This window comes from Bifidobacterium hapali (assembly GCF_002259755.1).
GTDB classification, from domain to species: Bacteria; Actinomycetota; Actinomycetes; order Actinomycetales; family Bifidobacteriaceae; genus Bifidobacterium; species Bifidobacterium hapali.
The window spans coordinates 1-57,671 of record NZ_MWWY01000014.1 but is presented as its reverse complement, the minus strand read 5'-3'; the positions used below and the strand labels follow the sequence as shown (position 1 = coordinate 57,671).

The following is a 57,671-nucleotide window of genomic DNA, read 5'->3' as shown; positions in this document are numbered from 1 at the left end:
CGAATGCGCGCGATCGCCTTCCGCGTGAATGGCCATCGCAAGTAGGCTCATGGAGATGCGTTCGCCGGCGGTCATGAGCATGTCCATTTCGCGTTCGGGCGGATTAGAGTCAATGCTGAGCGCCTGATCGATAAGATCGTCAGTGGTGTCGCCCATCGCGGAGACGACGACCGCGACCTTGTTGCCCTTTTTCTTCGTCTCAACGACGCGCTTGGCCACGCGCTTGATGGAGTCCGTATCGGCGACTGACGAACCGCCGTACTTCTGCACGATGAGAGCCACTGCTGTCCATTCTCTCTAAATTTGGCAAGGATATGACTTGCCGATAATTCTACGTAAGCGGCACGATTATAAGGATCGCTACGATCGCCGTGTGAACGCTCACCCACCATGCGGACACGCGCAAGATGCGCATTATTTTCCACGCGCGATCACGCTTTGGTAAGCAATTTGCAATCTGAGAGGCAGTTTGTGTCGCCTGCATGGGTCTTTCTTCAATCTGAGAGGCAGTGCATCTTGATTTAAGCCCACGTTATAGGCAGTTCGGGGGTATATATATGGTTTGATGCTAGGTGCAGCTGCCTCTCAGATTGAAGAAAGACCCCTGCAACACCGAAAATCTGCCTCTCAGATTGCATTTTGTCACCGCGACCATGCCCAAATATGTCTAAATACCCAAACAGCAATGCCCAAACAACAATCTGTTTCGACTACTCCTATCTGGACGGAACGTTCGTGATTGATGGAGACAACGTGACTGTCACACTCGACGATTCTAATTGTCGACGTGAGCAATACGTTGTATCACATCTCCCCTTGTCAGGATCGTTGCCGTTAAGCAAACAGCAGAGCTACCTGTTAGACAACGTGCGAGTCGACAGGCGAGCCAGTAAACTGCGCGCGCAGCACGTCCAAAATTGCAGGACGAGCTGTCAGCGAAGCTGACTGAGGGTAGTCACACCTTTAGAACGCACACCCGTGCAACTACCCTTCAGACCGCTTCGCAGCCACTTACTACCAGTATCATATCCATTACCGTCATGCAGCTGGCGCTTCGTCATGAATCAGCAGATCACGAATTCCGCATACCGTAATACCGTGATCGGTATACTGGCCATCGGTACGGAGAACAACTGCACGATTTTCATCAGGTACGTGGAGGGCCGCTCCCACAGAACGTACATGTTTAGCAAAACGATCATGATACATACGTCCAGACTTGATTTCAATCAATTCTGGCTTAGTTTGCGAATGGGTACAGTCAATCAGGTCTACTTCCACTTTGCTGTCATCCCGATAGAAGTAGAGTTCTGGCGTTTTTAGTGCATTGTAATACCGTTTAATTATTTCGCTGATAACCAAGTTTTCAACGATTTCACCGAACAACGGGTGCTCTTGCAAATCCGCCATTGTTTCGATACGTAATAAGTGGCACATCAAACCCGTATCATAAAAATACAGCTTCGGTGTTTTAGTCAATCGCTTGTTAAGATTTCCAAAAAATGGAGGCAAACGAAAGATAATATAACTGGATTCTAAGATCGACAGCCATGCTGTAATCGTTCGATAGGTCACACCGACCTCGTTCGCCAAAACGGTTTCCTTAATGAGCCCTCCAACATGTTGAGCACACAGACGAAGAAACGTCCGGAAAGCGGTCAAGTTGCGTACATCAAGATAATCAGCAACATCTCGCTCTATATAACTACTAAGATAGCTTTCAAAAAACAGGCCACGCGGCATATGAGCATCATAAAGTCGTGGATATCCACCAGCTAAAATAAATTCCTCAACAGTCAAGTCAGGATTTGCTTGAATAGCTTCTGCATAAGAAAGCGGCAACAACCTAAGTACACCTACACGACCAGCCAAAGATTGTTTGATCTGTTTAGTCAATAGAAAATTCTGAGAACCAGAAAGAATAAACTGTCCAGGCTTGCCGATTTCATCAGAGACTACTTGAATCATGGAAAACAGATCAGGAGCATATTGCGCTTCATCGATGATTAATGGTGTCGGACGTTCGCGAATAAAACTGATCGGATCAACAACCGCTTTATTCCGCAGTTCAGGATTCTCAAGATTCAAGTATTCGCAATCAGGAAATACATTCCGTACTAGTGTAGATTTGCCACTCTGTCTCGGCCCAGTAACTGACACTACTGGAAACCACGAGGCAGATCGACGTACCTGATCAGCTAGTAAGCGTGGAATCATTCCATCTCCTTTTACCATAAGTTTGACATACAATTTACCATAGGTTTGACATGGGAAAAACCATAAGTTTGACATAGGCACTATCGCGATGTTGACATATCGTTGAAATAACGCCTTTTGTCTGACTTATAAACGTATCAACAACACGCCCCCAGCTCAGTTCTCCTTGATAGGACATTGCCGTAAAGCAACCAGCAGAGCTACCTGTTAGGCAACGTGCGAGTCACCTTTAGAACGCTCAAGAGGAGCTAAGAACTCACGGAACACGACAATGCACAGCAGAGATCTTGCCACACAACCACAAAAACGGCATTTTTGCGGTTGTGTGGCGATACTCATGCGCAATGAGTACGGGGGTATAACACTCAAGAACGTTGAAATTCCAAGGATTTAAGGATTTTGCGAGCTGCCACACAACCTAAATATAACGTTATACAACAGTTGTGTGGCAGTGCAATTTGCCACACAACCAAATTTTCACCGTTTTTTGTGTTTTGTGTACATCGATGGGTTACGCATATTGCCAGAACCCGAGATTACGTACACCACCCACCACTAAAACCGCCTCTCAGATCAGCGAAAATCAGCTCATTAATGAATAAGGTGCAGGACACCTACAGGGCGTCAGCGACATGAGCAGACTGATTTGACAGTCTCTAGCACAGTGAGGTTCGTGATCAATTATTCTCGAAAGCTTATCTATGAACAACGTCAACCAACACAGATAAGTGCATTCACTGACGCTACATAGCTGATTAATATAATCACCTACCCTTTAGATCTTTTTAGATTGTTTTAGAATTTTTTTGAACTTTTTAGATCTTTTTTGAATTTGCAATATAATGACCATATGAGAATAAGAACGAACCCTTTTAAGCCCAGTGCAGGCCATGTGCCGCCAGTACTTATCGGTAGAGATGTGGTTCTTGCGGACTTCGAGGAGGGACTCGATAACGGCTCCGGCGCACCCGGACGTCTCATGCAAGTTACGGGAGCACGAGGCACTGGCAAAACCGTCATATTAACTGAGTTCAAGCGGATGGTCGAACGACGAGGATGGCAAGCCATCAGCGAAACAGCATCTGCTGGTATGGCACAACGCCTACTCGACAAACTCCGACCTCAAAAAGGAAATTTCAGCTTTTCCTTCGAACCCACAGTCAGCGTAATGAATGTCGGCGGGAGTCTCGGCAGCATACACTACGAGAAAACAAGGCTGCCGTTGACGCTTCGCGAAGCTATGGGAATGCGACTTAACGAGTTGGAGAAGCACGGCGGCGGTCTGCTGGTGACCATCGATGAAGCACAAGCAGCCGAACGTTCGGATATGATCGCCATAGCCACGGCCGCGCAGCACCTGACCAGCGAAGATCGAAATCTTGCATTCGTATTCGCCGGATTGCCCTCAATGTCTTCAAAATGGCTCAATGACGACGTCATGACGTTCCTTCGCCGAGCGCAACCAGAACGACTGGGAGATGTCCCCCTGAACGAAGTCTCGCAGGCGCTAGCTGACACGTTCTACTCCACGGGTATAACGTTTGATGGGGAACCCCTGCATATTGCAACGCAGGCAACCTCCGGCTATCCGTTCATGATTCAATTGGTCGGATATCACATCTGGCGCAGAGCAATGCGACGTATAGGAGATGTAAACAGTGGCAACATCGCAGTAACGGCGGAGGATGCCAAACTCGGTGTTGCAGACGCGCTCAGTTGTTTGGGCGATACTGTTCACGGTCCGGAATTAGACGGGCTCTCACCTATCGATAAAACGTACCTACTTGCTATGGCTCAGGACGATGGACCGTCTTCGACATCGGTTATAGCCAAACGCATGGGTAAAGATGTGAGGTACGCGAGTATCTACCGTATGAGATTGATAGAAGCGCAAGTTATCGAGGAGAAGGGATACGGCAGAGTCGATTTCGCGATTCCTTACCTGCGCGAATACCTGCGCGAACATGCTGCCTACATTCGTATGACGTTGGGTCTACCTGACGATGGTACATACATCACTAAGTCATAGACGCAAGTATCCGTATACGTTTGCGATCTGGCGCATTATCAATAGTGCGTGGCGGTTTTCTCTCACTGAGACTGTCGTCAGCGAGCGTTTTCTGCCACGCATCAGTACGAGTGGCAGAAAACGCTCACTGAGAGGTGAGTCAGTGAGAGATTTCTGCCACGCACCCGTATGAGTGGCAGAAAACGCTCACTGAGGGGCCGCGCAGCGAGCGAAAACCGCCACGCACCCATATGCCCCACCACGGGTGGCAGAAAACACTCACTGAGAGGCGAGTCAGTGAGAGATTTCTGCCACGCATCAGCACGAGTGGCAGAAAACGCTCACTGAGGGGCCGCGCAGCGAGAGAAAACCGCCACGCACCCATATGCACCTGTTTCTCCAGTATGCACCCGTATTATTACTCCGTACGCACCCATATGCCCCACCACGAATGGCAGAAAACGCTCACTGAGAGGTGAGTCATCGAGAGTTTTCCGCCACGCATCAGTACGAGTGGCGGAAAACGCTCACTGAGGGACGCTCAGTGAGCGTTTTCTGCCGCGGCGGGAAGGAGCACGACCGAGAAGGAAGGAATAGCCGTACAGCACCGCAACAGTTCCTATGGGACCTGTACCAATGCAAAAGCGCATGGGATCGCGGATTGATCCCATGCGCTTTCTTGCTTTATCGAGGCCTCCTACTGAATGGTGTTGCGAGAGCGACACCATTCAGTAAACGACGCTGTCTGCGATCAGTGACGACGCAGCGCGCGGCTCGTAGCGCGAGACTTGGTGTACACCAAGCCAGCCGCCGACGCGAGCAGCAGACCCGTTGATCTCCTACTTCACTTCAGCTGGCAAGCATTGCCATGGAGTATGCCACTTTCGCAAAGTTCCTGCACCGTACCTCTATCCCAGAGTCTCTGAAAGGCAGCTATTGCGTCCTTTGACAAATCAATTGTCGCATCCTCATCTACATGGTAGAGATGGCTAGGAGTTGCGTGATATAGGTCGCCCTTTAGACCATCAACAGGCATCAATGCTAGAATCTGCATTCCTCTGTGGAAGTAAAATGCATGATAATCCCCACCTCCTTGGGCATTAAAAAAGTGGGATCGGCAATCGAATAATGGAAACGAATCAAGTTCATTCGGATGGATTGCACCATTACCGTTAACTACAACAGTCATAGTCCTTCTTTTTCCCTTTGCGGGTTAGGGGAGGTCAAGGATCCTTGACCTCCCCTAACCCGCAAAACTGGGCCAATGAGTTAAGCACGCAGAGCGCGACGAGTGGAGCGAGACTTCATGTAGACAGTGGCCGCAGCTCCAGCAAGGAGAAGACCAACCACCGTGAACAGCACCGTGCCAGCCGCACCGGTGAGCGGCAGCTGGGTAATGTTCTTCACGTTCTTGACCTTGTATTCCGTACCATTCGGCGCAATGTTGCCCGGATGAACAATAGAGGAACCCTCATGCCAATCGCCAAGGTTCGGCGCTAAGCCCCAGAAGTCAGTACCTTCAAACGTTACTGCATGACCATCCTTAATAGTCACCTTAAACTCAGCCTTGGCACTGGAAACGAAACCGTTCGGAACCTCAATCTCAGAAACTTTGTACACACCATCAGCAAGACCAGTGAATGAAACTTTACCGTTCTCGTCGGAGACAGCAGTCGTAACGGTTGGTGCTATAGGGAGTACGTCGTCTTCAACATTCTCATCAGCTGCATAAATTTGGAATTTCGCATCTTTCGTCTTGACTGGGTTACCCTGAGCATCCGTCTTAGTGAAGGCAAACTCACCAGTGGTCAGCTTAGTCTTGTCCTGAGCCTTGGAGTTATTATCATTAACCTCGACTGAGTTCACCACGCTCTGGCTCGGCGTAGCTTGATCGTTGATCACAGCCTGATACTTGACTTCAACAACACCTGCTGTCAACTCGGTAGTTCCTTCGAAGGTGTGGTTCTGCACATACTTGCTAAAGTCAAGGATGAATGTCTTAACACCATCAGCCGTGAACTGCTTCGCGTTCTGTTCATCAGCGGTGACACTGCTACTGAACTTCAGCTCATAATTATCATTGCCAGTACCCTCACCAATAAGCTTGCCATCAACCTTGACTTGCAAATTAGTTAAATTTACATTCTGACCAACACCAGGCGTATCAGTAAGCGCAAACTGGTAATCCTTGAAGCCCGTGGTGAATGCAGGTAGATTGGATTTCAACGTATAATTTACTGTTTGGCCAACCGAAACAGTGCCATCTTTATCATCATAAGCCTTGACAACGGGGGTCACATGGTTTTTGAATGCCACTGTATTGTCTTCACCATTTGGTTTATCTTCAGTCACATTAGCCCGAAGAGGATCGCTAATTGTCTTGTCTTTCACAGTGCCGGAAGCCAACACGATAGGAGCGGATTGCGTTACAACTTTTCCGCCTTCCTCATTTCGTGGATCTGTAGGATTCTGCTCAGTGCCGTTAGAAATATTGCCGTTATTATTTTGATCAGCCGCATTACCGTTACTCACAGTGACGTCCACAAACAGATAAACACCAGCCGGCAAGTTCACAGTACGATCAGTGCCAGTCTGTGCTGTCCCATCAGCTTTCTTAAAGTCAATATTTTGAAGTACTCTCAATACTTCATCATTATGCGCCAAAGAGTCAGCAAACAGACGGGTTGAACCTGTCCAGGGCTTCGACTCACTGTCTAGAGCACCCTGCTGCAACGCCCACGCCATCAAATCTGTCTTTGTATCATCCGGAACTTTAATCGTCGAATCGGATGGAATGGCAGCTTTAAGCGCTTCTTCGAGAGCATCACGGTCTGCAGTCACCGCTGTTTGCACGCCATATACAGGTTTATTCTGGTCCGAAGGGTCGGAATCATATCTCACATAATCAGCAAGCTTATAGTACTTCACCTCACGGTTTTTCCACTGATCCGCATCATCTGCAGTAAACTTGAACGTCGCATCCGATGTAACTACGCCGTCAGCATCAACTGACACCGTATCTGCATTCGCGGTGGAGGCGCCTAGGGCTAGGCCGCCGAGCAGGGTGGCTGCGGCGGCTAGGCCGGCGAATAGTTTCCTCATCTTCATGATGGGAATCCTTCTTTCTGTATTCTTCTTGTGTTGTGATGTGTTCTTGCAATCGCGGAAAACGGACGGTTTCTTACTATTCCGCGATCCGCAAATCTGTAGTTGTAGGCGATCGAGTGCGCGACTATCCGGCTATGGAACAGCACTCGCATCCGGACGATGCCTTACACTGCGCGCGTTCATAAGCTCACCGCCTTACGACGCCGCCACTCATACGTCAACGCCATCGCTCCGGCCGCTGCCACAGCCAGCCCCCCGCCGATCAGCAGCCAGTCGCGAGCAGCCCAGTCCCCCGGTCCACCCGTCAGCGGCAATGCCGATACGATTTTGACGTTAGGAATCTGATTACTGCCCATATTGTGATGCACGTTAAGTCCAGACGCATTGCTTGGCGAAGCAATCTGTACTTTGATAACATCCCCGTTGCTATCCGTTGGCTGACGATAACCAATCTGGAACGTGTATGTCACGTTAGGCAAAATGTATCCGTCCGGAGCTTTGGTTTCTTTGAGCTTGTATACGTATGTCGTATTCTCATCGTCAGGTCGGGCAAGGCCCGCAACTTTGAACATGCCTGCTGCAGCATCTATATCCGCATACTCAGGATCGTTGCCGCTCAAACTGTTTTTATGGGAACCGCAAGAATCAGTAGCTCCTGACTTACTTTCACAATCAACCACTTTCACGTCAGTCATCGTGAGCGTCTGATTGTTACTATCTTTAACGCTTTCTTCGTTCTGTGTATAAGGACCGGATATAGTCCATTCAGAGCCGGTTAGGAATGTGCTGACATCGCTATCAATTTTGGCCCATTCCACTTGTGTACGTTTGTTGGGAATGGCTTTTTTCTCTACTTCAGTACGACCATCTGATTCATAGATTTTGATTTGTGTGTCAGCATCAGCATTTTGGGGCACCGTGAACTGGTAAGCGGTGCCACTCGCCGGATGCCAATATCCATCAGGTACTCTGGACTCTACTAACTGATAAGTGCCGGGGTCAAGACCTTGAATGGTAAACTCGCCCGCGGCCCCATTCAAGTCAGCATAACGCTTGAGTTGAGCACTATTCACACTTTTGGCGCATGGGGTTAGTCTAGGACTATCCACGCAGTCATCAACGTAATATTCAGTAGTGGTGTCTAACTTGTTATCCGCTCCGAACTTGGTAACTTTCCATTCAGAATCACCAACCAACATTCCGACACCCATGTCAACATCCATCTTGCTCCATGAAATGCCAGGCAAAGGTTTGTTCACGATATCTATATCGATATTGTCAGTTGGCTGACCGTTGCTATCGTTCCACTTTCCTTGACTATTATTCACGATGAACGTGTACGTTTCCGTACTCAACTGGTAGCCAGTCGGAGCTTTACGCTCCACAACAGTGTACGTACCGTTATGCAAATTGTTGATATCAAAACCGCCGCCAGCCGGATTGTTGTCAAGACCAGCGTACGCATACGATTCTCCTGCGCTCTTGTCGCTGGCGATATTGTCCTTAATGATGGCTTCCCGAGTAACGGTAACCTGTTTGGTATCCGAGTTAGTTTCGACAGTTTCCTTCCAGCATGTTCCGGAATTGTAAGCTACTTGATCAGGGTCTTCCGTGGTGGAAGGACAAATAGATGGGTAGAAATCAGCGTTGAACGGACCACCGAACGTGGCAGAAGCACGTGCCGTATTTTCATCAGCACCCGTGCCACTCGTAGATACCGTCCACTCGGCTCCAGCAAGCGCATTCTTTTCTTTAGTATTGTCTACTTTGCCCCACGATGCTGTGTACGGAGTGGAGAACTTCACGTCACCGTTGGTAGCAAATGCACCACCGGATAGACGGGCAGCATTACCGGTTAATATGATAGAAGCACTGTTCAGAGCTCCCTGCTTGGCATTATTCCACTCGTCATCAGTCATGCCTTCGGCTTTTTGTGCCTTAAGAGCAACACCTGTGACAACGCCTTTCCTAGGGTCGTTCGTGCGCGTGAGATTAATAGTATGGGTATGATCAGCTTTCATATTGACTTTTTCGCCTTTATCAGCAGTAATGAAGCGACCATCAGTCTTTGTGACCGCAAGGTTGGTACCACCCTGATCCGCCCCTCTATGCCAATTCGGGTTAGGATCAGCAAAGTAATCTTGGAAACCACTTGCTGACTTAATCGGAGTACCATCCTCATACCATGTGACAGCGGATTTCGTACGATCAGTGAACCACGTATCCATGAGCTGGAAGTTAGTGCTCTGAATTTCACCCTTCCACATTGGGTTCATGATGGCGAAATCATCACCAGCTTCAGTACCGTCGCCGCTAACATTACTAATTACTTTGTCGTTTCCACCGGTATTCCATGAGGTTAATGCTTCTCCTTCAAACGGCTCGTCATTAGGATGAGTGTCGTCATTCTTCTTCTGATTCGGGTCAATAGACTTGTCAACCTCATTATCGAAGAGTGCAATGTTGCCACCCTTAGACGTTTCGCCAGTACCAGACGGACACAACCATAATCCACCGCCAAAGTGACCAGCCACGTTCTTTGTTGCCACTGCCTTAGCAATGTAAGTTAGAGAATGCGATTCAGTGTAAATAGCACCGCCAAGATACCCGGAAGTATTGTCTGTAAACTCACCGCCCATAATGTACGCACGGGAAGTGTATTTCAGATTCTCGTCGGTTTCTTTCCCATAGACAACACCCTCCTGCAAGAAGATAGCCCCACCGGCACCGCCACGAAAAACAGTCTTCGTCGAACCGTCTGTATTAGTCTCACTCTGCTTTACACCAGCATAATTATTTTTAAATTGCGGTTTGTTGCCCTTAGAATCATTCTGAATCCAGAGTTCACCGTCAGCAAAGATGGCGCCTCCACCTAGCATATAGCCCCATCTGTTGGAGTAATTGCCGTCAAACACGACATTGCCTTGAATGCTCACCTTACTGATGCGATTTTCTGAACTCCATTTATCAGTTTTAGTATCCTTTTTGGAACTGGAGTAAATAGCACCGCCACCGCCACTACCGCCGTGGCAAGCATCCATAGCTCCTGTGATGGTGTTGCACTTAGCAAGTACATTATCGGCAAATGTTTGACCGTTGTTCTTGAACGTTACGCTATGACCATTCGCAGGCACAACGGAAAGAGAAGCGCCATTTTGCTGTGAAACAGCGCCGCCGCCTTCGCCAAATGCTTTATTCCCTTCAAAGGTCCCAGCACTAATCTTTAATGTGCCCCTATTATGGATCGCTCCACCTTCAGCCTCTGCACTATTATTCTTAAACGAGCCTCCGGTAATCAGCAGCGCACTATCATTAGTGCCACCAGCACCATTGAATATCACGCCACCATTGCTCTTAGCAGTGTTACTTTCAAACTGTCCTCCGCTGACTACAGCCCCCGAAGTTCCCATCAGGCGCAGCACACCGCCACCATCCCATTCACCAACTTCGGTAGTACTGTTGTGGTCAAACATTCCATTGTTAATGGAAACTTTTGTGGTCCCATAGGCACCTAAGACTCCAGCGCCAAGAGCAGTATTGTAACTGAATGTTCCGCCGTTGATAGTGACTGTTGAAGTTCCCTGGACATAACCAACTCCACCATTGCTGGTTTCGTTATTCGAGAACATACCGCCATTGATAGTGAGTGCGCCACTGTCAGCATAGAAAACGCCACCATTATTGCTGTTTTTAAGATAGGAGAATATACCGCCGTTGATGGTGAGGGCGCCGTTTTTATTGACTTGGGCAAAACGACGGGCGATTGGGGCAGTTTCAGTGCCAGCGTAAGTGAATGCGTTATCATCAGAGGCTTTGCCAATGGTCAGGTGACCACCCTCATTGATGGTGAATACTGAACCTGAATTGTCACCGTCGGCGGGTTTGAGGGATGTTCCTTCGGTAACAGTTGATGTCAGCGTCACGTTGCGGGTGACGGTGATGGATTCGCCTTTGGCGGCGGTGATGGGCACAGTGATGGGCACAGTAACGTCACCAGTGCCTGTCTCGACGCAGTTTTTTAGCGTTGCCCAGTCGGTGACGGCTGCACAATCGCCGGTTGCTGTGGGGGCTGCATTGTCGTTGGGTTGCGCAGCGTTTGAAGTGTCTGCTGATGGAGTATCGGATTGTTGCGTTCCGGCTTCCGCGCCGGAGTTCGATGAGTCCGCTTGCTGTTCGTTATTTTCGTTTAGGGGGGGGGTGCCGTTGTTGGTAGCGTTTTCGTCAATGTTACTGTGATCGGCACTATCGGCTGCAGTATCGGCTGTATCAGTCGCGCTGCTGTTTGTATCGTCCGTCTGACTCGTCACTGCGTCACTGCTTCCAGTAACGGTATCGTCCGCAATCGATACGCCGGTAAATCCGCATACCATCGCCATCGACAGTACGGCGGCCACCACTGCCCCGACCTTCTTGCGAACCGGACCTCGCATACGCACTCCTCACCACGGTCCGCACAACAGCTCTGCCGTGGGACCAAGTCTCTTCCTAAGGGGGTATTTACCCCCGACATTTTCATTATAGGGGGTAGGTTAACGTTATTGCACATTTTTGCCAGATATTGCGCCGTCAGTGATCACACAGCACCGCTACTGCTTCGTACTTTATACGCGCAGAATCGCAGTCATCGCAGGGGTTAACAGAACGGTTGTGATCATCATTGATCACCGCAATCATGACAAGACACGCCGAGGGAAAGCGTTTACAATTTGGACGGTGGTTACATGGGTCGAACGTTCCAAGGGTGTGACTACCCCTCAGTCAGCTCCGCTGACAGCTCCCCTAGCAAGGGGAGCCGCGATAAAACACTTCGCGATCAGCCCCCCCCAGCAAGGGGAGCTGTGGATATTAATGCACACCTGTAAACAGAGCTGTATGTAGGCAACGCACTTGCCGACAGGCATGCCAGAAAAACGCGCGTACAGATCGTCCCTGAATTATCTACCGCACCTCATCGGGTATGGTGACTGATCAATTGTCCAGAAATCAGGTTGATTTCTGTTATGACTCACGTTCCAGCATTCTTATGGACACGGGGCAACAATTCTCAGTACGCAAACGCGAGGGGACGTATCAAGCATTCGCAAATTAACCGTTTCTCATTTCTTTTGACAGCGCGCATTTAGGTATGCGCTTTGCCGCTGGCCTGTCTTTTCACTGTTTCCTATGCGCATGTAAAGTTGACAGCAGTGTTCCGTACGGTTAAGGAGATTCGTCATGCTTCAGGTTCCGGTGACGTCCAATGACATCGACGTGCTGGCACGCGCTCCCGAGTCGCAGTATTTCGACCGCAAGAGCGCGAAGATCAAGCCGAATGATCTGGCCCGTACCATTGTCTCGTTCGCCAATTCAGCCGGCGGCAAGATCGCGGTCGGCATTGAGGACGATGGTGTGGTCAGCGGATTCCGGTATGACGGCGCGCAGCCGGTGGAGGCATTCGAGCAGTGCGCGCTGCTGCACTGTGATCCGGTGCCGATGGTCACCCCGTTACGCATTCCCGTCACGAACGCTCGTGGTGAGGAGGACATGGTTCTGGTGCTGAATGTGTCCGCGTCCCAGAACCGGGTTATCAGGCGTAAGAACGATGGCAAAGTGTTCCTGCGTTCCGGCGACAAGAGCGTGCAGTTGGAGTACGGGCAGATACTCTCGTTGGAATACGACAAGCGGCAGATCGTGTTCGAGGATGAGCCAGTGCGGGGCACATCCATCGAGAACGTGGACAGCGAGGTTCTCGACCGATACAAGCGCGCGCTGGGCACTACCGTGTCCGACGAGAAAGCGTTGTACAGTGGCCAGTTCCTGACCGATAACGGTGAGTTGACCCATGCTGGCGTGCTGTTGTTCGCGGCGCATCCCACACGATTCATGCCGCAAGCGCGCGTGCTCAGGTTCGAGGGCAAGCGTCTGGAGACCGGCAGCCAGTTGAACATCATCAAGGACCGTACTTTCGAAGGGCCGATCCCGAAGATCGTGGAAGGTGCGAGTCTGTTTATCTCCGGTATGCTGCGTGAGTATCAGTACATGGATAAAAACGCCAAGTTCCAGACCATTCCCGAGTACCCGGAGTTCGCTTGGTTTGAGGGACTAGTCAATGCGGTCACGCACCGCGACTATTCGAACACGGGCGAGCATATTCGCATCAGCATGTACGACGACCGGCTAGAGATCCTCAGTCCCGGCAAGCTACCGAACACGGTCACATTGGAGAACATGCGCACCACCCGGTACGCGCGCAACCCGCGTATCGCCAAAACCTTGGTCGCGTTCGGCTGGGTGAGAGAGATGAACGAGGGCGTGCAGCGCATCTACAGCGAAATGCAGAAGGCGTTCCTGCATGACCCGGTATATAGCGAGCCCAACGGCCAGTATGTCAAGCTCACACTGGAGAACAGCAGCACTTCGCGCGTGCTGCGCACGCAGGACACGCTAGAGAACCGCATTGGCCGAGATACGCTCGACTCGCTCAACGAGTACGAGATCGAGGCCGTACAACTGGCATACTCAGAGAAGCGTATCACTCGCAAGAGTTTGGCCGTGCATCTTGGCCGCAGTCTCAAACTTGCCAGTGCCACGCTTCATGCGCTAACCGACAAGGATGTCCTACAATGGCATGGTTCTTCGACGCGGGACCCACACCAGTATTACTCACTCAAGCAGGACGAGCAATAATTCGCTAGTGGGAAGCACTTCCCACTAGGTTCCCACTAGTTCCCACTAGAATCGTCCCAACGCTCTAGTTTAACGGCGATTCAATGTGCAAAACGCTGGAATTCCAGCGATCCAGCGGACTTCCCACTAGGTTCCCACTAGTTCCCACTAAGACAAAACCCTCGGAAGCATTGGCCTCCAAGGGTCGGCTTGTACCTCCCTGTGGGATTCCAACCCAATTTTTTCGTCTCCCCCAGCAAGGGGAGCCGCGATTAGGTCGTAGCGTCACGCATCACGGCGACCGGCGAGCGCGCGACCTAACGTAATCTCATCGGCATACTCAAGGTCGCTGCCAACTGGCAATCCGCTCGCCAACTTCGTCACGCGAATCCCCAGCGGACCAAGCAAACGACTCATGTACGTCGTCGTCGCCTCGCCTTCAATATTCGGATCGAGCGCGAGAATCACTTCCGTAACTTCACTCGTCTTCAGCCGATCCAGTAACTTCGCAATATTAAGATCAGACGGACCAACGTTCGCCATCGGATTGATCGCGCCGCCGAGCACATGATACAGTCCGCGATACTCGCGCGTACGCTCGATACTCATCACATCCTTCGGCTCTTCAACCACGCAAATCACGCTATGATCACGGCGCGGATCAACGCACACCGGGCACGGACTCGTCTCGCACACGTTGCCGCACACGTCGCAAAACCGCACCTTCTCCTTCACCTCAGTGATTGCGTCGATCAGCTGCTGCGCTTCCTCGTCGGACGCAGACAGCAAGTAAAACGCGATACGCTGCGCGCCCTTCGGACCAATGCCCGGCAGATGCGCGAATGCGTCGATCAGGCGCTGAATCGCGCCGTCGTATGCGAGTGCCATTGGCAGTCAGCCTCCTCGTGAAGTTAGTCGTTGTGCGAGTCCTCGTACGAATGACCGCAGATGCAAGTCAGTACGAGCATCACCGCAGCCATTCCTCAGCTTGTATCCACCACTCTACAGAACTCTAACTCTACAAAAACATCGCCATATAAATCGGCAACACTTCCACGCGATCATCGATCCTACCGTAATTACCCGGCGCCAATTTAATACCGCGACGCACACCGTGATTCTCAATCAACGAATTCATAGACTTTGCTTTACGATTCTGCGACGATTTCACTTCCACCGCAGTCGCCACGCCATCGTATCGAATAAAAAAGTCCATTTCCAACGAATTATTCTTCTCGAAGTAGTACAGCGGCTTACCATTTTTAGCAAAAATATCGCCCACTATATTCTCGTAGATCGCCCCCTTATAAATACCAAGATTGCCGTCCAGAATGTCTTTTTGTGAGCCGTCTTCCAGCATGGCAATCAGTAATCCTGTGTCTCGCATGTACACTTTGAATTTCGTATTGTCACTATTGCCCTCAAACGGCAACTCTGGAGCATCAAGTTTGTAGCAGAAGTTGATAATGCCAGCATCATACAGCCACTGCAAACTACCACCATATTTACGTGCGCTAGATCTCGGTTCAACTACTGAATACGAAAAACGCTTAGAATCTCGTGCCAACTGTTTTGGAATAGACAGGAAACAGGCACGAGCCTTAGCTTTCTCAGTACCAGTCGCATACTTGGCGATATCGTTTTCATATTCAGCGAGAATATCCCGCTGAATATGAACCACTTTGGAAAAATCTTTAGTATCAACGAACGTTTGTACCGCTTCTGGCATGCCACCAACAACAATATATTCTTTAAATAACTGCATCATTCGTTGCTGTACAGCATCCGGAACTTGCTCACGCCGATCAAAAAAACCTCTCACATACGCAATTGTGGATTCACTAATTCCTGATGCCCAGAGAAACTCCTCAAAATCGAGCGAATACATCTCCATATGATCCACATAACCAACCGGATATGACGACACGTCTCTGTAAGAAATACCCAGCAATGAACCACTGGCGATCACATCCGCGCGACCGTCGATAGTTAAAAATTTCAGCGAGGTAATCGCATCCGGGCAGCTCTGAATTTCATCAAGAAATAGCAGAGTCTTGCGCTGTGCAAACTCCGCACCCGGAAAGAAGAGCGACAACTGTGAGTAAATCGCATCTGCACTATGATCTGTTGCGAAAATTGTGCGATATTCCGGATGCTCTTCAAAATTCAGCGATATGACGTGTTCATAGTTAGCTGTCCCAAATTCGTTTACTGCGTATGTTTTGCCAACCTGACGCGCACCTTTGATCACTAGCGACTTGTGATGAGCATCGTTTTTCCATTGTGCGAGTTTATCGATGATCTTACGCGTCAGCATTGTTGTCTCCTTGGTTTTGTGCGGTGCGGTGTGTCGCGCTATGTGTGATGGGCGGCTTTCCGGGTTTTAGTAAGGCTTGGTTTTTGTTATTTCTGTATGGTTATGTATTGCTCTAATATAGCATGTGATTGCATATTTTTCATGGGAAAGATATGTTGTTGATGCATATTTTTCGTAGGAAAGATATGCATTCGGCGTTTGACTCACGCGATGGAATTGACCCGTTTCAATCCATCGCGTGCGTATCCGGGCGTGACCCTTTGGCGGAAAGCAAAGAAGTAGGTTCTGCTAAACAACTTTGATATATCTGAAAAACTACCCCTCAGGTCGCTTCCCAGCCAGCTCGTCCTGCAATTACAGACGCGCTACGCGCGCATCATACGCAGTCCGCAACAGCAGCATCATGCGTCGCGGCGGCCGGCGAGCGCACGACCGAGCGTGATCACACCGGGTGTACTGTCAAGGAAAAACCAGAATCAACATCTTCGATTCCGCCTGTCGGAGCAAGATCGCAAACGTCCTGCAGACAGAACATTGCATAGAGTGGCAAATACGTCATCGACCCCTCGCGCATGATATTGGACCGAGACAACACCACACCTTGCGCAATACGGTATTCAGGATTGGACAGCACTGCATCGATAGCGGCATGCACACGATACGTACGACCTGATTTAATCTCAAACGGCATCACAGAATCGGTGTTCGTATCGGCAATGAAATCGATCTCGCCTCGTTTTTTCGCCATGTAATAATACAGCGGTATGTGTTGCGCTGTCAGTTCTTGAGCAATAACGTTCTCGTATATCGCGCCCAGATTTGGAGACGGATCATCAAGGTATGCAGCCCTAGCAGTTGGCTGCGGATACCTTGCCATGAGCATACCAGTGTCGGACTGGTATAGCTTGAATTTCGGCGATTGTGCGGTTCTTTTCAGCGGGGACTTCGGCTCGGTGACGCAATCGGTTTTCAATGCTACGCCCGCGTCCACAAGCCAGAGAAAGTCCTTCTTACTACGTTCATACCTAGCATTCTGATCGATGGAAGACACCGAAAATCGACCATTGCCATCTATAAGCTGGGCAGGAAGCCGATCGAAGATCTCCTGTACTTGCAATGCGTGATTACCTGCGTATTGCGAGATATCGTGGCGGTACTGTCGATTGAGCTCGACCTGTACTGCACGCACGGCAGATAAATCACCCTTGCTGTCCAGAAACCGTTGAACGACTTCCGGCATGCCCCCAACTACCATATATGTACGAAAGTTCGCCATCATCGCTTCATGAACATACGGGTCAATCGGCATGCCCGACCGGCAGGATTCTCGAATGCCATCAAGCGTTGATTTCTGTACACCGATAGCCCAACAAAATTCCTCAAAATCCATCGGACGCATAGCCTTTTCAATGACCGAACCAACCGGATAAGATCGAACACCCTTGAATTCGGTTCCGAGCATAGATCCCGAGAACACATAATCAAAACGACCATCAGCAATCAGGAACTTGATCATGGTCATGATGTCCGGCGATTCCTGAATCTCATCAATAAAGATCAACGTGTTACCAGATGAAAGCGGCGACGACGAAAACAGCGTCAGACGGCTGATGAATTCCCGCACATCACTCGCTGAAGCCAACGCGCGAGCAGCCTGTTTATTGTCGTATAAATTAATTTCGAGATACTGACGGTATTCGCGCTTAGCAAACTCGCGCACGGCGTAGCTTTTACCTATCTGACGAGCTCCAGTCAACAAGAGTGCTTTATCGTTGTTCTCTCGTTTCCAAGCCAAGAGCTCATCTGAAATCTTGCGTTTCAGCATAGCCACTCCTTATGCATTCGTTATGTGAATACCATTCTACGGCATAAATGCACAAAAATGCATAGTTGTAAACGCTCTTTTTGCACGAAAAAACCAAATTCAAAAAGACGTTTTTGCACAGAATGCCGAAATATGAATCATAAGGCAATCATGAGGCAATACATAGCGCCGCAGCACGAACACTGTAGGGTAGTGTCCTGCGACATACTGCACTGCACCCATTCCTAAAGAGACAGACGCAGTGCATCGACCTCACAACTCAGACATTCCCGGCAACAATCACTCGTCGCGCTTGTTGTTGCGGGCGATATTGCGCGGATTCTTCGGGTCGTCGGACTTAAATTCCTCAACCTTTTTCACGTCGAAGAATTTGCTCAACTCGTCAACACTCATCGCCTCAGCCGTGCCGAGCGACTCGTCATCCATTGAGTACTCGTCATCATCGGGGTCAACCTGCGGCGGCACAGACACCGGTGACGCCGAAGACGCAACTGTGCCCCCCGAATCCTGACCGCTCCCGTAGCCGCCCGGCGAACCAGCAGCCGCCTGCCCCGCCCACGGATCGTCATCATCCGGCGGAGCGACATCCGGCAACGGGATAGACTGATCCCACGGGTCAGCAGGCACACTGCCAGTCCGGCCCGTCACAGTACCGACACCAGACTGCCCCGCAGCAGAACCGGTTCCACTCGCAGCGTTTCCAACAGCAGCCGACGTCCCCGGCTGACCGCCCGTTTCGTCCGCACGACCGCTGTCCCCTACCGCAGGTTGCGCCCACGGATCGGTATCGTCACTCAAATCAGGAACGGCGACATGCTTGTGATGATGCTCGGCTTGCGGATGTCGGTTCGCGTCGGCCGGACCGCGAGACGTTACGCTCAGCGGGCGGACAGTACCGTCAGGCTGAGCCCACGGATCGTCGGCCGCAGTACCGGCCGCAGCGTCAGTCACCGCATTGACCGCGGCACCGGCCGTGTCACTGGTTCCAGCGCCGACCGCGGATTGCGGCGCCGGCTGAGCCCAGGGGTCAGCATTACCCGCCGCGTTACTATCAGCTAGACGGTCGCGGCTGCTGTTATCTGCAGTATCAACCCGCGTTGGCTCACTTCGATCAGTGCCGCCGACTCCAGTACCGCCGGCTCGATGAGCCTCGTCGTCATCCGCCGATCGCACGCCGTCATCTGCCGGCGACTCACTTTCGCGCTCCCCAGACGCCGTTCCGCTCGCAGCTTCGGACGACGTTTTCGCGACAGCGGCTTGCAGACTCTCCTGCAACAGCTGCGCCTTGATTTTCTGCTGCTGATCTTGCGGCAACTTGCTGAACGGCGGCGCGACGCTACCGTCCGCCATCTTGTTGGTTGGCGCAATCGCAACGTTCTCACCGAACATATGTCGGACTTCGTTGCGCAAAATAGACACGACGTTCGTAGTACCGTCGACTGCCTCGTCGGCCACGGCGAGCGCAAACGCGTACTTACTCAACGATTTGTCGAACTTGAGCCACAGCCGCATGCGACCTTGATGAGCTTGGTCGGCGGCGAGTAGGATCTTCGGGATGCGAGTGCGATTGACGTACCGTTGCACGCCGATCGGTAACGTTGCGATTAGGGCGTCCCACTTTTGGTCGGGGGTACGATTATCTTCTTCCGCAGCGTGCGACGCAGGAGTCACGCCAGCGAGTTGAGCCGGTACCGCGTGCTCACCAGCAGACTCATTGCGCGTGTCGGCACCAGCATCGTGCAGTTGAGGATAACTTGCAGATGCCGCTGTTCGCGCATCAGTTACGCTTACAGATGCGTCCGAGTTGTGGTTCATATTGTGGACATCGCTCAAGGAAGCCGACTCTGCTGACGATCCAACAGTATGAGTCTGATTGCGGGCTGCACCAGCGAATCCCGTTGTACGCGGGGCCTCGCCAGTCGCCGCAGCTGGCTGCTGATTACGCGCCGCACCAGCGAATCCAGTGCGAGTCGTCGCCCCAGCGGACGCTGGCCGCGAGGCAACGCCAGCAGCCACGCCGCCATCCGCACGATCGTCGTGCGCCGCACTTGGCAACGCATCCTCGCGCCCGGCGAGCAGCCGCGCGGCGAGCAACTCCAGTCGCATGCGCGGCGAAATCGCACCAGTCATCGACCCTAACGTCGTGTTGATCGTGTCAGCCATCGACGTCAACGTCGTCAATCCGAGCGCGCCAGCTTGCCGCTGTAAATCAGCCATACTCTCACCTTCGGCAGCATCCGACATCACAGTTTCCGCGCGCTGACCAGCCAACGTGAGCACCAGCAGATCACGCACGCGCGCAAGCAAATCCTCCACAAACCGGCGCGGGTCGAATCCGCCGACTACGACCTTCTGAATCACGCCGTACAGCGCCTCGCCGTCGCGGTCAATCACCGCATCAATCGCCTCACCGATCAACGCTTCCGGTGTAAATCCAAGCAAAGCAACCGCGGAATCATGCGAAATCACGCCGTCCACGGAACCGACCATCAGCTGATCGAGCACCGACAGCGTGTCACGCACCGAGCCACCGCCCGCGCGCATCGCGAGTTTGAGCACGCCAGGCTCGGGTTTGATCGACTCCTTCTCACAGATCGTCTCAAGATACGGACCCATGATCTCAGCTGGAACCAGACGGAACGGATAGTGATGCGTACGCGAGCGGATCGTGCCGATCACCTTGTCCGGCTCGGTCGTCGCGAAAATGAACATGACATGTTCCGGCGGCTCCTCGACGATTTTCAGCAGCGCATTGAAGCCCTGCTGCGTGACCATGTGCGCTTCGTCGAGAATGAAAATCTTGTATCGGTCGCGGGCGGGTGCAAATCCGGCACGCTCACGCAACTCGCGCGCATCGTCCACGCCGTTGTGACTCGCCGCGTCGATCTCGACCACGTCGATCGAGCCGGGACCGCCGGTCGCGAGGTCGCGGCAAGAATCGCACTCGCCGCACGGATGCGAAGTTGGGCCCTTCGCGCAGTTAATGCAGCGGGCGAGGATGCGCGCAGAACTGGTTTTGCCGCAGCCGCGCGGACCGGAAAACAGGTAGGCATGGGTGAGCTTGCCCGCGTCGAGCGCGCGCATCAGCGGGATCGTAACCTGATCCTGCCCGATGACTCCGTCGAAGGTGTCCGGTCGATAACGTCGATACAGTGCAAGTGCCATGCACTCCAACCTACCGCAAGACGGCGAGGCGCGCTGACCGGCGCGGCGGATTGCTGCTGTTATTATTCGGTCACGTCACGCGATGGAATTGACCCGTTTCAATCCATCGCGTGACCCACGTATACCCGATATGTAGCGCACGAGATGGCAAAACGGCTAATTATTCCATCCCATGATAAAGGCAATACTCATGCGCTGGAATTGACTCGTTTCAATCCATCGCGTGACCTCAATTCCGCTATTTTTCAACGCGCACGAAATGGAAAAACTCGGGCTTTGTACCATCCCGTGAACAAGCCCACAATCACAAGATGGCAAAACCACGTGTATTTCCATCCCATGACCTATACCCGCAGTCACGCGATAGCAAAAAACACTCAATTTCCTATCCCGTGACACACAACGACCCGTATGATCACCCACTTTGTGACATTCCGGCGGAAGATACTCCAATCCCGCCGAAATATCACAAAAACCGCTCCCAAAACGTGACATTCCGGCGGAAACCCCTAGCCCATCCGCCGGAATATCACAAAAACAGGGTCCTAAACGTGATATTCCGGCGGAAGTACCTAAGTCCTCCGCCGAAATATCACATTCATGAACTTTCCTCAATCAGCCATGCTATTCATCCCGGCGCCAGCGGCTGGTGACGACGCCAGCGATGCCTACAGCGGCGCACATCATGGCGAGTACTATGGCCGGAACCACATCGGCACCAGTATTCGCAGTACTCCCCGGCCCCGGCTTCACCCCCGGCCCCGGCGTCACCCCCGGCTCATCCGGCACGCCAGCATCAGCGAACTTCGGCTCCACAGTCACATCGAACGTCCCAAACGACACAGCATCCTCCGTATCGGGTACCGACACTAGGAACGGATCACAAGTGTAGCGCGTGTTCGCATCAGCCACCGCCACGCGAGACACCAGATAGACGCCAGCGGCAAGATCGGCGAACTGCACACGGCCACGCGCATCGGTGACGCCCCGCTCAACATATAGCCCACGGTCTGCAGCGAGCGCATCCATGCGTTTGGCGGCAGCGTTGAGCGCGGACGAGGTCAGCCCATCCCAATCATCGATGAATCGGGCGAAATCAGGTAGCGTGTGGAAAGCGGATGGCTTGCCGTCCGGGTCGAGCGTGGCGGAAGCGACCCGCACGATGGCGTAGCTGTCGCCGGCGAGCGCACGCTTATCGTCGGCGTCACGATCCCAGACGGCATCGATGGTGAGGGAACCGATCGGCTGGTCAGCGTCGGCCGCGAATGCCTGCGGCACGGCCAGCGACATCACACAGACAGCGACGCACATGACCGCGCACAAGACGATCACCATGAAAGACCGACGCCGTGGGACGGACAGGAGCGCCGAGGAAAGGATGCCCATATGGGCCGCGCTGTGTCCATGATCGCGATCGTCTTGACGCGTGTCCGCACGCATGTCCGCATGCGTGTGCGCACGCATGCCGTGACGCATGTCCTCACGCATGTCTGCCATGAGATGTCCTTCCTCGTGGTTCGTGTCCTTGTGCGCTCCCGTTCCCCCGCTGCAAGCGTTCGCGTCGTCGCCATATGCCCCATCCGATCAGCAGTGCGATCAGCGCAAGCGACGGCAGCAGGTACTGCAGCGGAATGTCCACATGGAACGTGGGCTTGGCAGCGTCCTCATCGGTTTCGGGCACGTAGGGCACGCGATGGGCGCGTACCAGCAGCCGGTGCGTGTTTACCGCATAGGGGGTGCATGTGATGAGCGTCACCTGATCCTTGCCAGATTCGATGGCGAGCTCTTTCGTGTCGGTCGGCAGAACCGTGACGATATTGTCAACTTGGTACGCGTAGGTATCTTTGAGGATTTTCAGATAGAACTTGTCGCCGACCTGCATCAGGTTGAGGTCGGTGAACAGCTTCGCGGTGGGCAGTCCCCGATGTCCAGAGAGAGCCGCGTGCGTGGACGCGCCGCCCACCGGCAGCGAGGTCTGTTCGAGATGCCCGACGCCGACCTGCAGTACCTCTTCGGCAGTACCGTGGTAGATCGGCATGGTTTCCTTGAGCCGCGGCACGGTGAGGTAGCCCATCATGCCGTCGCCGTTCACGTTGAGCAACTTCATGTACTCGTCGTTGGTTGATTCGGTATCGACTGCTCCGGCAAGTGCGTCGGTCAGTCCGGAACTTTCCGCGGCGAGCCGTTCGTTGTACGCGTGAGCGGCGGCGAGTATCTGCTGATACTGTTCGTCGGAGAGCGCGTTGACGGCGTTGTCGTAGTTACCGACGACGCGTGACGCGTTTTTCATGATGAGGAAGTTGCTAATCGTCGGATAGAACAGCACGAGCAGTCCTATCGCGATGACCAATAGCGGCATAAGGCCGCGCAACTTCCTCGCCATGAATCTCCTTGCTAACAGTCAGCTACTTGTTCGGCGGAGCAAGCAGCAATCGGCGTCCGATGCAATACCACCGGCAAGCCGATGGTCACTGATTTACTTGGCGGTCTTGCGGTTCGACTTAACGTACCAAGCCGTACCGAGCGCCACGATCAGCACGCCGAACACGGTGAACAGGATCGTACCCATGCCACCGGTGGAGGGGAGGGTGAGATTGCTCTTGTTGACGTTGAGCACAGGAACGACCGGGTGTTCGCCAGTACCCTTGTTGTTGTCGCCGTACGAGATCTCCCACGAGGTCAGCTTACCGGTGTGAGTATCGTCCGTCTGCCCCTGATCGTTAACATCATAGGTTGCCTTGATCTCAACCTTGACCAGATCTGCCAACTTGTTGTAGCCATCCGGAGCTGCGGTTTCCTCGATCCAGTAGATGCCGGCAGCCAGGCCGGAGACAACAATGCGGCCGTATGCCGGAGTGGTCATGGTATCAACCAGTCCCTGAGCCTGCTGATTCGCATCGTACTTAGCAGTGGTAGCCGCGCTGCCCGTACCCGCAGTAACGTTGAACTTTAACGCGGTAGCGGTAGTAGTATCCGGCTTGCTGTCAGACTTGTAGATCTTGAACGTGGCACCACCGAGTCGCTCAGAAGACTCGTTGTAGATACGTCCGGTGTACTTGTCGAGAGTGAACTCGAAGGTGTGCACCTTGACTTCGGTCGGCACAGAAGTACCAGTCTGATTGCTCGTCGGGTCGTTGCTGTATTCGATCTGTGCGGAGTTGGCGTTACCGGTGGTACCAGTCACGGCGTCAGCGTTGATCTTGGCGGAATATTCGACGGTGATGGTCTTGCCGGCAGCTTCCGGATGCTTGTTCTGAATGTCGATCATCGCAACAGTGATGGTAGTGGTGCCATCGGTATTCTTTGTTGCGGTCGCGGTGTAATCCGTATCCTTGTCCAGAGCATTTCCGTTGTTGATCTTAACGGTCGGAGCGAAGTTGGTAAGGCCCGTAACAGTGTCATCCGCCGCATTCGGCACGAGGTCGAGGCCCTTGGACAGCGTATCGTGGAACGTGAAGACATAGCCTTCGGTGTAGTCCATCATGTCTCCGGCAACAGTGGAAGACAGCTTGTAGCTCACCGTATCGCCGATGTTCTTGTCTTCTGCTGTCTTGTCGTCCACAGTCTTGTCGATGGTCGGGAACTCGTGCTTGAGCTGGATAGACACGTTCTTCTCGGCATCAGTAAGCGTTACGAGTAGTGCATGGTAGGACTGATCAACCGTATTGGCAGACTGTCCCGCATCCGGAGCGATGAGGTAATAGCCGAGGCCGAGCTGCTCGAACACGTAGGTCTTCTTATTCGTGGCATTCGAGCTGGTCTTAGTAGCATCGATGGCCTTATCGGCAGCCCACTTCTGTGCCACATTGGCGAAGTTGGCAAGCTCAGTTTCGCTCAAGCCCTGAATGTACTTCACGGCTTTATCCGACAACGCATTGCTCGTATCCGTGTCGGTTTCGGTGAACTTCGTACCAGCAGCACCGTCCTCAGCGCTGGTGAAGAACGACTGCCATTCGTTCTTCAGCGTGTAGCTGACATTTGTCTTAGTACCGTCAGTGGTATCCGAATCTGCATTCGCCCCGACAGTGGCACTGAACATCTGGTACAGCTTCAACTCACCCGTAAATCCCTTGACGGTATTCACGGTGATGGTGCCGGTATCAGCCGCAAGAGCGGTGGTGGCACCGAGCCCGGCGAAGCCGAGCATTGTCGCGATGGCGATGATCACCGCGGCGATTTTCTTGATCAGTGATTGCATCACTGTTCCTTTCTCCTATAGTTGAACGAGTTTCCGGACGGTACCGGCACAACGTTCGCCATATTGGTTGCCCGCCGCCAAAGCGACGGAAAATCTTGTGGGTTATCGAAGGGGCTCATGCCGATGACAAGCATCGTCGCTCCTCGGGTTAGGGGTCATCGATCACACAGCGATTTATGCTCCGGCATGACGACCTCGCTTTCTGCGCGCACCGCCAGCATTGCTATCGCGCAAGTACCATATGGTGCCAAGACTGAGGATGAGCACGGCGATCGCCACAATCCACGCGGTTCCCGTACCGCCCGTATTGGGCAGGCTGGGTACCGAGTTCGTAACCGTCGCCACGTATTCCTTGTTGTCGTACGAGACATTCACGGTGTATCCAGCCTCGGTGGGCGTCCTGTCGTAATCCTTCTCGTGAGCTGCGTCCTTCGGATACGTCATCGCGATTTCTGCGACGGTGTACGTGTAGTAACGCACGACATCCTCACCGTTCGCACCGGAACCCGTATCGACGAACGCGACCGGCAGTCCGCTGATCTTCTTGCGCCACGTATCGGACCAGAGTGCACCGTCGGACGCATCCAAGGTCACAGTCCACGGATTGCCCTGGTTGGTTGGTGTACAGTCATCAGCCAAGCAAGTAATCTTCTCCGGCGTAACCGTTTCGCCGTTCGCATCCGTATACGTCGCCGTGATCTGCAGTGTGATCGACTGCGGCCGCGCAAGACCGGAACCGGCGTCTTTCCACACTTTCTGCAACGTCAGATCAACCGTCCGGCAACCGTCCAAGCCGCACGGGTCCTGACCGTCGTCCGGTTCGGGGGTGAGTCCACCGTTGTTGTCGCTCACCGCAACCCCCAGCATGAGATCAGCCTGAGCGGCGGACACGTACACGCCGAGCGGCGCGGACTCGTTCGCCACTCCCCCAGCCGAGGAACCAGTGTTCGAACCGCTCACGTTGTTGGCCATCACCGCGTCCTTGTAATCAGCAAACTGCTGGATATCAGGGGTCGTGTACTGATCGGTGGTACCCGGCACGAGACTGCGCGCCAGATGAGCTACGTCGTAACGGTTCAGATTCAGCTTGAGTACGCCTGCGGTATCGCTCGCCGTACCGTCAGCCTTTGCGGCATTATCCATATGCGAGCCATACGTGAACTGCTTGCGCGCGGCCGTCAACGCATACGACCAAGTCTCCGGCACGTCACGGTAAATGTGGTACGTGTTCCCGTTACCTTCGATCTTCTGCACGCTGTTGAAGTCATAAACAGTCTTCAATTTCGTAACGCCACTGAACGGACCAACCAAACCGCTTGCACCGCGGATCGTGTCCGCGTAGGTCATGTCGTCATGCTCGAGCAGACCCTCATGATTCAGACCGACGAAACCTCCCGCAATACCGGTTGTGAGATTCGAGGTACCGTCGGAATCCTGCGTTGCTCCCCCGCCGAACACGTCGTATCCGTCGGCGATGCCCTGCACTGCGGAATACGTGGCCTTCGTCCGATTCGCTTTGATTAATTCAACGGTGAGATTGGAACGAAGCTGATCTTCGTCCACACCTTGATTAGTACATGGCAGTTTGATGGTCGAGTCACCGATGGTGATAATCGCCACGTCGGTCTGCTGCTGGTTCTCAGCGTCTGCCTTTGACAGTCCGACACCGATTTTCAATCCGAACAGGTTGACATAGAGCACATTGCCTTCAGCCAACACTTTGAGATCAAACACGTCTTTGATACCGGGGAACCATGCTCCGATATCGATCACGCCGAGGCTTTCCAATTTGTCAAGGTATAGCAGTTTAACCAGTGCGTTGACGACTTTGAGGATCACATCAAGCAATACCGAACTGACCTGAGCATCAACCAAATACGCCATCGTCGTTTCACCGACGAAACCGCCAGCAACCTCTCCGCTGGACACCTTCTTGAGTCCGGTGACAGTCGACCGACTCACACGAGCAAGGTCGGCGTATCCGGCGAAACCTCCGGCGACCTCGCGTCCAGTCGCTGCATCGGTGCCGGCTTGATAGTTTTCACCTTGATGGGAAACGGTCACGGTGAAGCCGCTCGCAATGCCCTGCACCGATGAATCGTCCACATGCGAGCCCCAAATGTCGAGCACGCCGGCGGTCGCGCCAAGCAGCTGGCTGACTTGTGCATTATCGACGTCTAGTGTGCCGGCTTTGCCGAGATGTCCGATGAAGCCGCCGGCATAGTTGATGCCGTTGACGCTGTTGAGGTTCGTTACGGTTCCGTAGTCGACCGTGCCGTTAATGAGTCCGCCGCCGAAGCCTCCGGCCGCGCCGGTGTATCGCTTCGAGTCAAGGATGCCTTGCTGGCTCGCATCGTGGGCTTTGATTTGAATGCCATCAGCAACACCGACCACATTCGCGTGGTAAATGTAGGTGCGGAAGGCGTCAAGCGCACTAATGTTACCGGCCTTGATCAGTTTGAGGAGCAGGTTGGCGCTTTGGTCGGAACCGTCCGTACCATCGGTACCGGCCACAGACGCAACCGACGTCACATCAGCTTGACCGAAGAAGCCGCCTGCATACTGGCCGCCTTCCACGCCGCGCAGACCGCTTACGGTCAACGTGTCAGTACCATCCGTAGCAGTGCCGCCCTTTTCGGTGCCGGCTACGACGGCCTTCATAGAGCCAGCAAAACCGCCAGCTGCACGCGCATACCGAGTTGTGACCTTGCCGTCGGTGCCGGTCACACTGTACGCGCCTTCCACGGTGAAACCCCAAGTGGCGGCGGACTGCTCGTCCGTCACGGACGCGACTATTGCTCCCCGAACGGTGGATACGGTGGCTTGCACGACTTGCGCAAGATCGGATGGCGTGGAGATCAACGCATTAAGCAGCTTCTGCAATATGCCTTCAGATACGTTCGTGTTCACTTCCGCCACACCAGCCGCGGTGATCAGGCCGGCATAACCGCCGATCGCGTTTGTACCCTTCACACGGCGAAGGTTCGTCACGTTGCAGCCGGTCGCCGTATAGCCCTCATGCGTGGAACCGATAGTCCAACGGTCGCCGGACTCGTCCGCATCAGCGAACGTGGCATCGCCCCAAATCTGCGCGCCGGAAGCATAACCGACATAGCCGCCCGCAAAACCGTTCGTATGAGTCAGATCGATACCGGTCGCCTCGACGGTCATGCCGCGACGGTAGCCAATCACAGACGAGCTTTTTACCACAGGAACGAACACGCTCAGCGCACTAACCAGTTTGCTCAGGTTGGCTTTGATAAAGCCCAGCACGTCGATGGTGCCGAATTGCGCAGCACCTCCGGCCTCCATCGAACCCGCGAAACCACCAGCCGCCCGCATGGCCTTGACCTGCTTGGTGTCCTGCGCCTGACCGTTGGTCACAGTGCCAGCGCGCATCAGACCGACGTAGCCGCCGGCGACGCCACCCTCGGAAGCGTTCGCGTTCTGATCGTAGGATGTACGACCTGCGACCACATTTGTACCGTAAATATACATGTCAATGGCTTTATTCAGCTCATCTTGATTCGTGATAGTGCCGGCATTCTTGAGCAGTTCAGCGAATTCCTTGCCGTAACCGCCGTAGATGCCGACCGCCGAAGCCCACTTCTGCCATGTCGCAAAGTCGAGATTACGCAGCGGCCCGGTGACCTGCGTGTTCTCCTCGGTCGGGTAGGTCACGCCGAGTGCGCCGAGCAGATTACCAACCTCGATCAGTCCGAACAACAGGCTGAGACTACCGGTTTCAGCGGTATCGGCAGGTTCCATAAAACCGGTAAAGCCACCGGCAAATTCCGCACCATACACCGAGAGAATACGTGCGGCGAACGCAGTATGCTGTGGGCCGCTGTAATGGTTGTTCGCGTCATTCTCGCTCTTCCACGGCGCATTGTTCTTACCCCAAATATGGCCGCCTTCGTTATGACCCACATAACCGCCGGCCATACCGCGCAATGCGACCGAATCCGAAGCAGCTTGCGCGCGCACAACACCGCCGCATGGTATTGCGTCGGTGGACGAATTGCGAATCGTAGGTACAAAGTCTTGCAACAGCGATGCAAATGTGCCGCCAGTATTAACCAGACCGCTCAAGATCGACGCATCATCGCCGAGCACGCTTGCCGCATCACCGGGTGCGATGCCACCGGCATAACCACCGGACGTAATCTGGCCGATGATGTATGCGAAATTATGTGCGTTGGCGTCTTGAATATGCCCGCCTTGAATCCGCCCCGCGAATCCACCCGCTTGACCAATCGGGTTTTTGGCGCTGCCTTCGGTAGCGATGGCATCGCCGATAGCCGTGTTCTTTTCATCAGTGGCACTGGCAAGTACCGCATAGCCCAGCGTATCGCCGGTTACGTCGGAATGCTCGATCGTGGAGACCACAACCGACAGCACGCTGGTCACATCGGTGAGTTTGATGCCGTTACCGAGCAGTTTGAGTCCCTGCCCAACTGATGCGGCGGAACCGATATCCATAAACCCGATGTAGCCGCCGGCATAGCGCTTTGCGGTAATGGCATACTTGCTTTTCGCCCCATCGAAATATGGATAGCCGTTCACGCCCTCACGCTGTGAAGGCTCGGTGACTTTGGTGTAGCGCAATTGCGTCACATCGGAATGGGATACTTGCACGCCGGAACCGTAGCCAATGTAGCCGCCGGCGGAACCGGAACGGGAATCGGCATCATCAAGCCGATTCGCCACGACCAACAGTCCCGGATGATCCGGGCTCGTTGTCTTGTTGCCGCTCGTGGTTTCCACCGTGGTGGAGTCAGAGCGCACGCCAGCATAGGAGATGAACGGCACATAGCCTTGCACAACTTGCACCAGATTGGTCAAATCCACCGTGCCGAGTTTGCCGAGCAGGCTGATGCCACCATTGCCCGCCGATGCGAGCGCGCCGGAAACGACCTTACCGCCGAAACCGCCCGCATAGGCGCCGCCGGTCACATGGTCGATGTTGATAACGGCCGCGTAGCCGTTTGCTGTGACACGCGTCTTAATACTGGCAAGAGTTGGGTCATCTTTCAAATCACTATCGGAAAACTGGTTGATTTTGCCGCTTTGGAAGTCGCCTGCGAAACCGCCCGCTACGTCGGCTTCAACATAACCACCATTGACATAGCTGACCGTCGTATCCCGATAGTTGGGGATCAAATAGGGCACAGCGCCCAGCAGATCATTGACGGACAACAAGCCGCCTTTAATCCACTCGTCCAGCACGCTGGAATCTGCTGCATTATCGGCAACGTCGGCGAGACCGCCGGTGGTGGAGTAACCGACGAATCCGCCGGCCAAACCGTCCGAGGTGGTTTTGTCGGCGGTGACCGATCGCAGATTAGTTACATGCGCGTCAACCGTCTTGGTCGAGTTCGCCTGACCATAAAAACCGCCGACCGTGTAGACGTTAGTCTCGCCGGCGGTATTCGCGCCGGTCGCAGCCACGGTGAACCCGATGGCTATACCGGCGACGGTAGCGTCGCGCACCTCGACCGACGAATATTGAGCAACGGAAAGCAACCCCGAGACTTTGATCAAGCCGAGCACGTTAAGGCCAGTCGCACCGACCGCATCACCCGGGCCGGTCATGCCGATGAAACCGCCAGCCTCACCTTTAGCTGTGACGTTGGCAATCTGTGCGATGCTCACGTTCGTAATGTCGCCGCCGGTGGCACATCCGATGGCGCCGCCTGCGTAATACCCATCCGCAATGACCACCAGTTTCGCGGTATTGTTGACCGCGGCATTGTTGGCCATATTGTTAACGGTAACATTGCTGACCGTAAAGGCGGAGAACTGATTCACCTTTTTCAGCACGGTGAGATCGCCGATGGAAAGCACATTGTTCAAAAGCCCGGCGACCATAACCGGCTGAAGGTTGCCCGCAATGCCACCGGCATATGAATCACCGGCCTTGACCGAATCCAATTGCGTGATCACCGTGGTCTGTTGCTTCGGGTAAGCGCGCTTCGGATGTAGAGCACTGTCATATTCCCAGAACGTAAGGTTGTTGAGATTGCCCTCACTGGAATCATCGATTACCGTGCCGGAACCGACGCCGACCATACCGCCGGCGTAATCGCCGTCAGAGGTGATCTTCATCGCGGCATTCATCGTCGTGCCAAGAATCGCGGACGGTTTCACGCCTGCAATGGACAACAGTTCGCCCGCATTGCTGCCGCTGCCATCGCTCAGCAATTTCGTAATGGCTTTGGTGAGCTGCTTGACCAGCGACGTGTTCGTCGTATCATCGGTGCCGAGTTCCAATCCCCAGCCGACCGAGGCGAAGCCGGTGAAGCCGCCGGCATGCGATGCGGTGGCGGTAACGGTCGCGATGCCTGACACAGTGTCATTGATCGCATAGGCGTTCGCCATCGCGCCGGAGAATCCGCCCGCGTAGTTCGCGGCGGTCACGGTGACACCGCCTTGCGCGTCAAGCGTGCTTGATTCGATGAGGCTTTGCGGACGCAGCGCAGACATCAAATCGACGCCAAGCGAGTTGACAAGACCTCCCACATTGCCGTTGCGGCTGACGCCGGCGAATCCGCCCGCATATTGGGATGCCTTCACGGTAAACGCGTTCGCACTGGTCACCGACGAATTCTCGATGATCGTGCCGATCTGCACACCGACGAAGCCGCCGGACTGGTTCTTGGCGTCACTGCCGATAACCGTATCCGTCTTGAATCCGTTCACATGTGAATCGGAGATGACCGGGTTGTAGTAGCCGACCGGAATCAAAGCATTTAGTCCGAGCGTGCCATCCAGCAGCCATTCAACCAGATCACCCAAACCGAGGAACGGAATAACCCCGAGAATTTTCGCGAGCACATTCGTTAGCGTTCCTACAATATCGGAGACGGCATCATATCGAGTGGCGCCTTCAACATACCCTGCAAAACCGCCTGTCATATTCGCTACGCTGGAGACCGTGACATCCTCTACTTCGCACCCGGCGACGCGTACATCGCCATATATGCGGCCGGCGAACGCGCCCGTAGCGAGATTCGACGGATTAATCTTGTGCAACGTCAACAGATCAGCAAGTTTTAAATCAATGTCAAGCGCACCCAAAGTCAGCAATTTCAATGCGGCGATCAGCGCATCGAGCAGCATCCCCACGGCTGTGGTCAATGCTCCCAATAGCGTTGTCGGTATGTAGGATTCTGTGGCCTGATTCGTTACCGACACGTCACTGAGTTTGAGATTGGCAACGGTGGCCGTACCCGCGCTGCCAAGACTACTGCCGGTAAGGCTTGACTTGCTCATAATGGACGCAAAAAAGCCGACGCCCTGCTGCACGCTCACATCGAGTTGCGGTCCGGGCTGACTGACGACGATATGAGAGATGACCGGTTTAGCGGTTCCGTCTACTACACCTGTGCCAGCGGTATCAATCGCACTCCGCAATGTACCGGCAACGCTACTGTTCGTGCTCACCGCGCCGAGCATCGTGCCAGAGAACATGAGCGGCGTCCAGTTGGTGTTGGTGGGGTCGGCAGCGTTCGAGCTCAGGTCGATGTCGCGGAAGATGATGTAGTTCGCGTCCGCGGAGTAGGTCTGGCCGGTATTGGCCGAGCTGGCACTGACTTTGTTGCCGTCGTCGTCGAGCGTGGTGTAGTGGTATTTGTAGTCGTTCACACTGAGCGCGCTACACACCAGCAACGAGGAATCATGGTCTCCGTCGGCGGCCTGATCGCGCAATGTCGACGTTTCATCGAGATCGGCATCACCCACGTATTCCTGCGTTGTTACATGGTCGATATCAACCCATCCATACGTTGGAATTCCCAGCAAAATACCGGTCTGCCGACATTGTGCCGTCTCGGTTTTCCAGATCGGGCGCACCACCTTCTTGTCCGAACCGATGGCGCGCAGCTGCTGTTCGTTGCCGATCAGAATGTACGTCTTGCCGTTGATTTCCTTGGTGACTTGGCCTTCAAAATCGCGGCCGCCGAGCGTCGTCGTGCCGACGGTGACCTGAGGCTGAGATTCGGTGGATGATGAATCAGCGGACGTTGAATCCGTCGCATCCGCGGTGCCAGAATCAGCGGAATCTGATGAGGAATCATCCACTGTTTCCGTGTCATAGGCGGGCGATGAATCAGTGCGCAGCGTGGTCAGCGTCGCCGACTGTGTCGCAGCCACGATAGTGGGGTCGGTCACAATAGTGCCATTCGAGACGACGGTGACGCCGGTGTCATCGCTCGAACCGACTGCGGAGATCGATGCGGCGCCGATGTTCCACGGATCAGCGAGGCCGCGTGCATCGGCGGCAGGGGTCATGACCACGGTCATGACGACGGCAAGTATGGCGGCCATCGCGCGTCGCCAATCCATGATGACACGAGCATGATACGGTCTGCGCATGCGGAAGCCGCTGGTCAGCGGATTACTCGACATACGTCGGCGCATATGGCCCCCTATACTACTCTGGGTCATCACTCCTGTCGTTACCGATCACGCGTCTTTCTTATCAAGCCGATTAATCGGTGTAAAAACTTCTACACCCCCCCCCAGGACAGCTTTTTCTTGGTAAATTCATCCGTTTTGTAAAAGTCCCATGATCGTAGGCAACACGCCGATTTACTGACGTCACCAGTGTCACAATAAAGAAAACGCTTTCCACACTGCGGGAGTGTGGTTGCCCCCTATAATCCACCCGCTGGGCGGATTATAGCCGTTCAATTCCGGGGTCTCGCTGCGCCATCGTTGCCGATGCGAGTCCCCCGCAAACGCCGGGCCACCGCGGCTCCTCAGCACACGCATATATATCCTTACATCACTTTACGCACCACTGCCTGAACCGCATCGGCGGCAACACACGCATCTATATCCGCCAAACCAACGGGAGCAACGGCGTTCCACCATCCCCAACCCATCCATCGCACCCATCCAACCCTCAAAATGTGACATTCCGGCGGAAGATACTCCAATCCCGCCGAAATATCACAAAAACCGCCCCCAAAACGTGACATTCCGGCGGAAACCCCTAGCCCATCCGCCGCAATATCACATTTAAGACCCTGTTTGCGTGACAATCCGGCGGAAGTACCTAAGTCCTCCGCCGAAATATCACATTCACAAACCTTTCTCACCCCCATGTTACCTATCCTCTGTTCTCAGCTTTTAGCAGATACATAAATACACAAATTTACGATTATGGCAATTGCAACTTTATGATTATGGTAATTTCTACTTTACGATTATGGTAAAATAAGGCATCATGGCATTACCGATCATCCCACGCATCCTTCTTTCGCGATTACAGCAGACTGCAACATGGTTTCCTATCGTGTCGCTTACCGGCCCAAGACAAAGCGGCAAATCAACGCTTGTACGAGAAGCATTCCCCGACTATCGATATGTCAATCTCGAAGATAGACAGACAAGAACAGAAGCTCTGGAAGATCCCGTAGGTTTCATCCGCAACAAACCAAATCATCTAATTATCGACGAGGCACAGTACGCGCCAGACTTATTCTCCATGATCCAAGTCGTATCCGATGAACGCAATGAACCAGGACAATATATTCTGTCAGGCTCACAGAATTTCCTGCTACTCAAGCAGATCAGACAATCATTAGCGGGACGCGTTGGCTTGCTCAAACTCTTACCGCTTTCCTATCGCGAGATCACGGAAGCGTCCGAGTCCGAACAGCTCTCAACAGACGAATTCATGTTCTCCGGAGGATTCCCGCGCATGATCACATCCGGCATACCACACGATATATTCTTCCGTAGTTATATCGACACATACGTTGAACGTGACGTGGCAGGCTATCTTGATGTGCGTAATACCAGCGCATTCCGCACGTTCTTGGAACTATGCGCGCTAAACGCTGGCAATCTTGCCAACTACACAAATCTTGCCAACGATACTGGCGTGAGCGTTCCCACTGTCCGATCATGGATGTCGATTCTCGAATCAAGCTACGTAATCTTTACGCTCAACCCTTACTACACGAATGCGCGCAAACGTCTCACCAAGACACCGAAACTCTACTTCCACGACACCGGACTCCTCTGCCATCTGCTTGGACTCACCAGTCTGAACGACCTACTCGAATCAGAATATTTAGGCATGGTATTCGAGAACCTTATCGTGGCAGAAACGTTGAAATCGCAATACAACGCCGACCGAGAGCCACGGCTCTACTTCTACCGCGACGACAGCAAAATCGAGGTCGATCTCCTTGATTTCACCGATCGACACAGTCCCATCATGGCTGAAATCAAATCCGGACAGACCTACCATGACCGCTATGCCAAGCAATTACTCTCCATCGGTCAACAGCTCGGCATATCCACGGAACACTTATATGTAGTATCTCGAGTTGCGAACAGCTACCGACACGGAAATGTCAACGTCAGCAATACGAACAACTGGCTCCTGCGTTAGTTCGGATGCAAGAAACGTTGCGATCTGTGTCACTAATTGATAGCCGATTGGATTACTATTCACAGAATCTGTGAAATGGTACAGGATAATGCGCTTGCGCTTCCACTACAAGCCGGATACAAGAAGCATTGTGGGTGGGGACTGTTAGGTGGGGACTGTTCATGAAACCCTCTGATTACGAGGTTTGATGAACAGTCCATGCCCGCACTTTCCTGCAATAAACAGACCACACCCACAATCAGCCCACAAACCGCACTGACATATTCGGTCACGTCACGCGATGGAATTGACCCGTTTCAATCCATCGCGTGACCTCAATTCCGCTATTTTTCAGCGCACGAAATGGAAAAACTCGGGCTTTGTACCATCCCGTGAACATGCCCACAATCACAAGATGGCAAAACCCCACGTGTATTTCCATCCCATGACCTATACCCGCGGTCACGCGATAGCAAAAAACACTCAATTTCCTATCCCGTGACCCACAACAACCCGTATGATCACCCACTTTGTGACATTCCGGCGGAAGATACTCCAATCCCGCCGAAATATCACAAAAACCGCCCCCAAAACGTGACATTCCGGCGGAAGTACCTAGCCCATCCGCCGCAATATCACATTTAAGACTCTGCTTGCGTGACAATCCGGCGGAAGTACCTAGCCCATCCGCCGAAATATCACAAAAACCGGGCTATCAGCGTGACATTCCGGCGGAGAGCCCCATCCCACCACCAAAACATCACGCCGAAAGAAGGAAATCACGCAGCGGACACCCCATCAATCAACTTGCGTAGCAAATCGGATAACGCGTGCGTCCTCGGTGCCGCACAGAACGCCGACGTATTGACATACGTCAAGTTCTGCGCGATGCCGAGGACGCGCCATTATTCAGTGAGCGTAGCAAGTTGATTGATGTGTGTGCCCGCAAGGCACAGAAGACGAAGGCGTACAAAAGTACGTCGAGTCTTCTGTAACGCAGCGGACACTCCATCAATCAACTTGCGTAAATTGGCTGTTGTAGAGGTCGGCATAAAACCCGCCCGCCGCGAGTAACTCGTCGTGGGTGCCGCGCTCGATCACGTCGCCGTGGTTCATGACCAGAATCATGTCCGCATCGCGGATGGTCGAAAGCCGGTGCGCGATCACGAACGACGTTCGCCCAACGGTGAGCGCGTCCATCGCCTTTTGAATGAGCTCTTCCGTACGCGTATCAACCGAAGAGGTCGCTTCGTCCAAAATCAGGATCGGCGCGTCTTGGACCATCGCACGCGCAATGGTCAGCAACTGCTTCTGACCAGCGGAGAGCGATGAGTTTTCGTCCAAAACCGTGTCGTATCCGTCAGGTAGGGACTGGATGTAGTGGTCGAGTCCGACCGCGCGACATGCGGCGACAATCTGTTCGTCGGTCACGCCAGTCTTGGAGTACGCGATGTTTTCACGCACTGTTCCACGGAATACCCACGTGTCTTGCAGGACCATCGAGAACTGGTCGTGCACGTTCCAGCGCGGTACAGTTCGCGTGTCCACGCCGTCGATGGTGATGCGTCCGCCGGCGATTTCGTAGAATCGCATGAGCAGGTTGACCATCGTGGTTTTGCCAGCGCCGGTTGGGCCAACGATGGCGACTTTCTGTCCGGCGGCGACGTGCGCGGAGAAGTCGTTGATGATTGGCTTGCCTGGCTCGTATTCGAATCGTACGTGATCGAAGTCGACGTCGCCGCGTACCGGCTGCGGATTGCCGTGATCGTCGTAACCGAGCAGTTGCGACCGCTGGGCTGCAGTCATGGCGGATTGTGCAGCATGATTATCGGCAGCCACCGCCGCACTCACCGCACGATGATCACGACCCGCGCGACCGCCACGACCCGCACGATCACCCGTGCCCCCAAGCAGCTCATCTCGAGTCGGCTCCGCAGCCATCTCCGGCTCCTCAAGGAACCCAAACACGCGCTCGGACGCGGCCGCGCATCGCTGCAGATTCTGGAACACCTGTGCAAACTGCGACAATGGTTGCGTAAACAACCGGATATACATCATAAACGCCACGATCACACCGAACTCGATCTGCCCGTCCATCGCGAGCGCCGCTCCAACCACGCACACGACCACGTATCCGAAATTGCCGACGAACTGCATCAACGGCATCATCAAACCGGACAAAAACTGCGATTTCCAGCCAGAATCGTACAGATCAGCGTTGTACCGCTCGAATCGGCGAATCGAATCCGCCTCACCGTTGTACGCTTTGACAATCAGATGCCCCGAGTACATTTCCTCGACGTGCCCGTTGACATCGCCGAGCGCAACCTGCTGTCGCACGAAATACTGTTGCGACGTCTTCATGATCACGCCCATAATCACCACGCCGAGCAGGCTGGAACCGATCGCGCACAACGCCATAATCCAGTTGTTGTAAAACATCATGACGAGCGCGCCCACGAACAGCGTGACCGACGTAATCAGCGCACCGAGCGACTGGCCGAGCGTCTGTCCGATCGCGTCAACGTCGTTCGTAATGCGGCTCAGCACGTCGCCGTAGCTGACTTTGTCGAAGTAGCTCAGCGGTAGTTTGTTGATTTTCACGCTGATCGCCTCGCGAAGTCGCTGGGCGGTGCGCTGCGTCACGTTGGCCATGAGCCAGCTTTGCACGTAGCTGAGCACCGCGTAGCCGAGATACAACGCGACGAGCAGCCAGCCGATGCGCGCGATCGCGTCGAGATCAACCGAGCCGACGATCGGCTTTCCGCGAACGATTGCGGGCAGACCTTTGGCGATTTCGTTAGTCATGTCTTTGAGCCGGTCCGGCCCGATGATTTGGAAGATCGTTCCGGCGGCACCGAGGACAAGCGCGATGATGATAACTGGAATGTATCGACGGCAGAAATGGATGAGTTTGCCCATCGTTTTGCCGAAATCCTGCGGTTTTTCGACTGGTCCACCGGGACCGTGCGGCCCGCGCATCGGACGGTTAGTTGCTTGTGGCATAGTAAAGTCCTTTCGTACTCTGTACGTTCAGTTCAGTTCAGTTCTGTACGTTCAGCTCAGTTTGCGATGACTCACGCGGTGAGCTCAGTTTTGCTGAGCTGCGATTCGGCAATCTGACGGTAGATATCGCACGTTTCAAGCAGTTCCTTGTGCGTGCCTTGGCCGACGACTTTGCCGTCGTCGAGTACGACGATGAGGTCGGCGTTCATGATGGTGCCGATGCGTTGCGCGACGATGAGTTTGGTTGCGTTTGCCGCGTGCGTTGCGAGCGCGTCTCTCACTTCGCGATCGGTTTTAAAATCGAGCGCGCTGAACGAATCGTCGAAGATCAGGATTTCGGGATTGCGGTAGACCGCGCGCGCGATCGATAGACGCTGCTTTTGACCGCCGGATACGTTCGATCCGCCTTGTGCGATATCCGCGTCGAACCCGCCGTCCATGCGCGTGACGAATTCGCTGGCTTGCGCAACATCGGCCGCAGCGTGCACACGATCAATCTGTGCTGCGGTGAGCTGACCATCGTTTGCCGCATCCGCTGCAAGTTGCGCGGCCTCGCGACGCCGGCCAGCAGCGGTTGACGTATCCGCAAGTTCAACGTCATCTGTACGACCAGTCTCCCCCGGCTGATCGCCGTAACTGATGTTGCTCGCGACCGTACCTTTGAACAGTACGGATTTCTGCGGTACGTAACCGATTTTGTCGCGCAGAGCAGTCAGGTCGTAGTCGCGCACGTCCACACCGTCGACAAGGACTTGACCGTCGGTCACATCGTAGAATCGCGGTACCAAATTGATCAGCGTCGACTTGCCAGAACCGGTCGCGCCAATAAACGCAACGGTTTGACCGTGCTCAGCAGCGAACGAAATATGCTCAAGCATCGGCTCGCGCGAGTCAGGGTACGCAAAACTTACGTCGCGGAATTCGACCGTGCCAGCCTTGCCGTTTCCGTTGCGCGTCACATCGGCGGCAGTCTCGCGACCGTCCTTCACAAGCGGCTCAGTATTGATCACTTCGAGCACGCGTTGTGCGGACACATCGGCGCGCGGCCAGAGCACGAACACCATGCTCATCATGAGGAAGCTCATGATGACCTGTATCGAGTAGCTGGAAAACACGACCATGTTCGAGAATACGGTGAGTTTGTCGGTCGCGGCGGCCGCGTTGATCAGGTACGCACCGATCCAGTAGACGGCAAGCATGAGACCATTCATCACGCTGTTCATAAGCGGCATCATGATGGCCATTGCGCGGTTGGTGAACAGCTGCGTATTGGTGAGTTCTTTGTTGGCTTGCGTGAACTTGGCTTCCTGATAATCCTCGGCATTGTACGCGCGCACGACGCGCAGGCCGGTCAAGTTTTCACGTGAAACAAGGTTGATGTTGTCGGTCAGCTGCTGCATGGCCTTGAATTTCGGCATGACGAGAGTCATGAGAATGATGATTGCGACGAGCAGGATGACGACTGCGATGGCTGTGGCGAGGGTCCATTCGACGCCGTCGCCTGCGATTTTCGCGATTGCCCAGACGGCCATGATCGGCGATTTGACGATGAGTTGCAAGCCCATCGTGATAAACATTTGGATTTGTGTGATGTCGTTTGTGGAGCGCGTGATGAGGCTGGCGGTTGAGAAATGGCTCATTTCGGCCGGTCCGAACGATTCGACTCTGCGGAATTCGAGCGAGCGTATCCGCTGACCAAAGCTGGAGGCGACGCGAGCCGCGATATAGCCGGTTACGACCGCGCAAGCGACTGAGCCAAGCGAGACGAGTAGCATTTTGCCGCCAGCGATCCAAATGTCGCGCATGTCGCTGCCCGGCGTTTCGACGAGCGTGGTGATGTCGGACATGTAGTCAGGCAACGCAAGGTCGAACCAGATTTGGCCGACGATGGTGGTAAGCGCGACGAGCATCTGGCCAATCTCCGCTTTGGAGAGGTATTTCATGATGCGTAGCATTGATTCCCCCTTGTGGTTATGTTCTTTGAGACGCTGGGAGTGTGCTATCTCACCAGCACGATGATGAAATAGTTTCCAGTATTAAATTACTTACACTGTAAGATATTACACGTCAAGCTGCGTGTTTCCTGAGAATCGACCAATCTCAGCTCCCCTTGCTAGGGGAACCGATCTTACCCTTCATCAGCGCTCTCTTCGAACGCCTTACGCACTTCCTCAGGCGTCGGCCGCGGCTGACCAGGTCGGCAGATCGACAGGTACGTCGTAAACTCGCGCGTCAAATCAACGAACTCGCGCGTGCGCCGCTCCCCCATTTGCGAGAAAATCCAGCACACCGCATTACGCGCGTCTTCCATATCCTTGCGCCCGCGCTCACGTCCAGCATCAGTAAGTTTCACATGTACTACGCGACGATCATCAGGGTCGATTTCGCGCGCAACCAAACCTTTTTTCTCCATCGCAGACAGCAACGTCGACACCCGACCAGACGTTGCGCGCAACGCATCAGCCAACTGCGACGGCGTCATCGTCGTGCCGCGATGAGCAAGCTGGCGAATCACAAACAACTCACCTTGCGCGCCGCGCGTCAACTCGCGCTGCATCTCCGAACGATGACACCATGCCGTGCGCCACAGCTCATCGACCGCGTCTTCTTCAAAGCCCATCGCACACACCTTTCGTTTTACAACAAACGTATGCTCATATTCGTCATCAGACGAGTTATATTACCTTACAGTGTAAACAAAACGCTGATCATAACATCTACTGAATGCACCATTGCCACACAACATACCCAAACATACTATTTAAGCAATTCCTCAATATCAACACGCCGCAAAAATGTGATTCACGTCACAAACTGAGTATATGGTGTTCACAATGTGGGCAACACCATGTATGTTGGAAATACCGCTGACGCAGAGGACGGCAGAGAGAGAAGCCCAAGGAAGGGGAACGCAATGGAACGCAACGTATGCAGCATTACTGGCTGCACTCATGAGGCAGTAGATTCAGGCATGTGCTCGGCGCACTTCACCGCAGCACTCGTGCACGGCACCATCCAATACGCGCATCACCATCATCGCCCACAGTGAGTGCGCATCTGTATCTCGTCTACCCGAGAACGGCGAGTTCTTCGGGTGTGAGATGCAGGTCGAGCGCAGCAAACGAATCGTTGATTTCATGCGGATTGCGAGCGCTCGGAATCGTAAACAGGCGATCATATCGAGTCAGTTCCCACGCGAGCACCACACGCTGGTAGGACACTCCACGCGCGGCGGCCACCGTGCGGAACGGGTCGTATGCGCGCTGATCAAACGGGTCAAGGAACCCGCCGAGCGGCGACCAACATACGAAATCAAGACCGAGTTGCGCGCAGTGAGCCATCGTCTGCTCCGGGTCGGGATGCGACGGCGAAAACTGGTTTTGCACGGCGATGAGTTTGTTGCCGAGCATTGAACAAGCAATATCAATTTGCGCGTTGGACACACGCGAAATACCCGCATAGCGAATCACGCCTTCATCCAGCAAGGTTTTGAGCGCGCCGATTTGGTCTTCGTAAGGCACTGCCGGGTCAGGGCCGTGCGAATACAACAGATCAAGCTCGTCGAAACCAAGCCGTTGCGCTGATTCTTTAGCGTCGCGAATCATGGTTTCTGGGCGAGAATCCGCCATCCAGCCGTACTGGCTGCCGACCGCCTGCAGGCGCTGACGTGCGGGTGCCGGTTGGGTCATCTGATCGGCATCGGCATGATCTGATGCGCGCTGCCGATCCGACGCCACATCCGCACCCGCATTCGCGCTGATCGTGCGACGATAACCGGTCTTCGTCGCAACCAAAACTTCGTCGCGCGGACCATCCCAGTTAGCGAGCGCATCATGCACGAGCCGCTCGCCGTACCCAAAATCAGCCGGAACGCCTGTGCCATCCGCGCCCGGTGCGGTCGGCAGATAATACGACCACGCAGTATCGAGATAACGCACGCCGGCATCGAGCGCGGCATGAATCGTGCCAATCGCCGTTTCACGGTCCGGCCGACCCTCGATCGCGAGCGCCATCGTGCCCATGCCGATGCGCGGCATATTGTGCCGACCTGCGAACGCAACAATATTCGGGCGATTAGCGCCTCTGGTCGTGGACGTATTCAGGGACGTCTGCTGTAAAGCTGTCATGCGCATATCATCGTGCGAACCCGTGACGTGCACGACACCATCTCAAGAGCCTCGCGCGCGCATCCTTTTGCAATCTGAGAGGCAGATTCATTCTTCTGCAGGGGTCTTTCTGCAATCTGAGAGGCAGCACACTGTGAATATTATGCCCCCGATCCCCTGCATTTGAGGGAATGCTGGCGTATTACTCGACGGAACCTGCCTCTCAGATTGCAGAAAGACCCCTGCGCCCAGCAAAACCTGCCTCTCAGATTGAAGAAAGGCATCACTCATGCCTATATGTGTTTGCGTTAAAAAGTTCGTTCACGCTGTTCTCAGTTCCCCTTGAAGCACATTGCCTACGGACGAACCAACATACGCACGCCCGCCTTGACCACACCGCATCTCGGGGCTTATGATGGGCATGCAACCGAACGGGAGCCTCAATAGGCTGAGAGGAAGTCGCGAACTTCGACCGTCAACTTGATGCGGGTAATGCCGCCGTAAGGAAACGAGTTGTTCCGCCGAGCGATTGACGCACGGCAATTCGCGATATTCCATATTATCAGTCTGTGCGGCTCGCCCCGAATCTGCGATGTTGTTGCGCACGGACTCGTCACCGTCGCGCGCCGATATCAATGATGAGCGTTGTGCAACAATTTAACGACAATTGAATAACAACTAGTGATTCTTAAGGGTCATGAAGGGGCGCACCACCTCACAGGGTACGGCTGCTTCAGCGACCCTTTTTTCGTCTGGTACGGCCGGCATGGCCGACAGGAGGGGGATTCATGATCGTCAACGGTCAGGAGGAGCAGCTCGACGAACCGATGAGCGTCGCCGAGTTCATCGAGCACAAGGGATTTACACAGGCGCGTGTTGCCGTCGAACTCAATGGCGAGATTGTCCCGCGTGCAAAACGCGCCGAAACAATGCTCAAAGGCACGGACACGCTCGAAATCGTCACGTTCGTGCAAGGCGGCTGACCGAGGACGCAATACTATTGTTGCAATTCTTGAAACCACCAAACATCACACCACACCACATATCAAGGAAGCTACATCATGACCACAACACCTCAACCCAACCAGCCCGACCAGCCCACGCTCGACGAACTCGTCGGCACCGCCACGAACACCGCGCTCCTGCCTGAACCGGACGCGCACGCCTACGACGCGATCGCTACCGGCGACGCCGATCCGCTCATCCTCGGCGGGCACAAGTTCACAAGCCGGTTCATTCTCGGCTCCGGCCGTTACGATTTGAACCTGATCAAAGCCACGATCGAAAACGCCGGCACGCAGATCGTCACGATGGCGTTGCGCCGCTGCCGCACTACCGAAAACAACCTGCTCGACTACATTCCGCAAGGCATCACGCTGCTACCGAACACGTCGGGCGCGCGCAATGCCGAGGAAGCGGTACGTATCGCACGTCTTGCGCGCGAAGTGTGCCAGACTGATTTCGTCAAGGTTGAGATCGAACACGAGACGAAGTATTTGCTGCCGGACAACGCGGAGACGATTCGCGCGACTGAGATGCTTGCGAAGGAAGGGTTCGTGGTCATGCCGTACATGTTCCCTGATCCGATTGCCGCGCGGCAACTGGAGGATGCGGGCGCGGCTTGCGTGATGCCGCTCGGCTCGCTGATCGGCTCGAATAAGGGCTTGCGTATGCGTGATTTTATTGAAGTGATTATTGCGAACGCGCATGTGCCAGTGATTATTGACGCTGGTATCGGCCGGCCGAGTCAGGCCGCGGAGGCGATGGAGATGGGCGCAGACGCGGTGATGGCGTACACGGCGATCGCATCGGCCGGCAATATTCCGGTAATGGCGCGCGCGTTCAAGCACGCAATTACGGCCGGCCGTGAAGCGTATCTTGCTGGTCTTGGCACCGTGACCGAAGGTCACGCGGTTCCGTCCAGCCCGACGAATGCGGCTGATTACCTCTCTCCCAGCAAGCCCCAACAGCCCACAGCCTGATTATTCGCGCCCCTTGTCAGGACGTTGCCGTTAAGCAAACAGCAGAGCTGTTTGTAGGCAACGTGCTCGCCGACAGGCGAGCCAACAAAACGCGCGCGAAGCGCGTCCGTAGCTGCAGGACGAGCTGTCAGCGTAGCTAACTGAGGGGTAGCAGCGCTCTCGGAACGTTCCAAAGATGCAACTACCCCTCAGACCGCTTCGCCGCCCAGCTCCCCCTGCGTCAAGGCCGTAACTGAGCGCGCAACACACCTTACTGCTGAGTTACGGCCTTTTTCACGCCCTGAAGAGGCCGTAACTCAGCAGTATCATGACGCTTCCGTTGAGTTACGGCCTTCTCAGCCCCTCCAAACGACCGTAACTCAGCAGTATCGCGATACTATCGTTGAGTTACGGCCTCGAGGCACGGTCTTGATGGCATAGTGCCGAATCACAGATCCGGAAAGTTACAGCCGCCCCGCACTGCGCCCGCATAGCACCCGAACGCAGTGCCTACTTGCCCAACGCCTCTTTGAGATCGCGATTCACAAACCGATCGCGCAGCAGGCAATACCCGCCGAATACCGCCAGCCACACGAGCCCAGCAATCGCAGAACCGCGCGTATCATCCGCCAAAAACAGCGTGCCGTACACGAACACAAAGAACACAATCGCGATTGTATTCGTCACGCGCCACGCCGGCATCACGAATCCGTCCGGAATAAAATCAGCCGAGCAACGATACCGCCGATGCGCGATCATCGTGAGCACGTAAATGAAAATGATCACCGCGCTCGACGCGGACGCAAACAGCACAAACGCGCCAGACACGCCCGGAATCGCGTTGATCACCGGCGACAACAGAATCAGAGCGGCCGACAGCAGAATCGCGCGCGCCGGCACCTGCCGACTCGACACGACGCCAATCTTACGGAACGTCGGCGATTCGGACTCCGCAGCCAGCTGGTACAGGTGGCGTCCGGCCGAGTACAGCAGCGAGTTCAACGCGCTCGACGCGGCGGTGATCACCACGAAGAACACGAGCGCGGCCGCCCACTTCAATCCCGCATACTGGAACACCATGATGAACGGCGACGCGAACGAACCGTCAGCGTTCGGCGTGAACGTGGTCCACGGCACGATCGCCATGATCGCGAGCAGTGCGCCGACATAGAAAATCAGCACGCGCACGATGATTTCGTTCACCGCTTTCGGCAGAACTTGGCGCGGATTTTGCGTTTCAGACACGGTGACGCCGACGAATTCGATCATTTCGTACGCGAAGAACACCATTTGGAAGCTCATGAGGAAGCTCAGCCAGCCGTTCGGCGCGATCGAAAAGTTCGCGAACAGGTTGTCGAGTCCCGCGTGACCGGCCGGCGAGACGCCATCGTGTCCAGTGATTTGCACGGCATCGTAGTGGTAGCCGATGATGACCATGACCACAGCGGTCGCGATCATCGCGCAAATCAGCGTGATTTTGATCATCGAAAACCAGAATTCCGCTTCACCGAACGCTTTGACTGCGATCAAGTTAATCGTGACAAGCGCAGCGAGGAAGCCGAGTTCAATCAGCCATTTCCAGTGCGACAGGTCCATGCCGAACGTGTCGAAGAACGTGATGACGTACGTGGAAACGGCCGTGATCTCGCTCATGCCGATGAGTACGAGCACAATCCAGTACGACCAGCCCGCGAACTTACCCCAGCCGTGGCCGAGATAGCGGGTGATGAAGTTGATGAACGTGTGCTGGCTCGGGTCGCGGTACATGAGTTCGCCGATCGCGCGCATAAGCAGGAACATGATGATGCCGACTGCGATGTACACAAAGACGATGCTTGGTCCGGTGAGCGCGATTGACTTGCCTGAGCCGAGGAATAGGCCGGTGCCGATGGTGCCGCCGATCGCGATGAACTGGACGTGGCGGTTGTTCAGTCCGCGTGCCATTTGATTGTTTTTGTCGAGATTTTCGACTGATGTGAGGGTGCCCGTTGCGGCTGGTTGACTGCCGGACTTGCTGGCGTTGCTGGCGTTTGCCTGACTGCTTCCGTTGCTGCCGTTTGCCTGACTGCTGCCCGGCTGATCGTGTTGGGCGCTGCGCGAGTTGCTCATGATTCTTACCTGCTCCTTTATAACAGGTTCAAACTGTAGCATTGCGTCTGTTACGAAAGTCGCGTTAGTTCAACGATTCGACGTGACGATATCGTGTGCATTTACCTCAAAAGTTCAATTTTGATGGTATGCGCCCATTGCGCAATCACAGTCAATCCAGCCGCAGCCAATCCAATCACAGCTAACCACAGTCAAGCAAGGCCGTAAGTGCGCACTATCGCGACCTACCTGCTGACTTACGGCCTGCAACGCGCCCAAAAACGACCTTAAGTCAGCACTATCACGACGTTACTGCTGACTTACGGCCTCCTACGCAGCTCAAAACGACCGTAAGTCAGCAGTAACGTCGCGATAATGCAGACTTACGGCCGCGGCTCGCACACACAACATGCCCAAGTCCAAATGAGGAAATGAAAACGGTCCAAACGAGGAAACGAACGTCGTTACTCCACCGATTTGAGCGACGCGGCTGGGTCGATGCGGTCGAGCACAGGATTGGTGAGCAGCTGCACGAGTAGCGCGAACGCGAGCGTGGCGCCGGCGGCGATCAGATAACTGGTCCAGCGGACGGTCACCTCAAAATACAGTCCGGGCATGGCGAGCGCGGCGGTGAGCAAACCGCCGATCCAGCGGCCAAGCGGCAATCCGACCGCCACACCCAGCATGGTCAGTATCATCATTTCGCGGTTCACATATCGATGCACTTCGCCGTCGAAAAAGCCGAGTACCTTGAGCGTGGCCATCTCTCGCACGCGCTCGGACACGTTCGTATTGGCAAGCGTGAACAGGACAACGAGTGCAAGCGCGCCCGCGAGCCCAACGATAAGCGCGACCACGGCACCCATGAGGTCGAAGCCGAATCGTTGCTTAAGATCGGCGGTACTGACGGCTTTCATTACGGACGGGTCGTCGGCAAGCTGGTTGACGTAGGCGATCTGTTCGTCGACGTTGCCTTTGAGCGTGGCGAGTACCGCGTTCCACGTAATCGTTGATGGCGATTGCGAGGATTGATCAGTTTGGTCGGTCACTTGCTGCGCGGACAGCTCAGACGACGTGGATGACTCAGTCGCAACGTTGCTATCGGCACCGTTAGCAGGCTGATTCGTGCCGTTTGTACCATTATCAGCGTTCGTCCCGGTAGCATTGTCGCTCGCAAACAGTTGATCGTACAGTGTTTCGCTGATATATACGTCGGAGCCGACGAGGCTGCGCGTGACTGCGGCGACGGTGACGTTGGCGCGCGTCATGTCACCGCCTCGCAACGTTACGATATTACCGGATTCGATACTGAGAGCGTGAGCCGCAGATTGACTGACGATTACGCCGCTGTTGTCGAGCGCAACTTCGGTTTTGTGCTTTGATACCGATTGCAGAGCAACCATATCGTTGAGCTTGTTCAGTGATTCGCGCGGCACGATGGTGAGTTGGATTGACTCGCTTTTTCCTGCAGTACCGCCAGATTCGGATGATGTACCGGTCGTATTATCGACCGATAATTCTCCGCTTTCGATGCGTACGCTGAGCATTTCGCGTGTTTTACCATCTGATGCGATCCGCGCGCGCATTGCGGCCGCATCGTTATCTGCGGCGACAACCATCGCATCGTAGCGATAGATACCCCTGTACTGAGTGGGTCCGGTCATGGCAACGCTGTCATTAATCGCGAAGCCGCACACGATAAGGGCCGTACAGCCAGCCACACCACCCACGGTCATTACCAGACGTGATTTGAACCGCACGATATTGCGCGCAGTCACTTTGTTCAAAAAGTTCAATCTCGACCATACTGGCCGAACCCGTTCCAAGAGTATACGAGCGCCGGCTTTCGGTGCTTTCGGTCGCATGAGTGCGGACGGCGTTTGCCGTAGCTCGCCACGGCATGCGAGCACTGTGGCCACCACTACGCCGATTACGAACAGCAGCACGCCACCTGTGCCATACACCCAGTCGTATTCAAGCCGCACACCCGGCAGCACGTACAATCCTTCGATCACCACAAGTAAGAACGCTGGAATACCAAGGAATCCAGCAGCTAACCCCAGTCCGCCGCCAATCAGGCAGGCGAGCAAAGCAAATAAGACGTATCGCGCAGCGACTAATCCACCACTATAACCGAGCCCCAGATAGGTGCCAATTAATCCGCGATCTTCCTCAACCATGCGTGTCATCGTGGTCAGGCTCATGAGCACCGCAACAAGCAAGAACACGATCGGAAACGCGCGTCCAATTGACTCAATTGAACTTATATCCGATTTGAACGCACTGAATCCGCCGAGCGATGCGCGCGTTTGCACATACCAGCGAGCATTGGCAACGTTGTCAATGCGACGCTGTTGGCGAGCAAATTCTGTATTCGCATCGTTGCGCTTAGTATCGAGTTGCGATTGTGCATCCTCAAGCTGTTTGCGACCATCAGCGAGTTGCTGTTCACCGTCATCGAGCTTGCGTTGAGCAGCTTCAAGCTGTGCTCGGCCGCTCGCGAGTTCGGCCGCTTTCGCTTCCAATTGAGCCGACCGCGTCTCCAGTTCAGCCGCATTCGTCTCAAGTTCAGCCGATTGCGCGTTGAGCTCGCGCTCCCCTTCGGCTGTTTCACGCTCTTTAGCCGTCAACTGCACGTTCTGTTCGTCGAGCGTGGCTTGCGCGGGAATAATCGTCGTGTCGAGCGTTGCTTGCAATTGCGCACGCTGCTGCGCAAGTTGGTCGCGCTGTGCAGTCAACTCGTCGCGTTTTGCAGTTAATTGCGCAGTGAGATCGTCAATAGATGGCAGATCAGGCACTGTAATACCGAGTTGCTCGAGCAACTGTCGAGCAGCTTGCCACAGCGGCGATTCAGTTGTAGCATTCGCATCGTTGCGTTCAGAATCCGTACTGTCGCGCGATTCCATACCGTTATCCGATTCAGACGCATGTGTTTCATCCAGCAAATTCAGTGACTCTACGCCACTATCCGTCTCATCCGACACGCCTGACACGCCCGACGCACCCGACATCTCATCCGACACACCCGCCTCGATCTGCTCCAGCAAGTCAAGTCCTTGTTCGATCAGCGGTAGCATTTGATCGATTTGCGCAAGTCCTTGATCGATCTGTGTGAGTCCTTGTTCCACTTTCGTGCGATTCGTCGTGAGTTCAGCTTGTGCCGAATCAAGTTGTCGCCGTGCATCAACAAGTTGCGATTTGCCCAACTCCAGTTGCGTGCGCGCGTCCGCAATCTGTTTTCGACCTTGCGCGATCTGCGTACGGGCCGTTGCAAGCTGCGAGCGACCATCAGCAAGTTGCCGTTCGCCGTCCGTAAGCGTAGTTTGCTGGTCAGCGAGCTGCTTGCGACCATCAGCGAGCGTTGCCGCGTTCGCATCAAGTTCAGCACTATTGCGGTCGATCTCTGCTTGCGCATCAGCCAACTGCCGAGTCGCATCGTTGCGAGCATCATCGAGCTGCGTTTGCGCATCGGCGACGATCTGATCGCGGCGAGCGCGTTGCCGCTCAGTTTGTACCTGCTGTTCGATGCGATCAGCGACCTCGCGTATCGCATCATCGTAGGCAGAAGAGAACGTATCTAGTCCAGCCGCGCCAGCCACAGACAGGTTGATCGCCGTATAGATAGTGCCCGTTACTCCGGCCGACGACGCAAAAAACGTGTAATCTTGCGTAGTCGTGGACCGAAAAGAAGTCATTGCCGAGTAGCCGTTCGGATTACTCAAGTCTTGCGGTTCGATCACAACGCCGACGATGGTCAGATCAGTCGGAAATCGTGCTGCTTGACCGACTGACGACGAAGATTCCTCGCCGGACGTGGTCGTCGTAACGCCGTCACTTGATGAACTGTCCGATAAACTATTACCGCTACTGTCATCAGCATTGCCTGTCAACCCAGCTGTATCATCCGCAGCACCACTCGACTGGTCACTCGTCGTCGTGCTCGATGAACCATCCGAATCCTCGGACCCTGCAAGTACCGCACTCGACGACTCAACCGGCGTCACCGTCACACTGCTGCCAATCCGCAACCCACTATCGTTGAGAAATCCTTGCGTAACCGCAACCTCACCAGCCGCGCTCGGCATTCGCCCATGCTGCAGATACGGTTGGTCAAGCCCATCCGAACCAATCTCTCGCAACGTTACGATTTTCTTCGACCCGTCAACGTTGAACGTCGCGGTTTGCGAGCGCTCAGGCTGCACAGTCGCCACACCGTCAATCGCGCGCAACGCGGCCACATCGTCGTCAGTCAAGCCGTACGTTGATAACACTTGCACATCATGCAGTCCTTGACTCTCGTAAAACCGACCGGCCGCGCGAAACGCGTCACGACAGCCCGCGTAAATACCAGTGAGCACAGCCACGCCAAGCAAGGTGATCACCGCGATCGACGCGAACCGCTTCCACGACCGCAGCCAACAGCGCAACATATCAGCCGCAAACGCATGCGGGAACGCACGCACAAACGCACGCGAAAATCGGCTAAAAATAGACGCTACCCGCACCATCTCGCCGCCACCTACCACTCAATCTCGTCGATCGGCGTCGGCGCAGGGTTCACATCCTCGCTCGTGACTTTGCCCGAGCGAAAGCGAATCACCTTGTGCGCCATCGGTGCAATCGCGGAGTTGTGCGTAATGATCATGACCGTCATGCCCTCGCTCACGCAAATATCCTGCAGCAATCGCAGCACGTCTTTGCCGGTTTCGTAGTCGAGCGCGCCGGTCGGCTCGTCGCACAGTAGCAGTTTCGGTTTCTTCGCAATCGCGCGCGCAATCGATACGCGCTGTTGCTCGCCGCCGCTCAACTGCGCGGGGAAATTGTCGAGTCGATCCGCGAGCCCGACTTTGCGCAACGTGTCGGCTGGGTCGAAGTGGTCGGGGCAGATTTGCGAAGCGAGCTCGACGTTTTCGAGCGCGGTGAGATTCGGCACGAGATTGTAAAACTGGAACACGAAACCGATATCGTTGCGACGGTATGCGATGAGCTCGCGTTTGCGTAGGTGCGTGATCTCGCGTCCGCCGACGGTCACGCAGCCGGACGTGGCCGTGTCCATGCCGCCGAGAATGTTGAGCGCGGTGGTTTTGCCCGCGCCGGACTGCCCGAGAATGACCGTAAGCTCACCTTGATCGGCGATAAAACTGGCTTCGTCGAGCGCGCGAATCGGTTTGCCGCCGCCGGTCGGGTATTCCTTGACCACGTGATCGAACGCGATATACGCCATCGGTTGCCCCTTCCGCCGGTCGGACGACGTACTTACTCTTGCTATACTCAAGTAAAACAACACTGTGTTGTTTTCGCAACCGACAGTCGGATTGTCAAATGTCGGTTACGAACGCACGGACTTACGCTTGCGTATGATTCGTAACACGCGATTCGTTACGCAATACGATCGTCAGCAAAGGAGCGAACCACATGATCAAGCCGCTTACGGAAAGCCGCCGCACGCGATACACGCGGCAAGCGATGCAAGACGCACTGATCGACCTCATGCGCGAGCGCCCGCTTGCTGCGATCACTGTCAAAGCACTGTGCGAGCGCGCCGACGTCAATCGATCTACGTTTTACGCGCACTATGGCAGCGTCGAAGAACTGTTACGTGACATCGAAGATCAGACGATGGACTGGGTTCGCGCCGCGCTCGACCAGCTGCTACAACAATCCGACGCAACCGATATCGAGCAGGGCATCGTACACATTTGCCGATACATTGCCAGTAATCGCAATCATTTGCAAATTCTCATGAGTTCAAAAGCCGACGCACGATTCCAGCAGCAGTTACTTGAACTGATCTACAGTCAGCGCGCGGTACTCGACCAGCTGCAGGCGTATGCGGCAGACACAGCCGAAGCGACGATGCGCATGCGATTCGCCGTGTCCGGCAGCATCGGACTGCTGCAATACTGGCTTGCGACCGGGCTCGAAGCCAGTCCCGAATCCGTGGCGCATACTATTTTCACGATGGCCATGCCTCCGCACGGAGCTGTTGGCACGCGCTCGTCATGACCGCGAGCGCGGCCACGCACGACCACGTATAGACAGGTGCGCTCGCACTAACCGGCAACACGCCAACAGCACACGGACCGCTTCCCATCTACACCCCGCTCCCCGCTCACACCCCCGTCCTTGTCTATACCCCCGTTCTCGTTCCATTCCGAGCGTAACTGCGCGCAATAACGAGCCCCGCGCGCAGTTACGCTTGATTTTTGGGTAAAAAACGAGCGTAACTGCGCGCACAGTCACAAAATGCGCGCAGTTACGCTCGTAATCGCGCCTAGCACATCCCCAAGTGCATCGAAAAACGACTCAGCCTACGCAACAACAACGCGGAAGACGACCGGTTCATCACCGGTGATAGCCGAAACAGGCACATGCACTTCGAGCGCAGTCTCATCGCGCGTCCATTCAACATGGTCCACAACACCAAGCACATCAACGTGATCAATCAGTCCGTGGAAATCGGCGTTATGCTCCGCATCACCCTCCTTGAGCCGTTCAAACCGATACACGCCATCGGCAGCCGGTCGCATCGCAATCGCGTACAGGTTGCTGCCGTTAATCGTGTATCGCACGTCACGCGAGGTGAAGTTCTTCTTCACACTGTCCGAGAACTGGCCTTCGATGATCTGCGTCGGCCCCTCGCCAAACCGCTTCCACGGTTTCGCACCGTAAATCGCCTCGCCGTTAGTCTTCAGCCAGAGGCCAATCGCCGTGAGTACCGCACGATCCTCGTCGCCGATCGTACCGTCCGGTTTCGGACCAACGTTGAGCAGCAAGTTACCGTTCTTGCTTACGATATCAACGAAATCTTGCAAAATCTCCGCCGCCGGACGATACTGATTGTTCTCGGTATATCCCCACGAGTTCAACGCGATCGCCGTATCGGTCTGCCAGTGATACGGCTTCGTCTCCGCAAGCTGACCACGCTCGACATCCGGCGTCGCGGTACCGAACATGAACGAATCTTGCTTGTAACAGATCGTGACTTCCTCACCCCACTCGTCCGCGCGATTGTAGTAGTACGCGGCGAATTTCTTGAGATACAGCTGGACTGCCTCGTGCAGAATCCACCAGTCGAAGTACAGGACTTTCGGATGATAGTTGTCGACGATCTCGCAGCAGCGCAGCAGCCAGTCTTCCAAGTATTCGCGGGTCGGCACAGGCTTGCTGTGCTGATCCATGTGATCAGGCTCCGGCATGGACGGCCAGTAAAAATCACCGCGCTTGAGCGGCTCGTGGATATCGCTATCGAACTCCTTGCCGTGGCCCATAAAGAACCAATGCTCTACGCGGTGCGAGGACGCGCCGTTAACAAGTCCACGCTCGTTGAACGCCTTCGACAGTTCGCCAAGCACATCACGATGTGGGCCCATTTCGGCCGCATTCCAGTGCGACAGCCGACTCTTATACATCTGGAATCCGTCGTGATGCTCCGCGACCGGCACCACGTAGCGCACGCCAGCCTCCTCGAACAAGTCCGCCCATGCGTTCGGATCGAACTTCTCGGCCTTGAACATGGGAATGAAGTCCTTGTAACCGAACTCCTTCTGCGGACCGTACGTCTTAACGTGATGCTCGAATTCCTTCGAGCCCTGAATGTACATGTTACGCGAGTACCATTCGCTGCCGAACGATGGCACCGAGTAGACGCCCCAGTGAATAAAAATGCCGAATTTCGCGTCCTCGAACCATTGTGGCGTGCGATGCTGCTGCAGCGACGCCCAGTCTGGCTTGAACCGGCCGCGCGCGATCACCTCGTCGATCGCGGCGAGATCGCGACGTACTTCCTCGTCGGTTTCCGGAACATGATGATCGCGATGATCGGCCTGTTGCGCGCGATCATCAGTGACGTTTGCGCCCGTAACGTTTGCCATGACTTGGGTCCTTTCCCACACGCTTCTGTACGTGTATGTTTCACAATACGTTTCACAATACGTTTCACAATACGTTGCCGGCCGAGGTGAAGCCAGTCTCGAAAGTAAAACTAGCCTCAATCACAACCGCTGATATAACGATATCGTGTGCACCGCCATACACAAGGCGACATTGATGACATGTTTTTCGAATATATGTCGTATATTCGATACGTATGGGCACGCTTACATATCATCCCAACGTCAGTATCGCGATCGACGGGTGGACTATCGAAATCATGCGCATTGTCTACGGTCCGATACTCACGCCGATTCCGTTTCACGCACACGGTCGCGGCTGTTACGAGTTGCATTACAACGAATCCGGCCACGGTACCGTTTTTATCGACAACGAACAGTACGACATTGCGGCCGGCTCATTCTACATCACCGGCCCCGGCGTCCGGCACGCGCAACTGTCCGATTCCACGGACCCGATCTACGAATACTGCCTTAATCTAGCGTTACGAGAGCCGCCGAGTACGTCGCAACGTGACGATTATCTGCCGCGCGCGTTGTCCTCGATGTCGCGGTTTATCGGTGACGATCGAGAGTCGTTGGCACAGTTATTCGCGCGATTGTTCGACGAGTATCGTCAACGTCGAGCTGGTTATCGACCGTACGCGAGAGCACTGCTGGAGGAAATACTGATCGCATCGTTGCGGAATAATACTCGACTTCCTCGCCCGCAGCAGCCGTATGATGCGGAAGATAGTGCCAATAAAGCAGTGCCTGATACTGATACGCAGCGATCAATGTTCATCGATCAGTATTTCTTACGAGATTACGCTACGCAGTCGCTCAGCGGACTGGCTGACGAACTGTCGCTCAGTCAGCGGCAGACTCAGCGATTACTGTACCGGTATTACGGCAAGTCGTTTTCGCAGAAAACGTTGGAATCGCGGATGAGCGTCGCACAATTGATGCTTACAAAAACTGAAGAAAGCATTGCGAACGTTGCGCGATACGCAGGATACGTTTCGACAGCTCATTTCGGTGCTGCTTTCCGCGCGTACTGCGGTATGTCCGCATCCGAATACCGCATAGCACACCGCGTGAAGTGACATTACGATTCGTTGTTGATACTTGGGCTATGTACAGACCGTAAGTATGCGCTACCAACACATGTATGCTGACTTACGGTCGTTTGCAATGCTCAAAACGACCGTAAGTCCACGAGAACATTCCGTTAGCGCGTACTTACGGCCGTTTGTCGCTCACAGGTTAGCCATGCTCAAAGGCGTTGGCGTTTTTGGGTTGCTAGGATATTCGGATTTTCGTCATTGCATTATTCGGATTATTGCATCCGTGGTTGTATCCATCAGAAGTAGGACTACTGTGAGTGAGCATTTTCTGCCATGTGATTCAGGTAGTGGCGGATAATGCTCGCTGATACTGGTGTGGGTGAGTGTTTTCTGCCATTCACTAGTGTGCGTGGCGGTTTTTGCTCGTTGATACTGGTGTGAGTGAGTGTTTTCTGCCATTCAGTATTGTGCGTCATTGCATTATTCGGATTATTGCATCCGAGATTCTATCCATCAGAAGTAGGGCTACTATGAGTGAGCATTTTCTGCCATGTGATTCAGGTAGTGGCGGATAATGCTCGCTGGCTAGGGTCTTAGTGAGTGTTTTCTGTCACGTGTTAGTGAGAGTAGTAGTTGTATTCTAGTTATGAGATATGGGAAAACCCGGGAGTGTATGCTCGACCGGGTTTTCATATTAAATATTTAAGCGGCGGTGTGCTACTCTCCCACACCCTAGCGAGTGCAGTACCATTGCCGTGCCAGGTCTTAGCTTCCGGGTTCGGAATGTGACCGGGCGTTTCCCCTGGGCTATGACCGCCGCAAATCTCTAATTATTAACAGTCAAAAAGAATCATATTCTTTCTGCTGGCCTTGAGTGATGGTTTGGGGACCGGATAGTAGACGCTTAATTATTGTTGATTGTTTTGTGACTGTGAGTATTCCTTGAAGTCACCATGTTTGTAGCACAGTTGGATGCTTGTCCAACACTTAAGAGTGTTGAATGTAGTGATTGTTGTTCCCTGTTAGTACCGGTCAGCTCCACCCTTTACAGGGCTTCCACATCCGGCCTATCAACCACGTGTTCTTCATGGAGGGTTCAAACCAAATGGTTACGGAATCCTTATCTTGGAGCGGGCTTCCCGCTTAGATGCTTTCAGCGGTTATCCCTTCCGAACGTAGCTAACCAGCCATACCCCTGGCGGGATAACTGGCATACCAGAGGTTCGTCCACCCAGGTCCTCTCGTACTATGGGCAGGCCTCCTCAAGATTCCAACGAGCGCAGAGGATAGAGACCAAACTGTCTCACGACGTTCTGAACCCAGCTCGCGTGCCGCTTTAATCGGCGAACANCCGAACCCTTGGGACCTGCTCCAGCCCCAGGATGCGACGAGCCGACATCGAGGTGCCAAACCATCCCGTCGATATGGACTCTTGGGAATGATCAGCCTGTTATCCCCGGGGTACCTTTTATCCGTTGAGCGATGCCACGCCCGTGCGCCGGCACCGGATCACTATCTCCGACTTTCGTCCCTGCTCGACCCGTCAGTCTCACAGTCAAGCCCGCTTGTACGATTACACTCAACACCCGATTACCAACCGGGCTGAGCGGACCTTTGAGCGCCTCCGTTACTCTTTAGGAGGCAACCGCCCCAGTTAAACTACCCGCCAGGCACTGTCCCAAACACGGATAACGTGCTGTGG

At 54.4% G+C, this 57,671-nt stretch carries 28 protein-coding genes, 2 rRNA genes and 2 pseudogenes (1 of these 32 running past the window's edge); 7 read left to right on the top strand and 25 right to left on the bottom strand.

All coding sequences use genetic code 11. From position 1 onward, the window contains the following. A protein-coding gene (locus BHAP_RS03485; protein WP_094729373.1) for an aspartate kinase crosses the window boundary here: on the bottom strand, window positions 1-282 show its 5' portion. Its footprint begins 483 nt before the window's first position; 282 of the gene's 765 nt are visible here — the first part of the coding sequence; its start codon is at window positions 280-282; its stop codon lies beyond the left edge, outside the window. Window positions 283-1,038: 756 nt separating this feature from the next. After that, window positions 1,039-2,217 (bottom strand): ATP-binding protein, encoded by a 1,179-nt coding sequence (locus BHAP_RS03480; RefSeq protein ID WP_094729372.1) that lies wholly within the window; start codon window positions 2,215-2,217, stop codon window positions 1,039-1,041. A gap of 850 nt (window positions 2,218-3,067) precedes the next feature. On the opposite strand from BHAP_RS03480, the gene BHAP_RS03475 reads away from it, so the two are divergent. Then, the gene (locus BHAP_RS03475; protein ID WP_094729371.1) at window positions 3,068-4,246 is read left to right on the top strand and encodes an ATP-binding protein; all 1,179 of its coding nucleotides are present in this window, start codon (window positions 3,068-3,070) and stop codon (window positions 4,244-4,246) included. 823 nt (window positions 4,247-5,069) lie between these two features. On the opposite strand, the gene BHAP_RS03470 is transcribed toward BHAP_RS03475, so the two are convergent. The 3 genes from BHAP_RS03470 to BHAP_RS03460 all read right to left on the bottom strand — a co-directional run bounded on the left by BHAP_RS03470 (window position 5,070) and on the right by BHAP_RS03460 (window position 11,763). Beyond that, window positions 5,070-5,414, bottom strand: a complete 345-nt coding sequence (locus BHAP_RS03470) for a hypothetical protein (RefSeq protein ID WP_094729370.1) — start codon at window positions 5,412-5,414, stop codon at window positions 5,070-5,072. 80 nt (window positions 5,415-5,494) lie between these two features. Beyond that, on the bottom strand, window positions 5,495-7,333 hold the full coding sequence (locus BHAP_RS03465) for a SpaA isopeptide-forming pilin-related protein (RefSeq protein WP_094729369.1): 1,839 nt from the start codon (window positions 7,331-7,333) through the stop codon (window positions 5,495-5,497). A 179-nt stretch (window positions 7,334-7,512) separates the two neighbouring features. Next, complete coding sequence (locus tag BHAP_RS03460; protein WP_094729368.1) at window positions 7,513-11,763, bottom strand: SpaA isopeptide-forming pilin-related protein; 4,251 nt, start codon at window positions 11,761-11,763, stop codon at window positions 7,513-7,515. 784 nt (window positions 11,764-12,547) lie between these two features. On the opposite strand from BHAP_RS03460, the gene BHAP_RS03455 reads away from it, so the two are divergent. Further along, the gene (locus BHAP_RS03455) at window positions 12,548-13,999 is read left to right on the top strand and encodes an ATP-binding protein (protein ID WP_094729367.1); all 1,452 of its coding nucleotides are present in this window, start codon (window positions 12,548-12,550) and stop codon (window positions 13,997-13,999) included. A 264-nt stretch (window positions 14,000-14,263) separates the two neighbouring features. Here BHAP_RS03455 and recR read toward each other — a convergent pair whose 3' ends face one another. The 9 genes from recR to BHAP_RS03410 form a co-directional block, all read right to left on the bottom strand. Then, a complete protein-coding gene (gene recR, locus BHAP_RS03450) occupies window positions 14,264-14,866 on the bottom strand; it encodes a recombination mediator RecR (protein ID WP_094729366.1) in 603 nt (200 codons plus the stop codon). 130 nt (window positions 14,867-14,996) lie between these two features. After that, window positions 14,997-16,295, bottom strand: a complete 1,299-nt coding sequence (locus BHAP_RS03445) for an ATP-binding protein (RefSeq protein WP_094729365.1) — start codon at window positions 16,293-16,295, stop codon at window positions 14,997-14,999. A 442-nt stretch (window positions 16,296-16,737) separates the two neighbouring features. Continuing rightward, a complete protein-coding gene (locus tag BHAP_RS03440; RefSeq protein ID WP_094729364.1) occupies window positions 16,738-18,120 on the bottom strand; it encodes an ATP-binding protein in 1,383 nt (460 codons plus the stop codon). A 279-nt stretch (window positions 18,121-18,399) separates the two neighbouring features. Beyond that, window positions 18,400-21,285, bottom strand: coding sequence for a DNA polymerase III subunit gamma/tau (gene dnaX, locus BHAP_RS03435; RefSeq protein WP_094729363.1), 2,886 nt, complete (start codon window positions 21,283-21,285; stop codon window positions 18,400-18,402). Window positions 21,286-21,909: 624 nt separating this feature from the next. Then, complete coding sequence (locus BHAP_RS03430) at window positions 21,910-22,782, bottom strand: isopeptide-forming domain-containing protein (RefSeq protein WP_094729362.1); 873 nt, start codon at window positions 22,780-22,782, stop codon at window positions 21,910-21,912. Then, entirely contained in the window at window positions 22,766-23,668 is a 903-nt protein-coding gene (locus BHAP_RS03425) for a class C sortase (protein WP_094729361.1), read from the bottom strand. Before BHAP_RS03425 ends, BHAP_RS03430 begins: the two co-directional genes overlap by 17 nt. 93 nt (window positions 23,669-23,761) lie before the next feature. Beyond that, window positions 23,762-25,483 carry a SpaH/EbpB family LPXTG-anchored major pilin gene (locus BHAP_RS03420; RefSeq protein WP_094729360.1) on the bottom strand — a complete coding sequence of 574 codons (1,722 nt, stop codon included), beginning with the start codon at window positions 25,481-25,483 and terminating at the stop codon, window positions 23,762-23,764. A 174-nt stretch (window positions 25,484-25,657) separates the two neighbouring features. Beyond that, complete coding sequence (locus BHAP_RS03415; protein ID WP_094729359.1) at window positions 25,658-33,904, bottom strand: LPXTG cell wall anchor domain-containing protein; 8,247 nt, start codon at window positions 33,902-33,904, stop codon at window positions 25,658-25,660. A 362-nt stretch (window positions 33,905-34,266) separates the two neighbouring features. Then, window positions 34,267-34,593, bottom strand: a complete 327-nt coding sequence (locus tag BHAP_RS03410) for a hypothetical protein (RefSeq protein WP_094729358.1) — start codon at window positions 34,591-34,593, stop codon at window positions 34,267-34,269. Window positions 34,594-34,715: 122 nt separating this feature from the next. Between BHAP_RS03410 and BHAP_RS03405 the strand changes: the two genes are divergently transcribed. After that, window positions 34,716-35,891: an ATP-binding protein gene (locus BHAP_RS03405; RefSeq protein WP_094729357.1), complete on the top strand. Its 1,176-nt coding sequence runs from the start codon at window positions 34,716-34,718 to the stop codon at window positions 35,889-35,891. Window positions 35,892-36,881: 990 nt separating this feature from the next. Here the strand turns inward: BHAP_RS03405 and BHAP_RS12035 are convergent. The 5 genes and pseudogenes from BHAP_RS12035 to BHAP_RS03385 form a co-directional block, all read right to left on the bottom strand. Then, window positions 36,882-37,622, bottom strand: a pseudogene (locus tag BHAP_RS12035) (ABC transporter ATP-binding protein); the annotation flags it as partial. A gap of 144 nt (window positions 37,623-37,766) precedes the next feature. Then, a pseudogene (locus BHAP_RS12030) lies at window positions 37,767-38,852 on the bottom strand (ABC transporter permease); the annotation flags it as partial. A 95-nt stretch (window positions 38,853-38,947) separates the two neighbouring features. Next, entirely contained in the window at window positions 38,948-40,831 is a 1,884-nt protein-coding gene (locus tag BHAP_RS03395; protein ID WP_094729356.1) for an ABC transporter ATP-binding protein, read from the bottom strand. A gap of 173 nt (window positions 40,832-41,004) precedes the next feature. Beyond that, a complete protein-coding gene (locus tag BHAP_RS03390; RefSeq protein ID WP_094729355.1) occupies window positions 41,005-41,496 on the bottom strand; it encodes a MarR family winged helix-turn-helix transcriptional regulator in 492 nt (163 codons plus the stop codon). Window positions 41,497-41,944: 448 nt separating this feature from the next. Further along, window positions 41,945-42,913: an aldo/keto reductase gene (locus BHAP_RS03385; RefSeq protein ID WP_169713158.1), complete on the bottom strand. Its 969-nt coding sequence runs from the start codon at window positions 42,911-42,913 to the stop codon at window positions 41,945-41,947. Window positions 42,914-43,770: 857 nt separating this feature from the next. Here BHAP_RS03385 and thiS point away from each other — a divergent pair. Together thiS and BHAP_RS03375 are read left to right on the top strand one after the other, a co-directional pair. Beyond that, a complete protein-coding gene (gene thiS / locus BHAP_RS03380) occupies window positions 43,771-43,965 on the top strand; it encodes a sulfur carrier protein ThiS (protein ID WP_094729354.1) in 195 nt (64 codons plus the stop codon). 78 nt (window positions 43,966-44,043) lie between these two features. Beyond that, entirely contained in the window at window positions 44,044-44,964 is a 921-nt protein-coding gene (locus tag BHAP_RS03375) for a thiazole synthase (protein WP_094729353.1), read from the top strand. Window positions 44,965-45,453: 489 nt separating this feature from the next. Here the strand turns inward: BHAP_RS03375 and BHAP_RS03370 are convergent, their stop codons facing one another. The 3 genes from BHAP_RS03370 to BHAP_RS03360 all read right to left on the bottom strand — a co-directional run bounded on the left by BHAP_RS03370 (window position 45,454) and on the right by BHAP_RS03360 (window position 52,255). Next, complete coding sequence (locus BHAP_RS03370; RefSeq protein ID WP_094729352.1) at window positions 45,454-47,052, bottom strand: amino acid permease; 1,599 nt, start codon at window positions 47,050-47,052, stop codon at window positions 45,454-45,456. A gap of 443 nt (window positions 47,053-47,495) precedes the next feature. After that, window positions 47,496-51,461 (bottom strand): FtsX-like permease family protein, encoded by a 3,966-nt coding sequence (locus tag BHAP_RS03365; RefSeq protein WP_244569280.1) that lies wholly within the window; start codon window positions 51,459-51,461, stop codon window positions 47,496-47,498. Window positions 51,462-51,550: 89 nt separating this feature from the next. Continuing rightward, entirely contained in the window at window positions 51,551-52,255 is a 705-nt protein-coding gene (locus tag BHAP_RS03360; RefSeq protein WP_094729351.1) for an ABC transporter ATP-binding protein, read from the bottom strand. Window positions 52,256-52,446: 191 nt separating this feature from the next. On the opposite strand from BHAP_RS03360, the gene BHAP_RS03355 reads away from it, so the two are divergent. After that, entirely contained in the window at window positions 52,447-53,037 is a 591-nt protein-coding gene (locus BHAP_RS03355; RefSeq protein WP_094729350.1) for a TetR/AcrR family transcriptional regulator, read from the top strand. 305 nt (window positions 53,038-53,342) lie between these two features. On the opposite strand, the gene BHAP_RS03350 is transcribed toward BHAP_RS03355, so the two are convergent. After that, a complete protein-coding gene (locus BHAP_RS03350) occupies window positions 53,343-54,905 on the bottom strand; it encodes an alpha-L-fucosidase (RefSeq protein ID WP_094729349.1) in 1,563 nt (520 codons plus the stop codon). A gap of 215 nt (window positions 54,906-55,120) precedes the next feature. On the opposite strand from BHAP_RS03350, the gene BHAP_RS03345 reads away from it, so the two are divergent. Further along, window positions 55,121-56,008, top strand: a complete 888-nt coding sequence (locus BHAP_RS03345) for a helix-turn-helix transcriptional regulator (RefSeq protein WP_094729348.1) — start codon at window positions 55,121-55,123, stop codon at window positions 56,006-56,008. Between the two features lie 665 nt (window positions 56,009-56,673). Here BHAP_RS03345 and rrf read toward each other — a convergent pair. Both rrf and BHAP_RS03335 read right to left on the bottom strand, forming a co-directional pair. Continuing rightward, window positions 56,674-56,790: ribosomal RNA gene (gene rrf, locus BHAP_RS03340) — 5S ribosomal RNA — on the bottom strand. 181 nt (window positions 56,791-56,971) lie between these two features. Further along, window positions 56,972-57,671, bottom strand: a 23S ribosomal RNA gene (locus BHAP_RS03335); the annotation flags it as partial.

Excerpts from the sequence above, each read along its gene's own strand:
- BHAP_RS03350 (WP_094729349.1), bottom strand. The coding sequence starts at position 54,905 with ATGGCAAACGTTACGGGCGCAAACGTCACTGATGATCGCGCGCAACAG.
- BHAP_RS03455 (WP_094729367.1), top strand. The coding sequence starts at position 12,548 with ATGCTTCAGGTTCCGGTGACGTCCAATGACATCGACGTGCTGGCACGC.
- BHAP_RS03365 (WP_244569280.1), bottom strand. The coding sequence starts at position 51,461 with ATGTTGCGCTGTTGGCTGCGGTCGTGGAAGCGGTTCGCGTCGATCGCG.
- BHAP_RS03440 (WP_094729364.1), bottom strand. The coding sequence starts at position 18,120 with ATGCTGAAACGCAAGATTTCAGATGAGCTCTTGGCTTGGAAACGAGAG.
- BHAP_RS03470 (WP_094729370.1), bottom strand. The coding sequence starts at position 5,414 with ATGACTGTTGTAGTTAACGGTAATGGTGCAATCCATCCGAATGAACTT.
- BHAP_RS03390 (WP_094729355.1), bottom strand. The coding sequence starts at position 41,496 with ATGGGCTTTGAAGAAGACGCGGTCGATGAGCTGTGGCGCACGGCATGG.
- BHAP_RS03355 (WP_094729350.1), top strand. The coding sequence starts at position 52,447 with ATGATCAAGCCGCTTACGGAAAGCCGCCGCACGCGATACACGCGGCAA.
- BHAP_RS03445 (WP_094729365.1), bottom strand. The coding sequence starts at position 16,295 with ATGCTGACGCGTAAGATCATCGATAAACTCGCACAATGGAAAAACGAT.
- BHAP_RS03410 (WP_094729358.1), bottom strand. The coding sequence starts at position 34,593 with ATGGGGGTGAGAAAGGTTTGTGAATGTGATATTTCGGCGGAGGACTTA.
- BHAP_RS03480 (WP_094729372.1), bottom strand. The coding sequence starts at position 2,217 with ATGATTCCACGCTTACTAGCTGATCAGGTACGTCGATCTGCCTCGTGG.
- BHAP_RS03375 (WP_094729353.1), top strand. The coding sequence starts at position 44,044 with ATGACCACAACACCTCAACCCAACCAGCCCGACCAGCCCACGCTCGAC.
- BHAP_RS03345 (WP_094729348.1), top strand. The coding sequence starts at position 55,121 with ATGGGCACGCTTACATATCATCCCAACGTCAGTATCGCGATCGACGGG.
- BHAP_RS03385 (WP_169713158.1), bottom strand. The coding sequence starts at position 42,913 with ATGCCGCGCATCGGCATGGGCACGATGGCGCTCGCGATCGAGGGTCGG.
- BHAP_RS03430 (WP_094729362.1), bottom strand. The coding sequence starts at position 22,782 with ATGGCAGACATGCGTGAGGACATGCGTCACGGCATGCGTGCGCACACG.
- BHAP_RS03460 (WP_094729368.1), bottom strand. The coding sequence starts at position 11,763 with ATGCGAGGTCCGGTTCGCAAGAAGGTCGGGGCAGTGGTGGCCGCCGTA.
- BHAP_RS03360 (WP_094729351.1), bottom strand. The coding sequence starts at position 52,255 with ATGGCGTATATCGCGTTCGATCACGTGGTCAAGGAATACCCGACCGGC.
- BHAP_RS03475 (WP_094729371.1), top strand. The coding sequence starts at position 3,068 with ATGAGAATAAGAACGAACCCTTTTAAGCCCAGTGCAGGCCATGTGCCG.
- thiS (WP_094729354.1), top strand. The coding sequence starts at position 43,771 with ATGATCGTCAACGGTCAGGAGGAGCAGCTCGACGAACCGATGAGCGTC.
- BHAP_RS03425 (WP_094729361.1), bottom strand. The coding sequence starts at position 23,668 with ATGGCGAGGAAGTTGCGCGGCCTTATGCCGCTATTGGTCATCGCGATA.
- recR (WP_094729366.1), bottom strand. The coding sequence starts at position 14,866 with ATGGCACTCGCATACGACGGCGCGATTCAGCGCCTGATCGACGCATTC.
- BHAP_RS03465 (WP_094729369.1), bottom strand. The coding sequence starts at position 7,333 with ATGAAGATGAGGAAACTATTCGCCGGCCTAGCCGCCGCAGCCACCCTG.
- dnaX (WP_094729363.1), bottom strand. The coding sequence starts at position 21,285 with ATGGCACTTGCACTGTATCGACGTTATCGACCGGACACCTTCGACGGA.
- BHAP_RS03415 (WP_094729359.1), bottom strand. The coding sequence starts at position 33,904 with ATGCGCCGACGTATGTCGAGTAATCCGCTGACCAGCGGCTTCCGCATG.
- BHAP_RS03420 (WP_094729360.1), bottom strand. The coding sequence starts at position 25,483 with ATGCAATCACTGATCAAGAAAATCGCCGCGGTGATCATCGCCATCGCG.
- BHAP_RS03370 (WP_094729352.1), bottom strand. The coding sequence starts at position 47,052 with ATGAGCAACTCGCGCAGCGCCCAACACGATCAGCCGGGCAGCAGTCAG.
- BHAP_RS03395 (WP_094729356.1), bottom strand. The coding sequence starts at position 40,831 with ATGCTACGCATCATGAAATACCTCTCCAAAGCGGAGATTGGCCAGATG.
- BHAP_RS03405 (WP_094729357.1), top strand. The coding sequence starts at position 34,716 with ATGGCATTACCGATCATCCCACGCATCCTTCTTTCGCGATTACAGCAG.